This is a genomic window from Kitasatospora sp. NBC_00315 (assembly GCF_041435095.1).
Lineage (GTDB): Bacteria > Actinomycetota > Actinomycetes > Streptomycetales > Streptomycetaceae > Kitasatospora.
The window spans coordinates 1664413-1720550 of the sequence record NZ_CP108025.1; the positions used below are offsets into that span (position 1 = coordinate 1664413).

General features: G+C 75.3%; 49 protein-coding genes (2 of these 49 only partly in view). 15 read left to right on the forward strand and 34 right to left on the reverse strand.

Going from position 1 to position 56138, the window contains the following annotated elements; genetic code table 11:
• A protein-coding gene (locus tag OG823_RS06945; RefSeq protein ID WP_371478394.1) for a long-chain fatty acid--CoA ligase crosses the window boundary here: on the forward strand, window positions 1-989 show its 3' portion. 856 nt of this gene lie to the left of the window's left edge; 989 of the gene's 1845 nt are visible here — the last part of the coding sequence; its start codon lies off the left edge, out of view; its stop codon occupies window positions 987-989.
• A gap of 115 nt (window positions 990-1104) precedes the next feature.
• A complete protein-coding gene (locus OG823_RS06950; RefSeq protein WP_371478396.1) occupies window positions 1105-1548 on the forward strand; it encodes a GNAT family N-acetyltransferase in 444 nt (147 codons plus the stop codon).
• A 127-nt stretch (window positions 1549-1675) separates the two neighbouring features.
• Here OG823_RS06950 and OG823_RS06955 read toward each other — a convergent pair whose 3' ends face one another.
• The gene (locus OG823_RS06955; protein WP_371478398.1) at window positions 1676-2548 is read right to left on the reverse strand and encodes a hypothetical protein; all 873 of its coding nucleotides are present in this window, start codon (window positions 2546-2548) and stop codon (window positions 1676-1678) included.
• Window positions 2549-2798: 250 nt separating this feature from the next.
• Between OG823_RS06955 and OG823_RS06960 the strand changes: the two genes are divergently transcribed.
• A complete protein-coding gene (locus OG823_RS06960; RefSeq protein WP_371478400.1) occupies window positions 2799-3929 on the forward strand; it encodes a polysaccharide deacetylase family protein in 1131 nt (376 codons plus the stop codon).
• A gap of 100 nt (window positions 3930-4029) precedes the next feature.
• Here OG823_RS06960 and OG823_RS06965 read toward each other — a convergent pair whose 3' ends face one another.
• From OG823_RS06965 to OG823_RS06980, 4 genes are all read right to left on the reverse strand, one after another.
• Window positions 4030-4827 (reverse strand): SGNH/GDSL hydrolase family protein, encoded by a 798-nt coding sequence (locus OG823_RS06965; RefSeq protein WP_371478402.1) that lies wholly within the window; start codon window positions 4825-4827, stop codon window positions 4030-4032.
• A gap of 506 nt (window positions 4828-5333) precedes the next feature.
• On the reverse strand, window positions 5334-5699 hold the full coding sequence (locus OG823_RS06970) for a glyoxalase (protein WP_371478403.1): 366 nt from the start codon (window positions 5697-5699) through the stop codon (window positions 5334-5336).
• 44 nt (window positions 5700-5743) lie between these two features.
• Window positions 5744-6352, reverse strand: a complete 609-nt coding sequence (locus OG823_RS06975) for a hypothetical protein (protein WP_371478405.1) — start codon at window positions 6350-6352, stop codon at window positions 5744-5746.
• A gap of 478 nt (window positions 6353-6830) precedes the next feature.
• Complete coding sequence (locus tag OG823_RS06980) at window positions 6831-7748, reverse strand: hypothetical protein (RefSeq protein WP_371478407.1); 918 nt, start codon at window positions 7746-7748, stop codon at window positions 6831-6833.
• A 712-nt stretch (window positions 7749-8460) separates the two neighbouring features.
• Between OG823_RS06980 and OG823_RS06985 the strand changes: the two genes are divergently transcribed.
• On the forward strand, window positions 8461-9633 hold the full coding sequence (locus OG823_RS06985) for an exonuclease SbcCD subunit D (RefSeq protein ID WP_371478409.1): 1173 nt from the start codon (window positions 8461-8463) through the stop codon (window positions 9631-9633).
• Between the two features lie 154 nt (window positions 9634-9787).
• On the forward strand, window positions 9788-12850 hold the full coding sequence (locus OG823_RS06990) for an AAA family ATPase (protein ID WP_371478411.1): 3063 nt from the start codon (window positions 9788-9790) through the stop codon (window positions 12848-12850).
• A 112-nt stretch (window positions 12851-12962) separates the two neighbouring features.
• On the opposite strand, the gene OG823_RS06995 is transcribed toward OG823_RS06990, so the two are convergent.
• The 7 genes from OG823_RS06995 to OG823_RS07025 all read right to left on the reverse strand — a co-directional run bounded on the left by OG823_RS06995 (window position 12963) and on the right by OG823_RS07025 (window position 18021).
• A complete protein-coding gene (locus tag OG823_RS06995) occupies window positions 12963-13610 on the reverse strand; it encodes a response regulator (protein WP_371478412.1) in 648 nt (215 codons plus the stop codon).
• Window positions 13603-14886, reverse strand: coding sequence for a sensor histidine kinase (locus tag OG823_RS07000; protein WP_371478413.1), 1284 nt, complete (start codon window positions 14884-14886; stop codon window positions 13603-13605). Before OG823_RS07000 ends, OG823_RS06995 begins: the two co-directional genes overlap by 8 nt.
• A 20-nt stretch (window positions 14887-14906) precedes the next feature.
• Window positions 14907-15704 carry an ABC transporter permease gene (locus OG823_RS07005; RefSeq protein ID WP_371478414.1) on the reverse strand — a complete coding sequence of 266 codons (798 nt, stop codon included), beginning with the start codon at window positions 15702-15704 and terminating at the stop codon, window positions 14907-14909.
• 1 nt (window position 15705) lies between these two features.
• Window positions 15706-16608, reverse strand: coding sequence for an ABC transporter ATP-binding protein (locus OG823_RS07010; protein ID WP_371478416.1), 903 nt, complete (start codon window positions 16606-16608; stop codon window positions 15706-15708).
• Window positions 16609-16818: 210 nt separating this feature from the next.
• Entirely contained in the window at window positions 16819-17022 is a 204-nt protein-coding gene (locus tag OG823_RS07015; protein ID WP_371478418.1) for a hypothetical protein, read from the reverse strand.
• A 127-nt stretch (window positions 17023-17149) separates the two neighbouring features.
• Window positions 17150-17572 carry a secondary thiamine-phosphate synthase enzyme YjbQ gene (locus OG823_RS07020; RefSeq protein WP_371478419.1) on the reverse strand — a complete coding sequence of 141 codons (423 nt, stop codon included), beginning with the start codon at window positions 17570-17572 and terminating at the stop codon, window positions 17150-17152.
• Window positions 17573-17754: 182 nt separating this feature from the next.
• Window positions 17755-18021 (reverse strand): hypothetical protein, encoded by a 267-nt coding sequence (locus OG823_RS07025; protein ID WP_371478421.1) that lies wholly within the window; start codon window positions 18019-18021, stop codon window positions 17755-17757.
• A gap of 820 nt (window positions 18022-18841) precedes the next feature.
• Here OG823_RS07025 and OG823_RS07030 point away from each other — a divergent pair.
• On the forward strand, window positions 18842-21049 hold the full coding sequence (locus OG823_RS07030; protein WP_371478423.1) for a CDP-glycerol glycerophosphotransferase family protein: 2208 nt from the start codon (window positions 18842-18844) through the stop codon (window positions 21047-21049).
• A 64-nt stretch (window positions 21050-21113) separates the two neighbouring features.
• Here the strand turns inward: OG823_RS07030 and OG823_RS07035 are convergent, their stop codons facing one another.
• The gene (locus OG823_RS07035) at window positions 21114-21326 is read right to left on the reverse strand and encodes an EF-hand domain-containing protein (protein WP_371478425.1); all 213 of its coding nucleotides are present in this window, start codon (window positions 21324-21326) and stop codon (window positions 21114-21116) included.
• A 262-nt stretch (window positions 21327-21588) separates the two neighbouring features.
• Between OG823_RS07035 and OG823_RS07040 the strand changes: the two genes are divergently transcribed.
• The gene (locus tag OG823_RS07040) at window positions 21589-22257 is read left to right on the forward strand and encodes a lysophospholipid acyltransferase family protein (RefSeq protein WP_371478426.1); all 669 of its coding nucleotides are present in this window, start codon (window positions 21589-21591) and stop codon (window positions 22255-22257) included.
• A gap of 113 nt (window positions 22258-22370) precedes the next feature.
• On the opposite strand, the gene OG823_RS07045 is transcribed toward OG823_RS07040, so the two are convergent.
• The 5 genes from OG823_RS07045 to OG823_RS07065 form a co-directional block, all read right to left on the reverse strand.
• A complete protein-coding gene (locus OG823_RS07045) occupies window positions 22371-24194 on the reverse strand; it encodes an ABC transporter ATP-binding protein (RefSeq protein ID WP_371478428.1) in 1824 nt (607 codons plus the stop codon).
• A 230-nt stretch (window positions 24195-24424) separates the two neighbouring features.
• The gene (locus OG823_RS07050; RefSeq protein WP_371478430.1) at window positions 24425-25198 is read right to left on the reverse strand and encodes an SDR family NAD(P)-dependent oxidoreductase; all 774 of its coding nucleotides are present in this window, start codon (window positions 25196-25198) and stop codon (window positions 24425-24427) included.
• Window positions 25199-25345: 147 nt separating this feature from the next.
• Window positions 25346-26251: an SDR family oxidoreductase gene (locus OG823_RS07055; protein ID WP_371478431.1), complete on the reverse strand. Its 906-nt coding sequence runs from the start codon at window positions 26249-26251 to the stop codon at window positions 25346-25348.
• On the reverse strand, window positions 26248-27225 hold the full coding sequence (locus OG823_RS07060) for an alpha/beta fold hydrolase (RefSeq protein WP_371478433.1): 978 nt from the start codon (window positions 27223-27225) through the stop codon (window positions 26248-26250). The genes OG823_RS07055 and OG823_RS07060 overlap by 4 nt, the downstream gene beginning before the upstream one ends.
• Window positions 27222-28763, reverse strand: a complete 1542-nt coding sequence (locus OG823_RS07065) for a flavin-containing monooxygenase (RefSeq protein WP_371478435.1) — start codon at window positions 28761-28763, stop codon at window positions 27222-27224. Before OG823_RS07065 ends, OG823_RS07060 begins: the two co-directional genes overlap by 4 nt.
• A 292-nt stretch (window positions 28764-29055) precedes the next feature.
• On the opposite strand from OG823_RS07065, the gene OG823_RS07070 reads away from it, so the two are divergent.
• Together OG823_RS07070 and OG823_RS07075 are read left to right on the forward strand one after the other, a co-directional pair.
• Window positions 29056-29829 carry a MerR family transcriptional regulator gene (locus OG823_RS07070; protein ID WP_371478436.1) on the forward strand — a complete coding sequence of 258 codons (774 nt, stop codon included), beginning with the start codon at window positions 29056-29058 and terminating at the stop codon, window positions 29827-29829.
• A 231-nt stretch (window positions 29830-30060) separates the two neighbouring features.
• The gene (locus tag OG823_RS07075) at window positions 30061-31320 is read left to right on the forward strand and encodes an MFS transporter (protein ID WP_371478437.1); all 1260 of its coding nucleotides are present in this window, start codon (window positions 30061-30063) and stop codon (window positions 31318-31320) included.
• Between the two features lie 36 nt (window positions 31321-31356).
• Here OG823_RS07075 and OG823_RS07080 read toward each other — a convergent pair whose 3' ends face one another.
• Window positions 31357-32202: a (2Fe-2S)-binding protein gene (locus OG823_RS07080; protein WP_371478438.1), complete on the reverse strand. Its 846-nt coding sequence runs from the start codon at window positions 32200-32202 to the stop codon at window positions 31357-31359.
• Window positions 32203-32599: 397 nt separating this feature from the next.
• Here OG823_RS07080 and OG823_RS07085 point away from each other — a divergent pair, with 397 nt between their 5' ends.
• The gene (locus tag OG823_RS07085) at window positions 32600-33403 is read left to right on the forward strand and encodes an inositol monophosphatase (protein WP_371484337.1); all 804 of its coding nucleotides are present in this window, start codon (window positions 32600-32602) and stop codon (window positions 33401-33403) included.
• Between the two features lie 61 nt (window positions 33404-33464).
• Here OG823_RS07085 and OG823_RS07090 read toward each other — a convergent pair whose 3' ends face one another.
• The 4 genes from OG823_RS07090 to OG823_RS07105 form a co-directional block, all read right to left on the reverse strand.
• Window positions 33465-34685 (reverse strand): cytochrome P450, encoded by a 1221-nt coding sequence (locus OG823_RS07090; protein ID WP_371478440.1) that lies wholly within the window; start codon window positions 34683-34685, stop codon window positions 33465-33467.
• Between the two features lie 33 nt (window positions 34686-34718).
• A complete protein-coding gene (locus OG823_RS07095; protein WP_371478441.1) occupies window positions 34719-35429 on the reverse strand; it encodes a tRNA-dependent cyclodipeptide synthase in 711 nt (236 codons plus the stop codon).
• A gap of 732 nt (window positions 35430-36161) precedes the next feature.
• Window positions 36162-37646 (reverse strand): aspartate aminotransferase family protein, encoded by a 1485-nt coding sequence (locus tag OG823_RS07100; protein WP_371478443.1) that lies wholly within the window; start codon window positions 37644-37646, stop codon window positions 36162-36164.
• The gene (locus OG823_RS07105) at window positions 37643-39037 is read right to left on the reverse strand and encodes a diaminobutyrate--2-oxoglutarate transaminase family protein (RefSeq protein WP_371478444.1); all 1395 of its coding nucleotides are present in this window, start codon (window positions 39035-39037) and stop codon (window positions 37643-37645) included. Before OG823_RS07105 ends, OG823_RS07100 begins: the two co-directional genes overlap by 4 nt.
• 180 nt (window positions 39038-39217) lie before the next feature.
• Here OG823_RS07105 and OG823_RS07110 point away from each other — a divergent pair, with 180 nt between their 5' ends.
• The gene (locus OG823_RS07110; protein WP_371478445.1) at window positions 39218-39838 is read left to right on the forward strand and encodes a class I SAM-dependent methyltransferase; all 621 of its coding nucleotides are present in this window, start codon (window positions 39218-39220) and stop codon (window positions 39836-39838) included.
• A gap of 112 nt (window positions 39839-39950) precedes the next feature.
• Here the strand turns inward: OG823_RS07110 and OG823_RS07115 are convergent, their stop codons facing one another.
• Window positions 39951-40673: a response regulator gene (locus OG823_RS07115; RefSeq protein WP_371478447.1), complete on the reverse strand. Its 723-nt coding sequence runs from the start codon at window positions 40671-40673 to the stop codon at window positions 39951-39953.
• Window positions 40673-42319 carry an ATP-binding protein gene (locus tag OG823_RS07120; RefSeq protein WP_371478449.1) on the reverse strand — a complete coding sequence of 549 codons (1647 nt, stop codon included), beginning with the start codon at window positions 42317-42319 and terminating at the stop codon, window positions 40673-40675. The genes OG823_RS07115 and OG823_RS07120 overlap by 1 nt, the downstream gene beginning before the upstream one ends.
• A gap of 179 nt (window positions 42320-42498) precedes the next feature.
• Here OG823_RS07120 and OG823_RS07125 point away from each other — a divergent pair, with 179 nt between their 5' ends.
• Entirely contained in the window at window positions 42499-43872 is a 1374-nt protein-coding gene (locus tag OG823_RS07125; protein WP_371478451.1) for a cation:dicarboxylate symporter family transporter, read from the forward strand.
• 112 nt (window positions 43873-43984) lie between these two features.
• Here the strand turns inward: OG823_RS07125 and OG823_RS07130 are convergent, their stop codons facing one another.
• From OG823_RS07130 to OG823_RS07165, 8 genes are all read right to left on the reverse strand, one after another.
• Window positions 43985-44941: a hypothetical protein gene (locus OG823_RS07130; protein WP_371478452.1), complete on the reverse strand. Its 957-nt coding sequence runs from the start codon at window positions 44939-44941 to the stop codon at window positions 43985-43987.
• A gap of 76 nt (window positions 44942-45017) precedes the next feature.
• A complete protein-coding gene (locus tag OG823_RS07135; protein WP_371478453.1) occupies window positions 45018-45632 on the reverse strand; it encodes an ATP/GTP-binding protein in 615 nt (204 codons plus the stop codon).
• Entirely contained in the window at window positions 45613-45957 is a 345-nt protein-coding gene (locus tag OG823_RS07140) for a DUF742 domain-containing protein (RefSeq protein ID WP_371484338.1), read from the reverse strand. Before OG823_RS07140 ends, OG823_RS07135 begins: the two co-directional genes overlap by 20 nt.
• 104 nt (window positions 45958-46061) lie before the next feature.
• Window positions 46062-46472: a roadblock/LC7 domain-containing protein gene (locus OG823_RS07145; protein ID WP_371478454.1), complete on the reverse strand. Its 411-nt coding sequence runs from the start codon at window positions 46470-46472 to the stop codon at window positions 46062-46064.
• Window positions 46469-49216, reverse strand: a complete 2748-nt coding sequence (locus tag OG823_RS07150; RefSeq protein ID WP_371478455.1) for a nitrate- and nitrite sensing domain-containing protein — start codon at window positions 49214-49216, stop codon at window positions 46469-46471. The genes OG823_RS07145 and OG823_RS07150 overlap by 4 nt, the downstream gene beginning before the upstream one ends.
• Window positions 49217-49328: 112 nt before the next feature.
• Window positions 49329-50132, reverse strand: a complete 804-nt coding sequence (locus tag OG823_RS07155; RefSeq protein ID WP_371478456.1) for an MHYT domain-containing protein — start codon at window positions 50130-50132, stop codon at window positions 49329-49331.
• A 325-nt stretch (window positions 50133-50457) separates the two neighbouring features.
• Window positions 50458-51519, reverse strand: a complete 1062-nt coding sequence (locus tag OG823_RS07160; RefSeq protein WP_371478458.1) for an ABC transporter substrate-binding protein — start codon at window positions 51517-51519, stop codon at window positions 50458-50460.
• A gap of 225 nt (window positions 51520-51744) precedes the next feature.
• A complete protein-coding gene (locus OG823_RS07165) occupies window positions 51745-52812 on the reverse strand; it encodes an RNA ligase (ATP) (RefSeq protein ID WP_371478459.1) in 1068 nt (355 codons plus the stop codon).
• A 325-nt stretch (window positions 52813-53137) separates the two neighbouring features.
• On the opposite strand from OG823_RS07165, the gene modA reads away from it, so the two are divergent.
• From modA to OG823_RS07180, 3 genes are all read left to right on the forward strand, one after another.
• Window positions 53138-53959, forward strand: a complete 822-nt coding sequence (gene modA / locus OG823_RS07170; RefSeq protein ID WP_371478460.1) for a molybdate ABC transporter substrate-binding protein — start codon at window positions 53138-53140, stop codon at window positions 53957-53959.
• The gene (locus OG823_RS07175) at window positions 53956-54813 is read left to right on the forward strand and encodes an ABC transporter permease (RefSeq protein ID WP_371478462.1); all 858 of its coding nucleotides are present in this window, start codon (window positions 53956-53958) and stop codon (window positions 54811-54813) included. The genes modA and OG823_RS07175 overlap by 4 nt, the downstream gene beginning before the upstream one ends.
• A 103-nt stretch (window positions 54814-54916) precedes the next feature.
• Window positions 54917-55990 carry an ABC transporter ATP-binding protein gene (locus tag OG823_RS07180; RefSeq protein ID WP_371478463.1) on the forward strand — a complete coding sequence of 358 codons (1074 nt, stop codon included), beginning with the start codon at window positions 54917-54919 and terminating at the stop codon, window positions 55988-55990.
• Between the two features lie 74 nt (window positions 55991-56064).
• On the opposite strand, the gene OG823_RS07185 is transcribed toward OG823_RS07180, so the two are convergent.
• Window positions 56065-56138 carry the 3' end of a hypothetical protein gene (locus OG823_RS07185; protein ID WP_371478464.1) on the reverse strand. Its footprint extends 223 nt past the window's final position, so 74 of the gene's 297 nt are visible here — the last part of the coding sequence; the start codon falls outside the window, past its right edge — the gene reads right to left on this strand; it ends in the stop codon at window positions 56065-56067.

Below are 56138 nucleotides of genomic sequence, written 5' to 3' on the forward strand. Positions count from 1 at the left end.
TGCCGTACATCCTGGAGAAGATCTACCAACGGGCCGGCCGGGCCGCCGAGGAGGCCGGCCGGGGCGAGCTCTTCGGGCACGCCGCCGAGGTCGCCGTGGAGTGGGCCGCCGCCCGCGAGCAGAAGGCGCTCGGAAACGGCCCCGGCCCCGGCCCCCGGCTCCGCCTGCGGCACGCGGCCTACGACCGGACGGTCTACCAGCGGCTGCGGGCGGTGCTCGGCGGACGGGTGCGCAACCTGATGTCCGGCGGCTCGACTCTCAACCGCGAACTCGGCCTGTTCTTCGCCGGCGCCGGCCTGACGCTCTACGAGGGCTACGGACTGACCGAGACGGCCGCCGCGGTCACGGCCAACCCGCCCGGCCGCGCCAAGTTCGGCACCGTCGGCCGCCCGCTGCCCGGCGCCTCGGTGTCCATCGCCGACGACGGCGAGGTCTGGGTCCGCGGCCCGATGGTGTTCGGCGGCTACCTGAACCACCCGCGATGTACCGCCGAGGCCTTCTACGACGGCTGGCTCGCCACCGGCGACCTCGGCCACCTCGACGACGACGGCTACCTCACCATCATCGGCCGCAAGAAGGACCTGATCGTCACCAGCAGCGGCAAGAACCTCGCCCCGGCCGCCCTGGAGGAGCGCGTACAGGCGCACCCGCTGGTCTCCCAGTGCCTGGTCGTGGGCGACGACCGCCCGTACGTCGCCGCCCTGATCACCCTGGACGGGCCCGCCCTGGCGCACTGGCTGAAGACCCGGGGCCGCGAACAGCTGGACGAGTGGGCCGTCCTCGCGGACGAGGAGCTGCACGCCGAGGTCCAGCGTGCCGTGGCCGCCGCCAACACCGCCGTCTCCCGCGCCGAGTCGATCCGGGCCTTCCGGCTGCTCCCCCATGAGTTCACCCTCGAACAGGGGCTGATGACCCCGTCGCTGAAGCTCCGGCGGGCCGCCGTCACCGAGCGCTACGCGGACGACATCGAGGAGCTGTACGCCGGCTAGCCACGGCCCCGGCGATCACGCCGTCGGGCGCCCGGAGCACACGTCGACCGGCCCCGCCCCCGCGGTGTCAGGAAGCGCCGGCCCTGCCCGGTCCGCCGCGCCTAGGGTGGGCGGCATGGAACTGATCATGGTTGATGTGGAGCCGGGGCAGGCCGCGATGAGGATCGACGTGGCCCCGCTCATCCGTGCGTTGCGTCCCGGACTCGGTCAGCGGGAGTTCGCGGAGTTCGCCGAGGAGGCGCACCGTCAGGGCCTGCTGTTCACTGCTGCCTACGACCCGGCCGGGCGATGCGTCGGGGTGGCGACACACCGGGTGCTGGCGACCAGCCGTGGCCGGCTGCTCTTCGTCGACGACCTGGTCACCGAGCCCGGGGTGCGCTCCGGGGGCGTCGGCACCCGGCTCGTCGAGGAACTGCACGCGCGGGCCCGCCGGGCCGGGTGCGCCCGGATCGAACTGGACTCGGGGATGGCCAACCACGGGGCGCACCGCTTCTACCACGCCCAGCGGATGTCCATCGTCGCGCTGCACTTCGCCAAGGACCTGAGCCTGGAGCCGTAGTCCGGAGCGCCGCGGTCGGCGTACCCGTGCCGCACCGCGGGCCGGCGCCCGCGCGGGGGGCACGCGCGGCCGGTGAGGCAGGAGCGGCCGGTGGGGCAGGAGCGCGAGCGACCGTCGTACTCGAAGTTCACCCGCCCGCCCTGCGGGCGCGGCCCGCCCCTCCGATCCAGCCGAAGGCCCGGCGTCCGGCTCCCGCCGCACGCCGGCGGTGCTCCCCGCGCAGGACGAGGGCCGGCGCCCCGTCGTCGTACGCGCCGCAGGCGGTGGCCGACCAGGGCGACCACTGCTGGGGGACGGCGTAGTACGGCAGCAGGAGCTGCGGGGAGCGGCGGCCGGTGGCGCCGGCCGGGAGCAGTGCGGGCAGCACGTCGGGCAGTTGGCCGGCCAGGATCGCCTGCCGGCAGGCGGCGCAGGCGGGCCGGCGGTCGGCGGCGGCCTCCCGGGCGCCCAGCCGGGGCCGCTGCCGGGCCTTCCTGGGGTGCGGGGTCCGGCCAGGGTGGCGGTCGGTCCCGGAGCGAGCGGCCGTGCCGTTCGCCGCGGCTCCGTGCAACGGGTTGTAGAAGCAGCGAATCACCGGCGGAGCCGGGCGCCGTCCCGCGTGCGCGGCATGCGCGGCGGCCAGGTGCTCGACCGCGCGGTCGGCCAGCACGACGGCCGCCGCCAGGTCCGGCAGGTCCGTCGCCTCGTCGAGCAGCTTGCCCGCGGCCTGGTAGGCGTCCAGGGCCCAGAGGTAGTCGCGGCGCGCCGAGGTCTCCTCGGGCGGCAGCCGCAGCTCGGCGGCGCGGAACACCTCGCCGACCGCCGCGACCCGCTCGGCCGCGAGGCCGGCCAGCCGATCGCGGAGGACCTCCCACTCGCGCAGCACCAGTTCCCGCCGCTCCTTCGACTGCCGTCGCGGGGCCTCGGTCCCGGAGGCGCCGGACCGGGCGCCCGTGCCACCGCCACCGCTGCCGCTGCCGCTGCCACGCAACAGTCCGACGAACCACCAGCGGCGGAACACCTGGCCTCCTCCTTCGGGGTGACGTCCGCCCATTCTCCGCAGCGGGCCGGAGCGGCGGAAGGCCGGGGTACACGTCGGCCGGGGGCGAGGCGGCGGCCCGCCTCCGGCCGGGACGGCTCTTGACGGACCGTCTGGTCCAGTCCATTGTTTGCGACGGCCAGAGTGCGGCACGCCACGGCTCCCACCCCTCGGGGAGCGTCCCCTGTCTCACGCGCCCGGCAGGGCGCATCCCCCACACAGGAGTCCTCCGGTGTCCACACCCACGCGCCGTCTGGCGTCCTGCGCCGCCGTCGCGGCCCTCGCCGTGTTCGGCCTCGCGGCGCCCGCCGCCCAGGCCGCGCCCGGCGTAGCCTTACCCACCGTCAACCTCGCCACCAACCCCGGGTTCGAGATCCCGGCCCTTCCGCTCGCCGACTGGGGCTCCGTCCCCGGCTGGAGCTGCGGCGCGGGCGAGGCGACCGTCACGACCGCCTCGCCCGCCCCGCACGACGGCGCCTCGGCCCTGACCGTCACCCCGGCGAACGGCGACTCCACCGGCGAGTGCGCCCAGACCGTCTCGGTGCTGCCCGGCACCACCTACACCGCCTCCGCCTGGGTGCGCGGATCGTACGTCTTCCTCGGCGCCACCGGGACGGGCCACGACGTCGCCCCGTCCTGGACGGCGAGCACCGGCGACGGGTGGCAGCAGTTGACCACCACCTTCACCACCGGCGCCGACACCGGCTCGGTCCGGCTCTACCTGCACGGCTGGTACGGCCAGGGGCCGTTCTCCGCCGACGACGTCCGGGTCGACGGCCCGGCGCCCACGCCGGCCCGGGCCACCTGGAACGCGCCGACCACCGACAAGGTGGTCTTCTTCACCGTCGACGACGGCTGGGTGCGTACGCCCGAGGCGGAGCGGTTCATCGCCGACCACAAGCTCCCGATCACGGCCTTCGCCCTGCCGATGCCCTCGGGCTTCGAGCCGGACTACTTCAAGCGGGTCACCGCCGTCCCCGGCTCCTCCGTCCAGGACCACACCGTCTCGCACCGCGACCTCACCACGCTGTCGCTCGCCGAGCAGCAGGCGGAGATCTGCGATGCCAGAGACGCCGACATCCGGTACTACGGCGCCGCCCCGACGATATTCCGCCCGCCGTACCTGACCTGGAACGCGGACACCCTGCAGGCCGCCGCCAACTGCGGCATCCACACCGTGCTGACGGCCACCGCCGACTTCACCTCGGGCGCTGCGAACATCTGGCACGGCGGGCCGCTGCAGCCCGGTGACGTGGTGCTCATGCACTTCACGGACACCCTGGCGAGCGACCTCCAGCGGGCTCTGACGGCGGCCCAGGAGGCCGGACTCACCCCGGCCGCGCTCACCGACTACCTGCACTGACACCGGCCACGGCCGGGCCGGTACGACCCCGGGGTCCGTCCCACCGCGTCGGTGGGACGGACCCCGGGGTCACCCGCCGGTCCGGCGGGACGCTCCGACGTCAGACCGCGGCGGAGAAGACCGGCAGGTACCCGCCGGACTGGCCGGCCGAGGTCGGGTGGTAGCTCTCGTCGACCGGCAGGGTGGTGCTGTGCAGCCAGTTGGTGCCGCTGCCACAGATCTCGTGGCCGCTGAAGGCGTTGCGCACGTCACCGAACGCGAAGCCCGCGTTGGCCGCCCGCTTGGCGGCGACCGCGTCCAGCGTGTCCGCCGCACCGTTGATGGCGGAGCGCTTGGTGTCACCGATCCCCAGCACGCAGTTGCCGCCGAGCTGGTAGAGGTGCGGGTAGCCGAGGACCACGACGTGGGCGTTCGGGGCCTTGGCGTGGATCGCCGCGTAGACCTGGTCGAGCAGGCCGGGAAGGGTGTTGTTGGCATAGCTCTTGGCCGTCGCGACCGCGCTCAGGCAGGCGCTCTCGGAGTCCAGTACACAGGTCTGCATGGTGCTGGCGAAGCCCGCGTCGTTACCGCCGATGCTGATGCTGACCAGCGTGGTGCCGCTGTCGAGCACGGACAGCTGGTTGTTGAGCACGTCCCCCGTTCTGGCTCCCGAGCAGGCCACGAAGGCAAAGGCCGAAGGCGCGTGGGCGTTCTTCCAGAGGTAGGCGAAGGAGTTGGTGCTGCGCTTGCAGCTGCCGCTCTCACTGGTGTAGCTGCCGGCGCCGACACCGGCGGAGTACGAATCCCCCAGGGCGGCGTACCGCACGGTGGCGGCGCTCGCCGGTGAGGCGACGAAGAGGGTGGCCAGGGTCAGGAGCATCGCCAGGACGGCGACGGACAACGAACGGGCGGAGCGCATTGATTCCTCCACGGAAGTGACGGCGGTCACAGATGTGATACCAGCCGGTAGCTTGCAGGGGAAGCGGTCATGCCAAAGATGTTGACGGTCCGTCCGGCGGCGCCGGGGTGAACCGCGGCACCCGTGTGCAGGCCGGCCCGGCTCCGGGCTGCTCCGGGACCGCTCTCGGGCCGCCTTCGCGCCGCCCTCGCGCCGCCCTCGCGCCGCAGGGGCGGGGCGGAACGGCGGGCCGTCGCCCGGCCGGGCCGGCAGGGTGGGCTGCCCGCGACGCCACCCGATCGGCCCAACGGTCGATCCGTCAGGACGGCCGCCGCAGAGGAGCGAGAGCGCCTCCGGGCGACGGGCCGGGGCAGATCGGCCAGGCCGAGACGACCGGGGCGAAGGGGTGAAGGGGCGGACCGGGAAGGCGCGGCCGGACGAGGAGGCGCGGTCGGAGCAGGCGGCGCAGCACTGCGGGAGTCAGGCGGACCGGCCGGGGAGAGTGGCCCGGCGGCGGCGCGCGACGGTCAGGACTGCTCCGCGCAGACGATCTCCAGCTCGAAGCCCTGCCCGTCGATCAGGTGGACGGCCTCGCCGGTGTCCGTCCGTACCGTCCACCCCGCCGCCAGGGCGACCGTCACCGCCGCCCTGGAACCGTGCACGGCGAGGTGGTTGAGCCCGGCGCGCAGCCGCTCGTGGCCGCCCGGCAGCATCGCCGGCGACTGCTCCACCACCAGATAGGAATCGGCCAGGCGCCAACTGCAGCCCGCCGCCCAGTCCTGGAAGGGCTCGCACCCGAGCGCGAGCAGCACCGGGCCCCACTGGGTCCGGGTCAGCGACAGGTCGGCCACCCAGAGTTCGACGTGGTGGAACAGTGAGGGCGGGGTCGGCATCCGTGGACACCCCTTTCGGTGGATCGGCGGCGCCGCGGCCGGTGTCAGCGCCCCGGCGGGAAGACCTGGCCGCCACCGGGCGGCAGCTCCTCGATCGTCTCGTTGGCGGCCTCGGGCACCCCGAGCCGGACGACCGCCGAGGCGACCGCCGCCCTGGCCTGGCGCAGGCCCGCCTCTCCCCAGCCGAGCAGTTCGACCGCGAGGCCCGGCGCCACCAACAACCTCCGGTAGTGCCGGCCGGAGGCGGGATCGGGCGCCGTGGGCCCGACCGCGCGCAGGGCGGCCGTCATCCGGACCCTGGCGCACTCGTGGCCGCCGTTCGCAGAGCCGATCCGGTCGTAGAGGTATCCGAGGTAGTGCGGCCGGCCGATGACCGCCTGCGCCTCCTCGCCCGCCTCGCGCGCCAGCGCCCTCCCGGGGTCACCGGCGTCCTCGGGCTCCAGCGAGCCCCCCGGCAGGGTGACGATGCCGTCCTTCGGGTTCACCAGCGTCAGCACCCGGCCGTCCGGCGCAAACAGCCAGCCCCAGGACTGCTTGACCGGCAGCCCCGGCGGGACCGACTCCCCCGGGCGCCACGGCCAGCCCGCAGCGGGACGGCGCCGGACCCGGCCGAGCAGGTCGGCGATCTCGGCGCTGTACTCGATGCGACCCATTCGTCCCCCTTCGGTGCCGGGCCCGCCGGGTCTGCGGTCGTGCCGGTGCGGTCGTGCCTGTGCGGTGCTGCCGGTGTGCGGTCGTGCCGGTGCGGTCGTGGTGCTCGGTGTGCGGTCGTGCCGGTGCGGTCGGTGCGCCCGCCCGTCGCGCCCGTGCCCGTCGTGCCCGTGCCCGTCGTGCCCGTGCCCGTCGCGCCCGTCGTGTTCGGCGTTCTCGTCGTGTTCGGCGTGCCCGGTCGCGTTCGGTCGTGCGGGACGGACCGAGCGGGCCGGCGACCACTCCGTCTGTTGATCTTCTACGAATCTTCCCCGAACAGGCGGTCGATGAACAGCCCCCGGCGCCGTGCGGCGCACCCGCCGTCGCGGCCGCCCCGCCGCACCGCCGTCCGACGGGTGGACGGGCTGCGGGCAGGGCGGGGCCCGACCGTGGCGCCCGTGCGTACACGTACCCCGGTCGGCGCGCCCGCCCGCGAGCTCGTCAGGTCGGGCTCCCACCCACCCCTGCCCCGCCGTCCGCGGCGTCAGCGGCCGAGGTGGATCCGGGGGCCGAACAGGTGACGGGCCGAAGCGGCAGGGCGAAACCCGGCCGGGCCGACGCGCCACCCGGCGTCGGCATGCCCCGGGCGGCCGCCGCCGCCAGTGCCGCGAACACCTCGGGCACCGTCATCGGACGCAACCGGCCCTCGACCAGCAGCCAGCCCCGCACCAACGGCGTCCCGCGCCCGGCCCGGAAGCTCAGCAGCAACAGTTCGCCGGCGCCGCCCGCGGCGATCGCCGCCGCCAGCGTCACACAGAAGGCCTCGGCCTCGTGGCCGCCGACGAACGGTCTGCCCCTCCCGCCGCCGGCCGTCCGCGCCGCACCGCCCGTCTCCGCCCGGAACTCCGCCGCCGCGGTCAGCTCCTCCCCGTCCTCCGGGCCGTGCGATCGAAGCCGCAGCGAGTGGCGGCCCTCGGCCGCGCCGGCCACCAGCGCGAGGTAGACCTCCACGACGTGGCCGAGGACGGCCGTGAGCCTCGGCCGGGCCGCCTCCTCGCCCTCCAGCGCCGCCAGCAGCGCCGCGCAGGCGATCGAGATCCGGACCCGGGCCCGGTGGTCCGCGAGCAGGGCCGGCAGCAGCTCGGCCAGCCGCTCCCCCGTGTACACGAAGGGGCGGCCGACCAGCTCCGGATCGGCGGCATAGGCGACGCGGGCCTCCCGGTCCTCCGGCTCGAAGCCGAACTCCTCGCAGAAGTCCTCGAAGTCGGCCGGCTCCAGCACCCGGAGGTGCACCTCCAGGCCCTGCCCGCGCAGGGCCCGCAGTTGCGTCTCGGTTCGCCGCAGGTACGCCTCGAAGGTCACCCGGCCGAAGAGCCCGTAGCGGCTGAGGCAGGCGAAGTCGACGGCCTCCGCGGCCACCGCCAGGGCCACCGGCTGCGGGGGCGGCCCACCACGTGCGCGGGCTCCTCCACGCCCCTGGGCGGCCGGACCGCCGGGACCGCCGGGACCGCCGATGGGACCGGCCCGGCCGGGACCTCGACGGATTCTGCGCACCGCGCCCCACAAACCTCCCGCCGGGCGGCTCCCGGCGCGGCTCCCACCCGGCCGGGGATCGGCTCGCCCAGCGTCGGCTGCGCCGGCGTGTTCCCGGGGGCCGGGGCCATCGGTGTGACGGCCGGTTCCCGGGCCACGACGGGTGCCCGGAGCGGGGCGAGGACCGGCCGGACCGACAGCCCGGCCACGGCGGGCGCCGAGGCAGCGGCCGGCGGAGCGGTCACGACGGGCGCGGTGCTCGGGATCGGCAGGACGGTCGCAGCCGGCGGGGCGCCCGGGATCGGTGCGGCGCCCGGGATCAGCGGGGTGGTCGGAATCGGTGAGGTGGTCGGAATCGACGGAGTGGAGCCGCTCGGGCTGGGTCATGGGCCCTCCCTCTGTTCTCCGGGCCCGCCCGTTCCAGGGCGGGCCGCAGCGCGGTCGCCGGACCGCCCGGAGGTCCCGGCCGATCCGACAGGGGAGAACATACACAGCGTCACCGACAGTCGACGCCGAGCGACCGTCGGGGCACCCGTGGGACGGGCGGGAAGCCCGTTCGTCCTCGGACTGTCGGTGCCGGAGGTTAAGGTCGGGGACCATGCGACTGCTGCATACCTCCGACTGGCATCTCGGGCGCTCCTTCCATCGGGAGAGCCTGCACGACGCCCAGCGTGCCTTCCTCGACCACCTGGTGGCCGTGGTGGCCGCCGAGCGCGTCCAGGCCGTGCTGGTCGCGGGCGACGTGTACGACCGGGCGCTGCCGAGTCTGGAGGCGGTCGCCCTCTTCGACGACGTCCTGCACCGGCTGGCCGGGCTCGGTGTCCCCACCGTCTTCATCAGCGGCAACCACGACTCGGCCCGCCGGCTCGGGGTCGGCGCCGGCCTGCTGGACCGGGCCGGCATCCACCTGCGGACCGATCCGGACGGCTGCGCGACGCCCGTCCTGCTGGCGGACGAGGGGCACGGCGAGGTGGCGGTCTACGGGCTGCCGTACCTGGAGCCCGCCCTGGTACGTGAGCGCTTCGGCCTGGAGCGGGGCGGCCACGCCGCCGTCCTCGGGGCCGCGATGGAGCGGGTCAGGGCGGATCTCGCGGCTCGTCCCCCCGGCACCCGCGCGGTGGTCCTGGCACACGCCTTCGTCACCGGTGGGGCGCCCAGCGACAGCGAGCGGGACATCGCGGTCGGCGGCGTCGCGAACGTGCCCGTTTCGGTGTTCGACGGGGTGCACTACGCCGCGCTCGGCCACCTGCACGGCTGCCAGACCCTGGCCCCGCACGTGCGCTACAGCGGCTCCCCGCTGCCGTACTCCTTCTCCGAGGCGGACCACCGGAAGACCATGTGGCTGGTCGATCTCGCGCCGGACGGCTCGGTCGCCGCCGAGCGGGTCGACTGCCCCGCGCACCGGCCGCTGGCGCGGCTGCGCGGGCGGCTGGAGGCCCTGCTCGACGACCCGGCACTGGCCCGGCACGAGCAGTCCTGGGTGCAGGTCACCCTGACCGATCCCGGCCGCCCCGCCGATCCGATGGAGCGGCTGCGCCGCCGCTTCCCGCACACGCTGCAGCTGCTCTTCGAACCCGAGGAGTCCGCCGACGGGACGCCGCACTCGTACGCGGCCCGGGTGCGCGGGCGCACCGACCTGGAGATCGCCGCGGGGTTCGTCCGGCACGTGCGGCCCGGCACCGAGATGGACGGCGCCGAGCTCGACTGGCTGCGCGAGGGCTTCGAGAGCACCCGGGAGAGCGCCGACCGGCGCGCGGAGCAGCCGCGGTGATCCCGGCCGCCGGGGCCTCCCCCGCGGCGCCGACGCGCCCCGTCACCCCTCCGCCCGCCGGGCCCTCCTCCGCCGGCGCGTGCTCCGCCACCGCACCCCGCGCCGCCGCGGCGCCGGGCCGGCCCGTCCCGTACCACCGGCAGGAGCCGCCCCGATGAGACTGCACCAGCTGACGGTCACCGCCTTCGGCCCGTTCGCCGGCACCGAGCGGGTCGACTTCGACGCGCTCTCCTCCGGTGGCCTGTTCCTGCTGCGCGGTGCCACCGGCGCCGGCAAGAGCAGCGTGCTGGACGCCGTCTGCTACGCGCTCTACGGCGAGGTACCGGGGGCCCGGAGCACCAACCGGCTGCGCAGCGACCACGCCGACCCGCTGCGGCTGACCGAGGTCCGGCTGGAGCTGACGCTCGGCGGGCGGCGGCTGGAGATCACCCGGCTGCCCGAGCAACTGCGGCCGAAGAAGACCAAGGGCGGCGGTCTGACCAAGGAGCGGGCCCAGACCCTGCTGCGCGAGTGGACCACCGACACCGGCGACGGCGCCCCCGGCTGGCGGGCCGGCAGCCGGTCCCACCAGGAGACCGGCGAGGAGATCCACCGGCTGATCGGGATGAGCCGCGAGCAGTTCTGCCAGGTGGTCCTGCTGCCGCAGGGCGACTTCGCACGCTTCCTGCGGGCCGATGCCGGCCAGCGCGCCGAGCTGCTCGGCCGTCTGTTCGACACCCGCCGGTTCGGCCAGGTCGAGTCGTGGCTGGCCGATCACCGCAGGTCCCAGGAGAGCGCGGTCCTGGCCGGGCGCCGCCGCCTGCGCGACCTCGTCGGACGGGCGGAGCAGGCGGCCGGCCCGGCCGCCGAGCCCGCCGCCGCCTGGGTGCCGGCCGAGGAGGCGGCCTCGGCCGTCGCCGACGACCTCTCCTCCGGAGTGCTCTCCTGGGCGGCGATCCTGCGCAGCGGCGCGGCCGAGCAGCTCGCGGTGGCCGACGCGGCGCTGGCGGGCGCCGAGGAGGTCCACCAGCGGGCCGAGCAGCTGGTCGCGGAGACGGACGCCCTGGCGGAGCGCCAGCACCGGCACCGGGAGGCGGCGCAGCGGGCGGCCCGGCTCGCCGAGAACGAGGCCGACCGGGCCGCGGACCGCAGGCGGCTCGCGGCGGCCCAGGCGGCCGTCGGCGTGGAGGCCGTGCTGCGGCTGCGCGACGCGGCCGAGGAGGCCCACGAGGCCGCCCGACGCGAGGAGCACCGGCACCGCGGGGAGCTGGCCCGGTTCCCCGCCGGGGCCCCCGGCGCGGGCCCCGCGCTCGCGCACGCGGAGGCGGCGGAGCTGGCGGAGGCGGAGCTGCGGCTGCGCGCCGAGGTGGTGCGGCTGGAGGCGGCCGGCGCGGAGGAGCGGCGCTGCGCGGCGCTGGACCGCGAACGGTCGGGGCTGGAGGCGGAGCTGCGAGGCGCCGACGAACTGGCCGAGGAGGCCGGCGACTGGCTGGCCGGGTTCGACGGGCGGCTGGCCGAGCTCCAGGAGGAGCAGTCCGCCGCCAGGTCCGCCGCGGCGAGGGTCGAGCAGCTGGACGCCCAGCGGGACGGCGCCGTGGCCCGGCTCGCAGCCGCGCGCCGACGGGACGCGTTGCGGGCGTCGATCGACCGGGCCGGCCAGGAGCTGCACGGCCTTCGCGGCCGGGCGCTGGACGCCCGGGAGCACGGTCAGGACGTCCGGGAGCGCCGGCTGGCCGGTATGGCCGCCGAGCTGGCCGCGCGTCTGCGGACCGGTGAGCCCTGCCTGGTCTGCGGGTCGCCCGGGCACCCGGCGCCCGCCCGGCCCGTCGGCGGCCAGGTCGGTCCGGAGGACGAGGAGCGGGCGCGGGCCGCGCAGGCGCGGGCCGAGCAGGCCGTCGCGGCCGCCGACCAGGCCCTGGCCGCACTGTCGGTGCAGGCGGCGGAGGCGGCCGGCGCCGCCGGCGAGCAGGGCGCGGAGGCGCTCGCCGACGCGCTGGCCGTCCTGGAGCAGGAGCATCGCACCGCGGTTCGCGCCGCGGACGGCCTGGGGCCGGCCGGCCGGCGGATCGAGCGGCTGGTCGGGGAGCAGACCGCCCACCGGTCGAGACTGCGCGAGGCCGGGGAGCGCAGCGCGGCGCTCACCGCCAGGCTGCAGGCGTTGCACGCCGAGCGGAAGACCCTGGCCCAGCGGGTGGCCGACGCCCGCGGTGACGCGCCGTCGGTCGCCGGTCGCGCCGCCGCGCTGGCCGGCCTGGCCCGGGCGGTGAGCGGTCTGCTGGCGGCCGCGCGGGCCGCCGACCAGGCCGCGGACCGGCTGAAGGAGGCGGAGGGGCAGCTGTCCGCCGCCGCGGCCGCGGCCGGGTTCCCCTCCGCACGGGAGGCCGTCACCGTGCTGCTGCCCGCCGCCACCCGGGCGGCCCTGCAGGCGCGGCTGGAGCAGCACCGCGGCGAACTGACGGCCGTCGAGCGCCTGCTCGCCGAGCCCGCGCTGGTGGCGGCCGCCGGCCGGCCGCCGGCGGATCCGGCGGCGGCCCGGGGCGCGCTGCGGGCGGCGACCGACCGGTTGAGGCGGGCGTCGGCGGCCCAGGACGCGGCCCGCCTGCGCCGCGCCGAGCTGGCCCGGATCGGCGGGCAGCTCGCCGAGCTGGCCGCCTCCCTCGCTCCGGCCCTGGCGCGGTACACCCGGATCAGCCGGCTGGCCGCACTGGCCGCCGGCACCTCCGCCGAGAACCGGCTGCGGATGCGCCTGGAGTCCTACGTCCTGGCGGCGCGGCTGGAGCAGGTGGCGGCGGCGGCAAGCGACCGGCTGGTCCGGATGTCCGGCGGCCGGTACACCCTGGTGCACAGCGACGACCGCTCGGCCGGCGGCAAGCGCTCCGGTCTCTCCCTGCGCGTGGTGGATGCCTGGACGGGCACCGAGCGGGACACCGCCACGCTCTCCGGCGGCGAGAGCTTCTTCGCCTCGCTCGCCCTCGCCCTCGGCCTGGCCGACGTGGTGACTGACGAGGCGGGCGGGATGCCGCTGGACACCCTCTTCATCGACGAGGGCTTCGGGACCTTGGACGAACAGGCCCTGGAGGAGGTGATGGACGTGCTGGACGGCCTTCGCGAGCGCGACCGTGCCGTCGGCATCGTCAGCCACGTCGCGGACCTGCGTGCCCGGATCCCGGCCCAACTGGTGGTCAGCAAGGGCCGCCACGGATCGACCCTGGCGATGGCCGGTCGCGAGGGAGCCTGACGCGGGCGCGCCTGACGCGGGGCCACCGGCGGGGCTCGGAGGCCGGCCGCCGCGGCGACGTGGAGCACCGCCACCCGGTACGGCGGTGCATCGGGGGTGGCCGGCCCGCCGGTCAGGCCTCGGCGCCCAGGATGCCCCGGTCGTACGCCACCGCGACGGCGGCGGCCCGGTCGCTGACGCCCAGTTTGGTGTACACGTGGGTGAGATGGGTCTTGACGGTCGCCTCGCTGACGAAGAGCAGCGCGGCGATCGCACGGTTGGAGGTTCCCTTGGCGACCAGCCCCAGCACTTCGCGCTCCCGGCTGCTCAGCGCCTCGCCGCCGGGTCGGGGTGACCGGACCCGGGAGACCAGCCGGGACGCGACGGCGGGCGAGAGCACGCTCCGTCCGGCGGCCGCCGCCCGTACCGCGGCGAAGAGTTCGTCGCGGGGGGCGTCCTTGAGCAGATAGCCGGTGGCGCCGGCCTCGATCGCGGGGAGGGTGTCCGAGTCGGTGTCGTAGGTGGTCAGCACGAGGACCTCGCAGCGCGCTCCCCGCCGGGTCAGCTCGGCGATCGCCTCGACGCCCGGGCCGCCGGGCATCCGAAGATCCATCAGGACCACGTCGGGGTCGAGCCGTTCGACGAGCGCCACCGCCTCGACGCCGTCACCCGCCTCCCCGAGCACCTCGAAGTCCGGGGACGCGGCGAACATGCCGCGCAGCCCGTCCCGGACGACCGGGTGGTCGTCGACGATCAGCAGGGTGATGGTGTGGTCAGCCATGGCGGACCAAGGGTACGCGGGCGGAGACGGCCGTGCCGCCGCCGGGTTCGGACTCGATGTCGACGGTCCCGGCGATCCGCTCGGCGCGGGCCCGCATCCCGCCGAGGCCGAAGCCGCCGGTGGAGCGGCGCGGCAGGACGGCGAGCGGGTCGAAGCCGCAGCCGTCGTCACGGACGTCCAGGGTCACCTCGTCGTCCATGTAGGAGAGGGTGACGCCGACCCGGCCGGCCCGGGCGTGGCGGCCGGCGTTGGCGAGGGCCTCCTGCGCGATCCGCAGCAGCGTGGCCTCCACCTCGGCGTGCAGCGCCTCGGCCGTACCGGTGACGGTGACCCGGGCCCGCACGCCGGTGGCCTCGGACCAGGCGCCGGTGACCTCGGTCAGCGCCTGGGGCAGCGAGTTGCGCTCCAGGGCGGCCGGGCCGAGGTCGTGCACGGAGCGCCGGGCCTCCCCCAGGCTCTGCCGGGCGAGCGCCGCCGCGCGGTCGGTGTGCCGGCGGGCGACGGCGGCATCGGCGCTCTCGTCGGCGGCCTGGAGCTGGGTGATGATGCCGGTCAGGCCCTGCGCGATGGTGTCGTGGATCTCCGCGGCCAGTCGCCGGCGCTCGTCGGCGACGCCCGCCTCGCGGGCCTGGACCAGCAGTTGGGCGTGCAGGCCGGCGTTCTCCGCGAGGGCACGCTCCAACCGTCCGTTGGCCTCCTCCAGGGCGGCGTTGGCCTCCTCCAGGGCGGTGATGGCGCACGCCTGGGCCTTGGCGTTGTCGGCCTCGCGGGCGGCGAGCCGGCCGAAGACCAGGACCAGTGAGGAGTTGAGCACGAACAGAGCGCCGAAGGCGATCCACTGCGCGGCCGAGGCCGGCGGCAGGCCGCCTGCCTGCGAGCCCGCCATGGTGAGGGCGGTGGCGAGCGTGCCGGCCAGGGCGGCGCGGCGGGGCAGCAGCCGGACGGCGTCGAAGTAGCCGATCACCGCGTAGACGGCGAAGAAGGGGTTGAGCCAGGTGAGCGCGAAGGCGATCGCGTACCGGAGCGTGTAGTGCACCCGGCCGGCCAGGGCGAACTCCGGCAGCCCGGGCCCGGTCCGTCCCCACCAGGCCTGCAGGGCGACGGCCGCGGCGACCAGCGCCCCGGCGGCGACGGCCTCGTCACCGGTCATCAGGAGATCGCTGCTGGCGGCGCCGACCAGGGTCGCGATGCCCAGCAAGGCGTACGGACCCCACCGGAAGAACCGGTCCCACGCCTGCTCCACCGTCACGGTGTCCCGCCCGCCGTCCGCCGTCATCGGTCGCTCTCCCCCGGGTACTACGCCCACCGGAACCAGCGGGACGCGGTGCCGGTCAGCACCACCGCCCAGAGTCCCACGACCGCGAGGTGCGACCAGGACGGCCAGTCGCCGGCCGCCGCCTGACCCAGAGCCTGGGCGCCCGCGCCGAACGGCGTGAAGCCGACGATGCGGCGCAGCAGGGCCGGCATCGCCTGGACCGGGATCCAGACGCCCGCGCTGAACATCATCGGGAAGAAGACCGCCGAGGCGACCGCCCCGGCGATCTTGGTGGTGCGGGACAGCGCCGCCACCGTCGCGCCGAGTGCGAGCGCGCCGAGGGTGGCCGGCAGCAGGGCCAGCAGGTATCCGCCGGGCCGCCCCGGCAGCGCGACGCCGAAGGCGAGCCGCCCGACGGCCAACGTGAGCGCCACCGAGACCAGGGCGGCGGCGCCGTGCAGCACGATCTGCGCCGCCAGCAGGGTGCGGGGCCGCACGGGGGTGGCCGACATCCGACGGAGGATCCCCCGCTCGCGGTAGCCGGCCAGGACGGGCGGCATGGCCTGGATCCCGGCCGTCATCAGTGCCAGCAGCACGGTCACCGGGACGTACAGGTCGATCACGCGGCGCCCGCCGAGCGCGGGGTCGGGGTGCCGGAAGGCCGGGATCAGACCGAGGATCGTGAGCAGCACGGAGGGGAACAGCACGACCCAGAACAGGCTCAGCGGCTCGCGGACGAACAGCCCGGCCTCCGCCTTGAGCACGGCGGTGGACGCGGTGAGGGCCCCGGGGGTGGCGGCCCCGGCGGGGAGGGCGGGGGACGCGGTGGCGGCGGTCATGTCAGGCTCCCTGGGCGGTGAGGTCGAGGAACGCGTCGTCGAGGGTGGCGTCGGTGACGCGCAGGTGCCGGGCGGTGATCCCGCGCCGGACGAGCAGGGAGATCACGGCGTCCACCGTCTCCTCCGTGCCGGTGACGGTCAGCCGGCCGTCACCGTGCTCGACGGAGACCACCGAGGGCAGCGCGGAGAGCTCCCGCTCGTCCAGCGGCCGCGAGGGGGTGAAGGAGATCACGGTGGAGCCGGCGGCCCGGCCGATCAGCCCGGCCGGGGTGTCCAGGGCGGCGAGTCGGCCACCGCTGACCAGGGCGATCCGGTCGCAGAGGCGCTGGGCCTCGGCCATCACGTGGGTGACCAGCAGGACGGTCACTCCGGCGGCCCGGACGTCCTCGATCAGCTCCCAGGTGGCACGCCGGGCGCGCGGATCGAGACCGGTGGTGAGTTCGTCGAGCACCACCACCCTGGGGTTGCCGATCAGGGCGAGTGCGATGAACAGGCGCTGCTTCTGGCCGCCGGAGAGGCCGCCGAAGCGGCTGCCCAGCCGGTCGGTGAGGCCGAGCCGCTCGGCCAGCGGCCGCCAGTCGGCGGGGCGCGGGTAGAAGGCGGCGTACAGCTCCAGCGCCTCGCGTACGGTCAGTTTGGCCTGGAGCTCGCTCTCCTGGAGCTGGGCGCCGAGCAGCTGGGTGACCCTGTGGTGGTCCGCGACCGGGTCCAGGCCGGCCACGCGGACGCTGCCGGCGTCGGGGGTCCGCAGCCCCTCGACGCACTCGACGGTGGTGGTCTTCCCGGCGCCGTTGGGGCCGAGAATGCCGAAGATCTCGCCCTCCTCGACCGTGAAGGAGATCCCGTCCACCACGGGCCGGCCCCCGTAGGACTTGCGCAGCCCGTCAACCTCGATGATCGCCATGCGTCGAGAATCCCGCCGCACGGCCCTCGCGGGCATCGCCCGACGCGCTCGACCCGGCATCAACCGATCGGTTGACCCGGCGCTACGACTGAGGCCCGGCCGGGGGCCCCGGTGGCCGGCCCGGTATCGGCCCGAGCAGGCGATCGAGCCGGGGTCGGCCCGAGCAGGCAATCGCGCCGGTGCCGGCCCGATCGAGCGATCGAGCCGGTGTCAGCCCGAGCAGGCGATCCGCTGGGCCTGCTGCCAGGCGCAGACCGGGCAGAGGGTGCTGCCCGGGTGGTCGGCGGGGAGTTCGGTGGGCTCGCCGCACAGGACGCAGTCGGCGCGCGGACCGACCCCGTCCGGGTCGGGGGTCAGTGCCTGCAGGGTGCCGGCCGGCGCCACGGCGCAGACCTGCTCGGTGTCGTCGCTCATGCCGCCTTCCTACTCCGCCGCTCCCGTGCGCCGCAAGGCCGTCCCACGGCGTCCGGCGCCGGCCGGGCCGGCCTTCGCCGCGGTCCGGTGCCCGGCCGACCGACGGTGGCGGCCGGACGGCAGCGGCTCAGCCGAGGTAGGAGAGCCGCACGGTACGCCGGGGGTTGTCACCGTTGGTGTCGACCAGGACGACCGACTGCCACACCCCGAGGGCCAGTTGGCCGCTGATCACGGGCAGCGTGGCGTGCGGGGCGACCAGGCCCGGCAGCACGTGGTCGCGGCCGTGGCCCGCGCTGCCGTGGCGGTGGCGCCAGCGGTCGTCGGCCGGGATCAGCTCCCGCAGGGTGGCCAGCAGGTCGTCGTCACTGCCGGCGCCGGTCTCCAGGATCGCGATTCCCGCCGTGGCGTGCGGGACGAACACGTTGAGCAGCCCGTCCCGCCCGGCCGCGTGCTCGGCGAGGAACGCGGTGCAGCGGTCGGTGATGTCGAGGGCGACCTCGTGGCTGCCGGTGGTGATCTGGAACGTCAGGGTGTGGAAGTTGTCCGCCATGGCGCCATCCTCACCCACGGCGGGAGGGCGGGCCGACAACCTTGGCCGACTCCCTGCGGGCGGAGCTCACCGGCCGCTATCATCCGCACCCCTCACCGGTACTGCTCCGGTCATGGCGACGACCCGATGGACACGTGGTCCATCGGGTCGGTGCGGTGGGCGCGCGCCGGGCCGTCTCCGGCCTAGCCGCGACCACCGAAGAGGCTCCGTCGCAGCCGCCGCAGTGGCGCCAGCAGCGACACCCGCGCGGTGCGCCGCGGCGCGGACGGGGTGCTGACACCGCGCGGTGTCAGCTCCCTTATCAACCCGAGCGCCTCGGCGGTGTCGACCACCGGGAGCGCGGGCGCGCCGAGCACTGCCAGGTGGTGTTCGATCCTGCGGCCGGTCGCGCCGACACCGCACTGGATCGCCGGCACCCGTGGCCGAGTCCGCACTTGCATGTGTTCCATCAGTTTCCCACCCCTACGAGGCGCCAGGGCCGTGAGGCGAAGACTATCCGTGACAGACGGCCTTCGCGCAACCGTCCTGGTGTTCCGCCACCGTATCGCGCGAAGACAACTGACGCCTCACCAGGGGCCGCTGCCCCGGTCACGAACGCGCATCGATGGTGGTGCACGACCTGTGTGCGGGACCGCCCGGCGGAGGCACCCGGCGCTCGGGCGGTGCGGTCCGCGCGGGGCGCGCGACCAGGGCGGATACCGGCGCGCGGGGATCGGACGCCGGGGCCGGGACCGAAAGCCGGGGGGTTGCTGTGAGATCAGCTGTCAACAGCAGCCCCGTCCCCGAGGCTTCCGGGATGTTTCCGGTAATGACTTCGGAAAGTGAACACACCGGGGGGATTGACGGGAGCGAAACCTACAAGCAATATCTCTATCGGCAGGGCCGGTGAGAGATGCGCCACCCCTGCCGGTCGATTGGATTCGACAGGTGAAGGAACTTCCGACACCCGCATGGAGTCACTGTCCGGTCGCCTCGACGCTGCGGCGGCCAGACTCGGTGCGGTGTACGGATTGGCGGTCGGCCGCTGAGGGTCGGCCGGACCGCCACCAGGCCGCTGGTGCCGCCCTCGCACGGGCGCGGCACCAGCGGCCGCTTCTCGTTACGCCACCCGCCGCGCCCCCGGGTGTCCCCGTTCCGGTCGCCGAGCCCCGCCTGGGTACAGTAGGCGGGCCAGGTGGCCAGCGGCGGAACCCGCCCGCACCTCCCCCCAGTAACCCCGGGACCGGGCCGAGCGCCGGGCCCCTCTCGTGGAGCGCGGAGCCAACGAGCGTGACAGTCCTCCTCAGCATCGTGTTGCCGGTCCACGGCGTGGAGCGCTTCCTCGCGCGCTGCCTCGACTCGATCCTCGGCGGCCCGGACGACGGCCGGTTCGAACTGATCGCGGTCGACGACCGCTCCCCCGACCGCTGCGGCGAGATCCTGGACGGGTACGCGGCCGCCGACCACCGGCTACGCGTGCTGCACCTGGCCGAGAACCAGGGCCTCGGCGGCGCCCGGGAGGCCGGCCTGGCGCAGGCCCGCGGCACGTACGTCTGGTTCGTCGACAGCGACGACTGGCTGCCCGAGGGCTCGCTGGACGCGATCACCGCCGAACTGGAGCGGGAACTCGCCCGCGAGGGCGCGCCGGGCACGGCGGACGCACCGGCCGACATCCTGCTGACCGGCTTCACCCACGTCTACCCGGACGACTCGACCGAGCCCAACCCCTGGCGGCACGTCCTGACCGGCTCCCCGCTCGTCGAGGGCGGCACTCTGCGCGAGTACCCGGCGCTCTTCAGGACGGTGATGTCGGTCTGGAACAAGGTCTTCCGCCGGGAGTTCCTGCTCGGCCTCGGCGTCTCCTTCGGACGCGGCTTCTACGAGGACATCTCGGTCACCTACCCCGCGCTGCTGGCCGCCGGGCGGATCCGCTACCTCGACCGCTCCTGCTACAACTACCGCCGGGGCCGGCCGGGCGCGATCACCAGCACCGCCTCCCCCAAGCACGCGGACGCCTTCGCCCAGTACGACGCGATCTTCGCCGCGCTGGACCGGCAGGGCGTGGAGGGCTCGCTGCGCACCCTGGTGTTCGAGCGCACCGTCAAGCAGGCGCTGACCGTGTACGACAGCCCCGGGCTCGTGCCGGTGGCCCTGCGCAAGGACTTCTTCCGGCGGATCGGCGTCCACTTCGCCCGCCACCGGCCGGCCGGCTACCACTTCCCCGGCGGCGTCGACGGCCTGCGCTACCGCCTGGCCGCCCGCGGCTCCCGGCTCGCGTACGAGGAGCTGCGCCGCACCGGGCGGCTTCCGCGCGACCTGAAGCGCGGCGCCCGCGCGGTGGCACCGGCGGTGCGGCGCGGTGTGCGCAGCGGCGCCCGCTTCACGGCCTACAACGCCTTCCGCCGACTGCCGCTGGACGAGCACCTGGCGGTGTACGCCGCCTACTGGCACCGGGGCTACGCCTGCAACCCGGCCGCGATCTACGAGAAGGCCCGCGAGCTCGCGCCGCGGATCCGGGGCGTGTGGGCGGTGGAGACCGGCGAGCAGGCGGCCGGACTGCCCGCCGGGGTGCCGTACGTGATCGTCAACACGCCCGGGTACCTGAAGGCGATGGCGACCGCCAAGTACTTCGTCAACAACGTCAACTTCCCGCGCACGATGGTCAAGCGCTCCGGCACGGTGCACGTGCAGACCCAGCACGGCACGCCGCTGAAGATGATGGGCATGGATCTGCGGGACCACCCGGTGGCCGCCCGGGGGATGGACTTCGACCGGCTGCTGGAGGCCGTCGGGCGGTGGGACTACCTGGTCTCGCCCAACCCGCACACCAGCGAGCACTTCGCCCGGGCCTACCCCGGGCACTACGAGATGCTCGACACCGGCTACCCGCGCAACGACCGGCTGGCGGCCGCCACGCCCGCCGAGGTGGCCGCGATGCGCGCCCGCCTGGGGCTGCCCGAGGGGCGTACGGCCGTGCTGTACGCCCCCACCCACCGGGACGGCGGGGACGGCGCCTTCGTCCCGCTGCTGGACGTCCCCGAGCTGGCCCGGAAGCTGGGCCCCGGCTTCACCCTGCTGGTGCGGGCGCACTACTTCCACGCCGGTGTGATGCCCCACCTGACGGCCGAGGCCGGGGCGGCGGCGGTGGTGGACGTCTCCGACCACCCGGCCGTGGAGGACCTCTGCCTCGCGGCGGACGTCCTGGTCACCGACTACTCGTCGATGATGTTCGACTACGCCGTGCTGGACCGCCCGATCGTCGTCTTCGCACCGGACTGGGAGGAGTACCGGCGCGACCGGGGCGTGTACTTCGACCTGTTCGCCGAGCCGCCCGGCGCGGTGACGGTGGACGCCGACGCACTGGCCGGGGCCCTGCTGGCGGGCGACACCGAGTCGGCCGCCCGCGCGAAGTTCCGCGAGCGGTTCTGCCCCTGGGACGACGGCGGCGCGGCCGAGCGGGTGGTACGCCGGGTGTTCCCGGTCGACCCGACCGGCTGAGACCCGCCGCAACGAAGCGGGGGCCGGCCCGGGTGTCCGGTGCCGGCCCCCGCGCCACGCGGGCTCAGCGGTTGCGCGAGGCCCAGAACTCCTCGAAGGAGAGCAGGCCGTCGCCGTTGCCGTCGGACGCCTTGATCACGGACTCGGCGACCGCGACCGAGACGTGCGGGTCGCCGAGCTCGGCCATGACCCGGGAGTACTCGGCGGCGGAGATCATGCCGTCACCGTTGATGTCGAACCGCTCGAAGGCCTGACGGGCCGCCTCGATGTCTGCCATGGGATATGTCCCCTCCTGTACGTGTTGCTGACTGGCGTACAGTACCGGCCCCGCTCGGCCGGAGGTCCCGGCCCCCTGGTCCGGACGGGTGTTCGTACGCCACGGATCCCTGTGCGGCGCGACAGGCCGGTCGTGGACGGGAGTGGACGGCCGCCGGGGTGCATGTCGTACCCTGCGATCTGATCTCGGCCCGCCGACGAGCCGATCCACGCACACTCAGGCCCGGGTGCAGACGGCCCGGACGTTCGTCCAGGGAGGGACCATGATCAACATCCTCACCAAGCTGGTGCTGAAACCCCTCGCCCGCGCGGTCTACCGGCCCGTGATCGAGGGGCTGGAGAACGTCCCGCGCAAGGGCGGGGTGATCCTCGCCAGCAACCACCTCTCGTTCATCGACAGCGTGGTGATCCCGCTGACGGCGCCGCGCCGGGTGCACTTCCTCGCCAAGGCCGAGTACTTCACCGGGACCGGGATCAAGGGCGCGCTCTCCCGGGGCTTCTTCGAGGCGATCGGCGCCGTCGCGGTGGAGCGCGGCACCTACCGCTCCGCGCAGGCCTCGCTGGAGTCCGCGCTGGCCATCCTGGAGGACGACAAGGCCTTCGGCATCTACCCGGAGGGCACCCGTTCGCTGGACGGCCGGCTGTACCGGGGCAAGACCGGTGTCGCCTGGCTCGCCCTGACCGCAGGGGTGCCCGTGGTGCCGGTGGCCCTGGAGGGCCCGGAGCAGATCCTGCCGGTCGGCCGGCGCATCCCCCGCGTCCGCCGGGTGACCGTCCGGTTCGGGGCTCCGCTGGAGTTCACCGAGCTGCACGGCCAGGCCCGTTCGGCCAAGGCCCGCCGGCACGTCACCGACGAGGTGATGCGGGCGATCCAGGAGCTCTCCGGCCAGGAGCTCGCGGAGACCTACAACGAGCTCCCCAAGGCCGCCTGAGCCGACCGGGGGCGTCGGGCCGACGCCGCCCGCGGCGGCGGCCGGGAGCCCGGCAGGCGGCCTCGACGGACGGGCGCGGCAGGCGGCCTCGACGGACGGCCGGCCGCGGGCCGTCAGGCCGGTACGTCCACCGGCACGTCGGCCGGTGCCTCCCGTCGCAGCAGCGCGGCGTACCGTCCGCCCGCCCGGACCAGGTCCTCGTGCGTACCCAGCTCGACGATCTCCCCCCGGTCGAGCACCACGATCTGGTCGGCCGAGCGGACGGTCGAGAGGCGGTGCGCGACGGTGATGGTGGTGCGGCCGGCCGCCAGCGCGTCGATGGCCTGCTGGACGGCCCGCTCGGTCCGGTTGTCCAGCGCGCTGGTGGCCTCGTCCAGGATCAGCACCGGCGGGTTGCGCAGGATCGTCCGGGCGAGCGCGAGGCGCTGCTGCTCCCCTCCCGAGAAGCGGTGGCCGCGCTCGCCGACGAGCGTGTCGTAGCCGTCCGGCAGGGCGGCGATCATGTGGTGGATCTGCGCGGCCGAGGCCGCCGCGACCAGCTCCTCGTCGGTGGCCTCCGGCTTGGCGAACCGCAGGTTGTCGGCGACCGAGGCGTGGAACAGGTACGTCTCCTGGGAGACCACCCCGACGGCCCGCGAGAGGCTGTCGAAGGAGAGCTCGCGCACGTCCGTGCCGTCGATGGTGACCCGGCCGGCCGTCACGTCGTACAGCCTCGGCACGAGGTAGCCGAGCGTGGTCTTCCCCGAGCCGGTCTCCCCGACCACGGCCAGCGAGCCCCCGGCCGGCACCGTCAGGCCGATCCCCGCCAGGGTGGGCCGCTCCTGCTCCGGGTCGTAGCGGAAGCCGACGCCCTCGAAGCGCACCTCGCCCCGGATCCGCTCCAGGTGGACGGGCTCGGCCGGCTCGGCGATCTCCACCGGCAGGTCCAGGTACTCGAAGATGCGCTGGAACAGCGCCAGCGAGCTCTGCACCTGCACCCCGGTGGAGAGCAGGCTGACGGTCGGACGGAACAGCCCCTGCTGGAGCGAGACGAAGGCGACCAGGGTCCCGATCGAGACGATCGGCGAACCCCCGGCGGCGGCCAGCCCGGCCGCCCAGTAGATCACCGCCGGCATCGCGGCCATCACGATCTGGATGGTGTTCATCCGCCAGCGCCCGGCCATGCTGGAGCGGATCTCCAGGTCGGCGAGGCGGTCGGACTGCTCGGTGAACTCGCCGGAGAGCGAGGCGGAGCGGCCCATCGTGCGGCCGAGCAGGATCCCGCTGACCGAGAGCGACTCCTGGACGGCCGAGGACATCAGCGCCAGCTGCTTCTGCCGCTCGGTGGTGATCTTCTTGCGCTCGCCGCCGACCCGGCGGCTGATCCAGACGAAGAGCGGGAGCAGCAGCAGCGAGACCAGCGTCAGCCGCCAGTCCAGGGCGGCCATCGCGACCACCGAGGCGATCACGCTGGTGAAGTTGGAGACCAGCGAGGTGGCGGTGGACGTCACGGTGGACTGCATGCCGCCGATGTCGTTGGCGATCCGGGACTGCACCTCCCCCGTCCTGGTGCGGGTGAAGAAGGCCAGGGACATCCGCTGGAGGTGCGTGTAGACGCCGGTCCGCAGGTCGTGCATCACCCGCTGTCCGACGGTGGTGGAGATCAGGGTCTGCAGCACGTTGAAGATGCTGTTGACCACGGCCGTCGCGATCATGCCGAGCACCAGCAGGCTGAGCAGCCCCGTCCGGCCCTGCGGTATCGCGGTGTCCAGGACGGCCCGGAGCAGGAACGGCGACACCACCGAGACCACCGCCGAGGCGGCCACCAGCAGCCCGACCACGCCGAGCCGGCCCGCGTACGGGCGGAAGAGCGCCAGGATGCGGCGCAGCTGCCTGGGCGGCGGCGGCTCGCCCTCGACGGGGGCGGGCGGGGTCCAGGTGGTGGTGTCGGGCCTCAAGGGCGGTCCTCCGGGTGGTGCGGGCGCGCCGGCGGCGCGGGTCGGCTGCCAGCATACAGAGAATGGCTCATAGTTAGCAAAGCTAATAATGAGGTCGGATCTATTCCTTCCCCGCCCGGACGGCGGCCCGGGCCCGAGGCGGGCGGCGGGCCCGAGGCGGGCGGTGCCCGGCCACGCCCCGCCCCCGGCCTTCGGTCCTTGCCGTACGTCCTTGCCGTACGTCCGGGCCGTCAGTCCTTGCCGTACGTCCGGGCCGCCTTCGAGGACACCTTGCCCAGCTTGCCCGCGGGCAGCAGTCGGGCCAGCGCCACCGCGGCCTTGTAGCGCTTGCCCGGCACGGAGATCGAGCGGCCCCGGGCGAAGTCGCGCATCGCCTCGTTCACCACCCGCTCGGCGGACAGCCACCCCCAGGAGGGCACGTTCGAGGTGCCCATGCCGGCCCGCTGGTGGAACTCGGTGCGGGTGAACCCGGGGCAGAGCGCCATCAGCCGCACCCCGGAGGGACCGAGGTCGCGGGCGACGCCCTGGGTGAAGCTCACCACCCACGCCTTGGACGCGCCGTACGTGCCGCGGGGCAGGAAGGCCGCCACCGAGGCGACGTTGACGATCCCGCCGCGTCCGCGCTCGCGCATACCCGGCAGAGCGGCCGAGGTCAGCCGCAGGACCGCCTCGACGTGCACCTTGAGCATGTCGAGCTCGCTCTGCAGAGGGATCGTCAGAAAGGCCCCCTTGTTGCCGAAGCCGGCGTTGTTGACCAGCAGGTCCACCGGCCGGCCGGCGTCCGACAGCCGCGTCTCGACCGCGGCGATGCCGGCCTCCGTCGAGAGGTCCGCGGTCAGCGGCTCCACGGCGACGCCGTACTCGGTGGAGAGCTTCTCGGCGGCCTCCGACAGCCGCTCGGTGTCCCTGGCGACCAGGACGAGGTCGTGGCCGGCGCGCGCGAGCCTACGGGCGAAGGTCGCGCCGATGCCGGCGGTGGCGCCGGTGATGAGGGCAGTGGTCATGGCCCGACCGTACCGATTCTCCCGCCGGAACACACCGACCCGAGGCACCTGCCGCCCCCCTGCCTCCCCGGGCGGGCGGACGGCACGCGGCGCCGCCGCCCGCTCTCCCACGGACGGACGGCGCCGCGGCCGCTTCGGCCCCGGCCGCTACTCGCCGGGCCCCGCCGACGTGGAGCGGGCCGCGGTGTCGGCCTCACCCCCGGCGCCGACCGCGCGCAGCCGGGTACCGGCCGTGGCCCTCAACTGCGGGGCGAGCTTGGCGATGTCCCGCGATCCGACCGCGGCGATCAGCCCCGGCAGCACCGAGCGCACCGGCTGCACGGCACGCAGCCAGGCCTGGGCGTAGACGTGCGCGGAGCGCCTGGCGATCCCGGCCACCAGCCGGTCGACCGCCGGGTCCAGCGGATAGGTCTTGTTGGCCGGCCAGGGCAGGCGCGAGCGCATCTGCCGCAGCACCTCGTCCTGGTCGGCGCCGCGCACCATGTCGGTGTCGGTCCAACTCAGGTAACCGACACCAACCTTGACGCCCTGGTGGGCGACCTCCGCACGCAACGCGTGGGCGAACGACTCCACTCCGGCCTTGCTCGCGCAGTAGGCGCTCATCAGGGGCGCCGGGGTGAGCGCCGCCAGCGAGGCGATCTGCAGCAGGTAGCCGCCGCTCTCGGTGAGCGCGGGCAGGAACGCCCGGGCGGTGGCGACGCTGCCCAGCAGGTTGACCTCGATCACCCGGCTGAACGCCCGGTGGTCGCTGTCCAGCAGCGGGCCGCCGATGGCGATGCCGGCGTTGGCGACCACCGCGTCGATCCGGCCGTAGCGGTCCTGGATGGCGCGGGCGGTGGCGGTCAGTGCCTCGACGTCGGTGACGTCGGCCTCCCAGGAGGAGGCGTCCGGCCCGCAGAGCGCGGCCGCGGACTTCAGCTCGGCGGGCTCCAGGCCGACCAGGGCCACCTTGGCCCCTCGCGCGGCGAGCTTGCGGGCCAGGGCGGCGCCGACGCCCCGGGCCGCTCCGGTGACGACGACGACCTGGGCGGACAGCGGCGGGGTGGCGCTCATGCGACGGTGCTCCTCTCGGCGGCGGCCTTCGGGCCGCTCCCGGGGTCGGCCTCGGGGCCGGTCGCCGGGGTCAGGTACGCGGTGGCCAGGCGGCGGATCTCGGCGGCGACCTCCGCCGGCCGCTCCACCGGCGCCATGTGGCCGACGCCCGGCAGCAGCAGCAGACCCTGCGGGTCCGGCAGGGCGGCGACGATCCGGTTCGCGAGCACGGGCGGGGTGAGCCGGTCGTCCGTGCCGACGATCACGGCGGTCGGCGCGGCGAGCACGGCCAGCCCGGCCCTGACGTCCAGGACGCCGAGCACGTCGGCCCAGTGCGCGCGGACCCGGGTCGGGCAGGCGTGCACGATCCGGGCGGTCGCCTCGACCCGGTCGGCGGGCGAGCCGGGGCCCATGGTGGCGTACTTGAGCAGGGCCCGGCTCACCCCGTTGACCGGCCCGAGCGGCAGCCGCGACCGCAGGATGCGCTGGTGCAGGAACCGTCGCAGGCCCGGGTGGCGGACGGCGTCCGGCGCGACTCGCAGTTCGGCGACCAGGTCGGCGGCGCCGGTGCTGACCAGCAGGGCGGCCGCCGTCCGGGCGGCCACCTCCGGGCGGTCGCCGGCGGCCATGATCGTCATACCGCCCATGCTGTGCCCGGCGAGCAGGGCCCGCTCGCCCGCCGGGACGGTCGCGAGGAGCACCGCCTCCAGGTCGTCCGCGAGCGCCCGGGTGCTGTACGCCGCGGCCTCCCGCGGGATCTCGCTGCCCCCGTGGCCGCGCTGGTCGTACGCCACCACCCGGTGGTCGGAGGCCAGCCGGTGGAGGACCGGGGCCCAGAAGGCGATCGAGCAGGTCCAGCCGTGGGCCAGCAGCACGGTGGGCGCGTCGGGGCGCCCGTACACCTGGACGTTCAGCAGGGTGCCGTCCGCGGAGCGGATCCGCAGTTCCTCGACGGGGGCCGGCAGCACGCAGTCGGCGGGTGGCACGGGGCTCATGCGGAGACCTCCTGGACGAGGGGCGAGGACTGCGGGGCGGTGCGCTTGATGAGCTCGTACTCGGCCAGGTCCACCCGGCGGGTGGCCCGGCGGAAACCGGTGGTGGAGCCGGGCCACAGCACGGTGTTCTTGCCGCCCGCGTCCTGGTACCAGCTCGTGCAGCCGCCGGTGGACCAGACGGTGCGCTCCATCCGGTGCTGGAGTTCGAGGTTCCAGTGCCGCTGGGCCGAGGCGGTCGGCTGCATCGCGGTCGCGCCGACGGACTCCAGCGTGGTGAGCGCGTCCACCAGGTAGTTCAGCTGGGACTCGATCATCAGGATCATCGAGCTGTTGCCGAGGCCGGTGTTGGGGCCGATCACGAAGAACAGGTTGGGGAAGCCGTGCACGGTGGAGCCGCGCAGCGCCTCCATGCCCTCCTTCCACTCCTGGGCCAGGCTCCGGCCGTCCACGCCGAACACCCGGGCGCCGATGGGCATGTCGGTGACGTGGAAGCCGGTGCCGAAGACGATCGCGTCCACCTCGTGCTCGCTGCCGTCGGCGGCGACCAGCGTGGAGCCGCGCACCTCGGCCAGGCCGGCCGAAACCACCTCGGTGTTGGCGGCGGCCAGCGCCGGGTAGTAGGTGTTGCTCAGCAGGATGCGCTTGCAGCCGATCCGGTAGTCCGGCGTGAGCCGGGCGCGCAGCGCGGGATCGGCCACACCGGCGGCGATGTGCCGCTGGGCGATCCGCTGCACCAGGCGCAGCGCGCCCGGCCGGCGCACGAACGCGTCCACCTGGAGCTCGCGCAGGGCGAAGAGTACGCCCCGGCGGAGCTGGGCGGTGGCCGGCAGCGCACTGTGCAGCCACTTCTCGGCGGCGCTGATCTCCCGGTCGCGGCGCGGCAGGACCCAGGCGGGCGTGCGCTGGAAGACCGTCAGCTTGCCGGCCTCGGGCTGGATCCTCGGGATGATCTGGGCGGCCGAGGCGCCGGTGCCGACCATCGCGACGCGCTTGCCCGCCAGGTCGAAGTCGTGGTCCCAGCGGGAGGAGTGGAACACCTTGCCGGGGAAGGCGTCCAGGCCGGGGAGGTCGGGGATCTGCGGGTCGGCGAGCGGCCCGGCCGCGGCGACGACCGCGTCGGCGGTCCACTCACCGGCCGTGGTGGTGACCCGCCAGCGGGCGCCTTCGCTCTCCCACCGGGCCTCGGTCACCTCGGCGTGGAAGCGCAGGTGCGGGCGGAGGCCGAAGGTGTCGGTGACCTTCTCCAGGTACGCCCGGATGTCGGGCTGGCCCGAGAAGACCCGGGGCCACTCGGGGTTGGGCGCGAAGGAGAAGGAGTAGAGGTGGGAGGGCACGTCGCAGGCGCAGCCCGGGTAGCTGTTGTCGCGCCAGGTGCCGCCGACCGAGCCGGCCCGCTCCAGGATGACGAAGTCGGTGATCCCGGCTCGGCGCAGCCGGACGCCGGCGCCGAGGCCGCCGAAACCGGAGCCGATCACGGCGACCCGGACGTGGGGCGTGGCGGGCGCCGCCGGCTCGGGGCGCTTGGGGGTGGATGCCATTCGGCGTCCCTCCTGGGAGTGGGGGCGAAGGTGCGCACGTCCATCAGATCCGCGCCAGTAATCACTGGCACGATTGGCAGCGTAGCGGCTGCCGACATCCGGGGGAAGAAGCCGCGCAGCGTTGGTTACCGGCCGGTTCGGTCCGGGCCGGCGGAGCGCTCCGGCCGGGCGGCCGTCGCACCCCGGCCCCGGGGGCGCCGCACGGACACCGCGCGGACGGGCCCGGCGGCCGGCGGCCCGGGACCACACGGGCGGACCGGGCCTCCCTGCGCCGCGCCCTATGCTGAGCGCCGTGGAGAAGCAGCGGGCAGCATCGGCGGCGACGGCGCAGCACGAGTACCGGGTGGAGGAGCTGGCCCGGGCGGCCGGCATCACCACCCGCACCCTGCGGTTCTATCGTGAGCGCAAGCTGCTCCAGCCGCCCCGCAGGGAGGGCCGGATCGCCTGGTACGGCGAAGCGCACCTGGCCCGCCTGCGGGTGATCGCCGAACTGTTGGAGCGCGGCCACACCCTGGGCGGCATCACCGAGCTGATCGGCGCCGGCGAGAGCGGACGGGACGTCGCCGAGCTGATCGGCCTGGAGGCGGCGATCGTCGCCCCCTGGTCGGACGAGGCTCCGGTGAACCTCAGCTGGCAGGATCTGAAGGACGCGTTCGGCGACCAGCTGACCGACGCCAACACGGCGGAGTCGATCGCCCAGGGCTACATCACCGTGCACGAGGAGGGCATCACCCACGTCAGCCGGCGGCTGATGGACGCCACCACCGCCCTGGTGGCCGAGGGCGTCCCGCTCGGCGCCGTGCTGGAGGCCAGCCGACGGACCCAGGAGCACGTGGACGCGATGGCCGAACTCTTCGTCGGGCTGGTCCGCGACCACCTGCTGGGCGCGCTCGTCCAGGACGCGCCGCTGCCGCCGGGCGAGGCCGCCCACCTCACCGAGCAGATCCAGCGGGTCCGGCCGCTGGCCCGCACGGTCGCGGACGCCCAGTTCGCACTTGCCATGGACCGCCGGGTGCACGCGGAGTACGACGGGATGCTGAGGCAGCGCCGGCAGGACGGCGCGTAACGCGATCGCCGGACGCCCCGCGGCGGAAGGACCGGGGGCGGCCGCCGCCGGGGCTTGGCCGGTCCTCCAAACGGGCGCCGCGCGCCCGCGCGGGCGCGCTGGGTGATCGTACGGTTACCCTCGGACGCCCCGGCTTCGTAGGCTCATGATCCACCCGCGGGTCCGGTTCACCTGGCTGGGCCGACCACGGGAGGCGGGCGCCCGGGGCGGCCCGGGTGGTGGGGGCTCGACATGGCGGCCGTGGTGGACGGGTTCAGGGGAGCGGCCCGACTGACGGGGGGCCGGGTGCTGCTCTGGTCACTGCTGGGACGGCTGCCGAACGCGATGTGCCCGATCGGCACACTGTTGCTGGTCACCGGCAACTCCGGCAGCGTGTGGCGGGGTTCGGCGGTGGCGGGGGCGCTGGCGATCGGGCAGGCGGCCGGCGGACCGGTGGTCGGACGGCTGGCGGACCGCCGGGGCCAGCGGCGGATCGGCCTGCTCGCGGCGGCCGTCAACACGGTGGCGATCGTCGCGCTGGTGGCCGCCTCCGAGGGCGGGGCGCCACTCGGCTGGCAGCTGGCACCGGCCGTGCTGGCCGGGCTCTCGGTCCCGCTGGTGGGGCCGCTCTCACGCAGCAGGTGGGTCCGCCTGGCCGACGGGAAGCCGGAGTTGACCTCCTCGATGCTCTCCCTGGACGGGATCGTGGACGAGATCAGCTTCACCACCGGGCCCGCGCTGGTCGGCCTGCTCGCGGGCTTCGCCGACCCCGCCGTCGGACTGCTGCTGGCCGCCGCCCTGGTCGGCGTCGGCGCCACGCTGTTCGCCGCGCACCCGACCGCGTCACCGCCCGCCGTCCGGCAGGCCCGCTCGGGGGAACGGCTGCTGGGCACCTCCTATGTCCTGCTGCTCGCGGGCATAGGGCTGCTCGGCGCCTGCTTCGGCTCGCTCCAGGTCGGGGTCACCTCGGTCACCGAGGCGCTCGGGCGACCGGGGGCGGCCGGGCTGATCTACGGCTTCATGGGCCTGACCAGCGCCTTCGCCGGCGTCGCCACGGCCGCGCTGCCCGCCCGCGCGGGCCTGCCGCTGCGGCTGCGGGCCGGTACCGCCCTGCTGTTCGGGGCTTCGGTCCTGCTCCTGGGGGCGAGCGGCGGCGTGCTCACCCTCGCGGCGGCGGTGGGCTGCGTCGGGGTGGCGATCGCCCCGCAGATGATCACGATGTTCGCCCTGGTGGAGCGGACGGTGCCGGCCGGGCGCCTGGGCGAGGCGATGGCCGCCCTGGTCAGCAGCATCATCCTGGCGCAGTCCGCCGGGACGCTGCTCGGCGGTTGGACCGCCGAGACGTACGGGCCGGCCGCGCCGTTCCGGGTGACGGTGGCGTCCGCCGCCGCCGCGTTGCTGCTGGCCGCCGCCACCGCGACGGACCGGCGCCACCCCCGGCGCCCGGCGCCGCCCCTGACGACGGAGCGGCTCGCCGGGTCGGCGGCCGGCCCGGGACACCGGGCCCCGTGACCGGGCGGGTCCGCGCCCGTCGCTCGCGCCGCCCGCTCAGGCCGGCTCCGCCTCCTGCTCAAGGCGCCGCAGGCGCTCCGCGTCGCAGGTGCGCGGGCAGGTGAGACAGGTGTCGGCGGGCCGGATGGCGTAGTACAGGCAGCAGCCGAGGCGGGTGCGGGTCCGATGATCGCGCCCGTCGGCCCCGGCCAGCCGGCGGAAGCCGGCCGCACCGGGGAAGGGCGCGGTGTCGCCGGGCAGCAGGGCGGTGGCCTCGCGGACGGCCCGGTCCTCCTCACCGCGCATGCGGCCGAGGTACCAGATGCCCGAGACCAGGTCGTCGGTGGCCATCCCCCACAGCGCGCGCGGCCCGCGCTTCAGCGGGCGCCGGAAGACGGCCAGGACGGGAGCGAGGTGCTCGGCGAGGACCGCCCGCAGCTCGGCCCGGAGCCCGTCCTCGCCGGCCAGCACCCGGACTCCGGGCAGACCGGCCGCCGGGTCGCCGGGCAGGCAGGCGAACTCACCCGGTCGCACGACGAGTTCGCCGCCGGCCGGATCGATCCAGACATCCGCGGGCATGATCCGGGGCACCCGGCGGGCCAGGTACCAGGGGCCGCTGACGAGCAGACAGAGCGACCACAGGTAGTGGTGCAGGAGCCGGGAGGCTGCCACGTGCTCACGCGCCTCGTGCCCGTGCTCGGCGAGGATCCGGGCCGCCTCGCCCGCCACCAGGAGGTCCAGGTGCTCGGCCAGCTCACCCGCTCCGACGTGGCCCGGGCGCTCCGGCCCCCGACCCGTCACCAGGAGGCCCGCCCGCAGCGACCCGCAGCTCAGCAACAGTTCTCGGTAGGTCGCTTCGAGCGGCGACCCGACCCGCGATCCCCGTACCTGCGTGTCGGACATGGACTCTCCCGGATTGAGCTAAGGCGAGCCTCACCTTACAGGCATCCGACGGTGCCTCAGATACGACACCACGGGGCGAGCGGGTGAGCGGCGGCGACGGCCCGGAACTTGACCGACTCAGGGATACCTGACCTAGCCTCTGGTGCTCTGCTGAACCTCGACAGCACGGCCGTTCGGGCGCCCGCCGCACGGGGCGCCGGCCCACCCGCAACCGCTCCGGCGGCCGGTGCCCGCACGCACGCGGGCACCGTGACGGTGCGGCACCGGCCGGGTGAGGGTGCGCCCGTCCCCCGCCGGGCCTGCGGCGGCCCGCTGAGCTGTGGCTCCAGGGGCTGCCGTAGGCCCGAGTGACACGGGCGTGCGAGAGTGGTGTCAGCGAAGGGAGCGGCACGTGCTGATGGAGAAGGTGGCGGAGATCCTCGCCGAGGCGGCCTCCGAGGTGGTCCTGCCCCGCTTCAAGGCGCTCGCCGCCGGTGAGGTGATGGAGAAGGCCCCGGGCGAGGTGGTCACCGTCGCCGACCGGGAGGCCGAGGTGATCATCGCCCGGCGGCTGCGCGAGCTGCTGCCCGTGCCGGTGGTCGGGGAGGAGGCCGTCGCCGCCGACCCGGAGCTGGCGAACGCCCTGCTCTCCGAGCCGGCGGTCTGGCTGGTCGACCCGGTGGACGGCACCTGGAACTTCGTCGCCGGCCGCCCCGACTTCGCGGTGATGGCCTCGCTGGTCCGCTCCGGGCAGACGGTCGCCTCCTGGATCTGGCAGCCGGTGCCCGGCACCGCCTACACGGCCGAGCTGGGCTCCGGAGCCTGGCGGGACGGCGAACGGCTGTCCCGGACGCCGGCCTCCGACTCGCCCGGCGACTGGCGCGGCGTGCTCAAGCGGCGGTTCGTCGCCCCGGACGACCACGGCCGGCTGAGCGCCAACGCGACGGTCTTCGGCGAGGTGACCGACGGCCGCCACGCAGCCGGGGTGGAGTACCCGAGGATCGCGGGCGGCGAGCAGGAGTTCATCCTCTACTCACGCACCCTCCCGTGGGACCATGCCCCGGGATCGCTGCTGGTCAGCGAGGCCGGCGGGGTCTCCGCCCGGTTGGACGGCTCCCCCTACCGGCCCGACCCGCCCGGCGGCGAGGACGGCCTGCTGGTCGCCTGCGACCCCGACACCTGGGAGCGGACCAGGGCGATCCTGCTCGGCCTGCCGGCCTGAGCCGCCCGCACCCGGGCGCCGCACCCGGGCCGCCCCCGCCCGGGCTGCGGGGCGAGCGCCGCTACCAGAGCACCGGCAGCCGCTCCGGAACGCGCTTGATGAAGCCGGGCCGCCAGGCCAGCTGCTCGATCGGCAGCGCCGGACGCAGCTCGGGCAGCCGCTGCACCAGTGCGGTCAGCGCGATCTCGGCGTGGGTCCGGCCGAGTGCGGAGGCCGGGCAGAAGTGCCGGCCGGCGCCGAAGGCCAGGTGCGGGTTGGCGGCGCGGTCGAAGTCGATCGTCTCGGGGTCCGGGAACACCTCGGGGTCGAAGTTCGCCCCCTCCACCAGGACCAGGACGAGCTCACCCGCCCTGACCAGGACGTCTCCGAGCCAGACGTCGGCCAGCGCCAGCCTGGGCAGCGCGTCGCCGATCGACAGGTTGACCCGCAGCAGCTCGTCGACGGCCCGGCCGATCACCGCGGGCTCCGCGCGCAGCCGGTCCGCCAGCTCGGGCCGGCGGACCAGCGCGATGATCGCGTGCAGCAGGAACGCCGAGGTGGAGACCGCGCCCGCGCCGAACAGCGACAGCGCCACGGTGGCCAGCAGCTCGTCGTCGACCCGCTCCGACGCCTCGGGCGAGCGGCGCAGCTCGGCGAACCGGCCGAGCAGGCCCTCGGTGGGCGCGGGGTCGGCGGTCAGCTGCTCCCGCAGGTGGCCGAGATCCCGGTACCAGTTCGGCGCGGAGCCCTCGAACGGCGCCGGGCTGGTGACGAACGCCAGGTCGATGCCGGACATCAGCCGTCGCCAGTCGTCGGTGGGGATGCCGAGCAGCCTGCAGTGCAGGGCGGCGGAGTACGGCTCGGAGAAGCCCTCGCGCAGCTCGCCGGGCGCGCCCCGGGCGACCAGCGCGTCGATCAGACGGTGCGCCTCGGCCTCCAGCCACCCGTCCAGCCCCTTGTCCGCGCGCGGTGAGAGGGTCTTCATGACGGCGTCGCGCAGGCCCGCGCTGTTGATCCTGGCCATGTTGTCGACCACTTCGGGCGGGATGGTCAGCGCGTACTGGCGGGGCACGCCGGGGTTGGCGGTGTCCTTGAGGCTGAACCGCTCGTCCTCCAGCACCTGGCCGGCCAGCGCGTGGCTGCTGACCAGCCAGGCCGGGTCGCCGGTCATCGTGCGGACCCTGGCGACCGGCTGTTCCTCGCGCAGCCGCCTCGCCTCCTCGGGCAGGACGTCGCCACGCTGGGAGAGCGGAAAGGCCGCCTCGGGACGGGCTCTGGTGGCCGGATCGACAGTGGTGCTCATGGATGGTTCTCCTGACGGTGGGGTGGTGGCGGGTCAGCCGGCGGACGGGGCGAGCGGGCGGACCACGGCGTAGCCCTGCTCCGGCACCGCGCGCAGGCCCGTCTCTCGTCCGAACAGCACCGGAGTGAGCGGGAGTTGGACGTGGTAGCAGCTGACCGAGGACGGCACCCCGAGCAGCGCGGGGGTGTCCAGGAAGAACGGCAGTTCGGCGGCGATGTAGCGCAGGCCCGCCGCCAGCTGTCCGGCGCCGGGCGCCAGCCCCTCGCCGAGCCGCGCCGCCAGGAAGGAGCGGGCCATCCCCTCGGCGGCCTCCCGCAGCTCCCGGTCGGTGCGCAGCGCCTCCAGCACCGCGCCGTGCAGCCTCCGGTAGGCCGCGCCGGACACGAAGTCGGAGAGCGCGTGCACCCGGACGTCCGGGTGTCCGGACTCCTCCACACCGCGCCGCACCCGCCGTGCGGTGGCCTTGACCTCCTTGGCGGCCCGGCGCAGGGCGTTGGCGGGCGGCAGGCCGAAGGCCTCGTACTGTGCCTCCACGTGCAGGTCGGCGTGGACGATGTCGACGGCGGCGAAGGACTCCGACGCCCAGTCGACGAGGGCGGCGATCCGCCGGTGGCTGAAGTAACTGTTGCCGGGACTGACGCCGATGAGCAGGTGGTCGCCGCGCTGCCAGTTCTGCCGGCAGCGGGCGGAGTAGGGCTCTGCCACGAACATGGCCGAGGTGGTGCTCAGGAGCGTTTCGCTCATGCCGGGGCCTCACGGTCTCAGGAATGAAGTCTCGGGTCGGGTCGGGTCGTGTCGGGTCGGGTCGTGTCGGGGTGCGCGGGGATGCGGTCCGGGGGCCGTCCGGCGGCGCCGCCGTGGCGTCGCGAGGCCCCCGGCGTGCGCCGTCGACTCCCCTTCGGCCGAACGGAGTTGGGCGCCGCGTCGCGGATTCCCCGGGCGTCCCGACCTTCGACGGGAGTCGCCGGGGCTGCGGTCGCACCGGTCCCCACCGGGGTTGCGGCGGGTCCGGGGCGGCGTCGGCCCGGGCCGGGGCGCGGCCGGGTGCGGCGGCTTCCGGGCGGGGTGCGGGCGGGGTGCGGGACGCGGGCGCGCCCGATGGGGCGGCCGGGGCGGGGTCACACAGGGGTGCGGATGTCGCGGCGTCGACGGGGACGCGAACGCGAGTGGTGGATCCCCCTTGCGCCGCTAGTCCCGAGGAGCCGTGTGCTCCTGGTGTGGCGGCGGCTACAAGAAGTTACCGCCGGGCTTCGGGAGGTCCGCAAGGGTTGGCCGGGGGTTGGCAGAATCGCGCCGGTCGGCGTCCGGAATCAGCCTGTACGGCTCCGGGAACGGTCTCTCCACGGAGCCTCGTCGCACCGGTCCGCAGGACCGGGCCGGGCCGGCCGCCGGGCTCGGCCCGCCACTGGAGGTTTCTCCGATTCTGCGGCCCCGTAAGGGCGTTGGTCTGTTCCGGTACGACACCCGATCGGCGTGTCAGCCCTGCCCCGAGGGATCCGACCCGGTCTCCCGGCCGGCTCGCACCACCGCGCGCAGGACGGCGGCGGTGTCCGCCGGGGTGGCGTACGGATTGAGCAGCGTCAGCTTCAGCCGTACCCGGCCCGGGCCGCTGCCCGGCAGCTCGGTGCGCCCCACCACCGCGCGGCCCTCGCTCAGCAGACTCCGCCGGAGCCGCCCGTTGAGCCCGTCGGCCGCCGCCGGGCCGGTGCCGGGCGGCAGGTGGCGGAACACCACCGTGGTCAGGATCGGCTCGCAGTGCAGTTCGAGCGCGGGCTCGGCACGGACCGCCTCGGCGGTGGCGAGGGCCAGGTCGTGGCAGCGGTCGACCAGCCGGCCGAGCCCGGACCGGCCCAGGGTGCGCAGGGTGACGGCCAGTTTGAACGCGTCGGCCCGGCGGGTGGTGCGCAGCGAGAGGCCCAGCAGGCTCGGGTAGCCGGCCTCCTCGTCGTCCGCCGGGTTCAGGTAGACGGCGCGGCGCAGCAGCGAGACGTAGCTCTCGGCCCGGCGGGCCAGGAAGACGCCGGCGGCGGCGGGCTGCCAGCCCAGCTTGTGCCAGTCGAGCGAGACGGAGTCGGCCCGGGCGATGCCGTCGAGCAGCGGCGCGAGCCGCTCCGAGAGCAGCGCGCCACCGCCGTACGCGGCGTCAACGTGCAGCCAGGCCCCGTAGCGGGCGGCGAGGTCGGCCGCCCGGTGGAGCGGGTCGACGGCGCCGGTGTCGGTGGTGCCGGCGGTGGCGACCACGGCCAGCGGGGTCGCGCCCTCCCAGATGGTCTCGGCCATGGCCCGTGCCAGCGCGTCCGGGTCCATCCGCAGCTCGCGGTCCACCGGGACGGACACCACGGCGCGCTCTCCGAGGCCGAGCAGCGCGGCGGCGCGCTGGACCGAGAAGTGGGCGGCCTGCGAGGCGAAGATCCGGGGACGGGCGCCGGCGGGCAGGCCGTCCAACTCGACGATCCCGTCGAGGATCTGGTCGCGGGCCAGCATCAGGCCCATCAGGTTGGACTCCGTCCCGCCGGACGTGAGCACTCCGGCCGCCCGCAGCGGGTCGAAGCCGACCAGCTCGGCGAGCTCGGCGATCAGCGCGGTCTCCAGCGCGGTCGCCGCGGGCGCCTGGTCCCAGGAGTCCTGGGAGGGATTGAGCGCGCTGACCGCGAGGTCCGCGGCGACCGCGACGGCCAGCGGGGGGCAGTGCAGGTGCGCGGCGCAGGCCGGGTCGGCCGGGTCCGCGCTGCCGTGGGCGAGGAGTTCGGTGAGCCGCCGCAGCGCGTCCGGGCTCTCGTCCCGCAGGGCCCGGGCGACCGCCTCGGCCGATCGGCCGGGGCCGCCGGCCGCCACCGGCCCGCCCCGGCGGGCGGCACCGGCCGCCAGGGCGTCGAGCACGGTCTCCACCAGTGGCCGCAGCGCCCCGGGACCGCCGCTGCCACCGGCGAGTGCGGGGCCGGCCTCCTCGCCGGTGCTCACGCGCCGGCCTCGGCGGCCGCCCCGGCCCGGATCGCGTCGGCGAGCCGGTCGAGCACCGCCTCGACCTGCTCGTCGGTGATGGTCAGCGGCGGCAGCAGGCGCAGCACGGCGTCGTGCCGGCCGCCGAGTTCGACGATCAGACCGCGCTCCAGGCAGGCCTGACGGACCCGCACGGCCAGCGCGGGGGCGGCCGGCAGCGCGCCGCAGGCGTCCGGCTCGGCGTGCGCGTCGACCAGTTCGACGCCGATCATCAGCCCGCGTCCCCGGACGTCCCCGATCACGGGCAGTTCACCGCGCAGCGCGCGCAGCCGGGCGGACATCCGGGCGCCGACCGCGGCGGCCCGCTCCACCAGCCCGTGCTCCGCCACGAAGCGCAGGGTCGCCGCGCCCGCCGCCATCGCCAGTGTGTTGCCCCGGAAGGTGCCGGTGTGCGCGCCGGGCAGCCAGCCGTCGTACTCCTCTCGGTAGACGATGACGGCCAGCGGGAGGCTGCCGCCGATGGCCTTGGACATCACCATGGCGTCCGGGACGATGCCGCTGTGTTCGACGGCCCACATCGCGCCGGTGCGCCCGACGCCGGTCTGCACCTCGTCGACGATCAGGGGGATGCCACGCTCGCTGGTGATCCGGCGCATCTCGCGCAGCCAGCCGTCCGGCGCCGGCACCACGCCGCCTTCGCCCTGCACGGCCTCCAGGATCATCGCGGCGGGCTTCACCACGCCGCCCGACGGGTCGTCCAGCAGTCGCTCGGTGTAGGTCGCGGAGAGCTGCGCGCCGGCCGGCCCGCCGACGCCGAACGGGCAGCGGTAGTCGTACGGGTACGGCAGCCGGGTGACCTCGCCGCCGCCGGGAAGCGGCTCCTTGACGGCGACGTTCCCGGTCACCGCGAGGGCTCCGGCCGTCATGCCGTGGTAGGCGCCGGTGAAGGCGAGCGCGCCGCGCCGGCCGGTGGCGGTCTGCATCAGCTTGAGCGCGGCCTCGACGGCGTCGGTCCCGGCCGGACCGCAGAAGTGCACCCGGGAGCGCTCGCCGAAGCCGCGCGGCAGACCGGCGAAGAGGGCGCTGGTGAAGTCGTCCTTCTCGGCGGTGGCGAGGTCGAGCAGGTGCAGCGGGGCGCCGCTGTCCAGGGTGCGGCGGATGGCCTCCAGCACCACCGGGTGGTTGTGACCGAGCGCCAGCGTGCCGGCGCCGGAGAGGCAGTCGAGGTAGCGGCGGCCGTCGGCGCCCTCGACCGTCATGCCGTGCGCACGGACCGGGACGATCGGGAAGGAGCGGGCGTACGTGCGGGCGGCCGACTCGCGGATGCGCTGGCGGCGGAGCACGGCGACGCCGGGAAGGCCCTGGGCCGGGGCGGGGGCGGCCGGGTCGGCCGGCTCGACGGTGACGGTCACGACTACTCCATTAAAGTTAGGTAAGGCTAACTTTAATGGATCACCTCCGATCGCCTGCCCTTCCCGGCGAGAATCACCCGTACGGGTGAGGCTGACGAGCCGCCCTGCACAACGACCGGACAGGCCCGAGGACACGGACCGACTCGGTACGCTGACGGCAGTTCACCGAGGGAGCCGCAGATGCCCGACCGCCCCGACGACGGCACCGACCGCACCGGCACCGACCGCACCCGGGAGTTCTTCGGCTCCCGCGCGGCCGGCTGGGACGCCAGGTTCCCGGACGACGGCCCGCGCTACGCCGCCGCCGTCGCCGAACTGGGCCTGCGTCCGGGGCGGTCCGTGCTCGACGCCGGCTGCGGCACCGGCCGCGCCCTGCCGCTGCTGCGTGCGGCGGTCGGCCCCGGCGGCGTGGTGCTCGGTGTGGACGTCACCCCCGAGATGCTGGCCGTGGCCGCCGACCGCGACTGCGGCGCCGTCCTGCTGCGGGCCGACTGCGCCCGCCTCCCGCTGCCCGACGGCGCGCTGGACGCGGTGTTCGCCGCCGGCCTGGTCTCCCACCTCCCGGATCCGGCGGCGGGCCTGCGCGAGCTCGCCCGGGCCACCGCCCCCGGCGGCCTGCTGGCCCTCTTCCACCCGATCGGGCGCGCCGCCCTGGCCGCCCGGCACGGCAGGCGGCTCACCCCGGACGACCTGCGGGCCGAGCCGAACCTGCGCCCGCTCCTGGCCGCGGCCGGCTGGCGGCTGATCTCCTGCACGGACGCCGACGACCGCTACCTCGCGGTGGCGGAGCGCCGCGACTGAAGCCCAGGGGCGCGGCGGCGCGGCGGCGCGGGACGAGACAGGCCACCGGCGGGCGGCGGTCGTGGCGGCCCGGGCCGGGCTGAGCTGGGCCGGGCCGGGCCGGGCCGGGCCGCTATCGCCCGCCCGCCGTCCGCCAGCGGTAGCACAGCTCCGGCCGCCCGACCTGGCCATACTGCGGCTCGCGGTCGGCGAGGCCGGTGTCCACCAGGTGTTCGAGATAGCGCCGGGCGGTGATCCGGGAGACGCCGGCGGCGGCGCCGGCGGCGGCCGCGGACAGACCGGCTCCGCCCTCCCGCAGCACGGTGGCGACGGCCTCCAGGGTGGGGGCGCTGAGCCCCTTGGGCAGGGCCGTGCGGTCGGGCGTCCGCAGCACGGCGAAGGCCTGGTCGACCTCGTCCTGGCCGGTGGCCTCGCCGGAGCGGGCCAGGCTGTCGCGGTAGCGGGCGTAGCGCTCCAGGCGCTCGTGCAGCGCGGCGCCGCTGAACGGCTTGAGCAGGTACTGCACCACCCCGACCGACACCGCCCGGCGGACCGTCGCCAGTTCACGGGCGGAGGTGACCGCGATGACGTCGGTGGAGTGGCCGGCCGCACGCAGGGTGCGGCAGAGCTGCAGGCCGTGGCCGTCCGGCAGATGGAGGTCCAGCAGGACGAGGCCGACCGGCGCACCGGCGGCGCGGGCCCGGTCCAGGGCGCGCAGCGCGTCCGCGCAGCCGTGCACCGTGGCGACCGCCCGAAAGCCCTCCGCCCGGTCCACGTACAGCGCGTGGGCCATCGCGGCCACCGGGTCGTCCTCGACCACCAGCACGTCGATCGGCGGGCGCGGAGCCGGCGTCATCAACCGGCCCCCGTCCGCTGCAGCGGCAGTCGCACCGTGAGCACGGCGCCGCGCTCGCGCCCGACCTCTACGGTGCCGCCGTTGCGCCGGGCGGTCTGCGCGACCAGTGCCAGCCCGAGCCCGCGGCCCCCGCCGGCCGGGCCGCCGGCGGCGGCCGCCCCGGCCTTCGTCGTCCAGCCGCGCCGGAAGACGTCCGTGACGGCCTCCGGGTCGATGCCCGCGCCGGTGTCGGCCACCCTCAGCAGCAGACGGCCGTCCTCCACCCGTGCGGTGACGGTCACTTCGGGCGCGTCGGCGCGGGCGGCGGCGCCCTCCACGGCGGCGTCCACCGCGTTGTCGACCAGGTTGCCCAGCATGGTCACCAGGTCCCGCGCCGACAGTTCGGCCGGCAGCACCCCGTCGTCGATCCGGCTGTCCTCGGTGAGGGTCAGCTCCACGCCGCGTTCGGCCGCCTGGGCGGCCTTGCCGAGCAGGAGCGCGGCCAGTACGGGCTCACCGACCGCCGCGACCACCCGGTCGGTGAGCCGCTGGGCGAGGGCGAGTTCGGCGGTGGCGAACTCCACCGCGTCCTCCTGGCGGCCGAGTTCGATCAGGGAGACGACCGTGTGCAGCCGGTTGGCGGCCTCGTGCGCCTGCGCGCTCAGTGCCTCGGCGAATCCCCGGACGGAATCCAACTCGCCGCTGAGCGAGAGCAGTTCCGTGTGATCGCGGAGCGTGATCACACGGCCGAGGCCGTCCCCGATCGGTGAGGTGTTGAGCACCACCACCCGCTCGGCGGTGAGGTGGATCTCGTCCCGCGCCGCCCGCGGGCCCAGGACGGCGTCGACCAACGAGCCCGGCAGCCCCAGATCGTCGATCGGCCGCCCGGCCGACTCGCCCTCCAGGGCCAGCAGTTCGCGCGCGGCGTCGTTGCAGAGCACCACGCGGTGGTCCCGGTCCAGCAGCACCAGGCCCTCGCGCACCGAGCGCAGGGTGGCCTGGTGGTACTCGTACAGGTGGCTCAGTTCGGCGGTGCCCATGCCGTGGGTGTGCCGGCGCAGCCGGGCCCCGAGCAGATAGCTGCCGATCCCGCCCAGCGCGAGCGCGGCCAGCGCCACCCCGCCGAGGGCGAGCAGCGGGACGCGCAGCTGCTCGCTGATCGAGGCGACGGTGATGCCGACGCTCACCAGGGCGACCACGTGCCGGTCGCCGTCCAGGACGGGCGTGACCACCCGGACGGAGGGGCCCAGGGTGCCGGTGTAGGTCTCGTTCCAGGTCCGCCCGGCGAGTGCCTGCCCGATGTGGCCGAGGAACGGTTTGCCGATCTGCCCGGGATCCGGGTGCGTCCAGCGCACGCCGCGGGTGTCCATCACCGTGACGAACGAGACGCCGGTGTCCGCCGTGACCTGCAGCGCGTACGGCTGGAGCACCGCGGACGGGTCCGGGCCGGTGACGGCGGCGAGCACCGACGGCGCGTCCGCGACGGAGTGGGCCACGGCGTTGACCTGGTGGCGGGCGGCGTCCTCGGTGCGGCTCGTGGCGAAGAGGTAGGCGAGCACCGCGCCGCCCGCCACCACGGCGGCGACGATCACGACCTGGACGACGAAGAGCTGCCCGGCGAGGCTGCGCACCCGCCGGCGCGACGGATTGCTCGAACGCACGGACATGACAGCCAGTGTGCACTGCCGGACGGCGGATGCCGAGAGCGCTCACGCCCGTCCGACGTGAACTCTATGAACGCAAACGTGACCCCGGTCACCCGGCGAACCCATAGTCGGAGCGGCCCACCACCCGGGCCCGCCGGGCCGGCCGGACGAACCAGGACAGCAGGGCGAAGGAGCCGCAGATGTCGATCACCGGGACAGGAACCGAGAGACGCCGGGACCGCACCCACTACCTCTACCTCGCGGTGATTGCCGCGGTGGTCGCGGGCGTCGTGGTCGGACTGGCCGCGCCGGGCTTCGCGGTGGAGCTGAAGCCGGTGGGTACGGGCTTCGTCAACCTGATCAAGATGATGATCAGCCCGGTGATCTTCTGCACCATCGTCCTGGGCATCGGCTCGGTCACCAGGGCCGCCAAGGTCGGCCGGGTCGGCGGACTCGCCCTCGGCTACTTCCTGGTGACGTCCACCGTCGCGCTGGGCATCGGCCTGGTCGTCGGCAACCTGCTGGAGCCCGGCTCCGGCCTGCACCTCACCCAGGCGCTCGCCAAGGCCGGCCATGCCCAGGCCACCGCCGGCGCCGCCCAGAGCTCGACCGACTTCCTGCTCGGCGTCATCCCGACCACCATGCTCTCCGCCCTCACCGAGGGCAAGGTGCTGCAGACCCTGCTGGTCGCCCTGCTGACCGGCTTCGCCCTGCAGGCGATGGGCCCGGCCGGCGCGCCGGTGCTGCGCGGGATCGAACACGTCCAGAAGCTGGTGTTCCGGGTCATGTCGATGATCATGTGGGTCGCGCCGGTCGGCGCCTTCGGCGCCATGGCCGCCGTCGTCGGCGCGACCGGCACGGCCGCGCTCAAGAGCCTCGCCGTCATCATGATCGGCTTCTACCTGACCTGCGCCCTGTTCGTCGTGGTGGTGCTCGGCCTGCTGCTCCGCCTGGTCGCCGGCGTGAGCGTGATCGCGCTGCTGCGCTACCTCGGCCGCGAGTTCCTGCTGATCCTCTCCACCTCCTCCTCGGAGAGCGCGCTGCCGCGCCTGATCGCCAAGATGGAGCACCTCGGGGTCAGCCGCCCGGTCGTCGGCATCACCGTCCCGACCGGCTACAGCTTCAACCTGGACGGCACCGCCATCTACCTCACGATGGCCTCGATCTTCATCTCCGAGGCCATGGACAAGCCGATGTCGATCGGCCAGCAGCTCTCCCTGCTGGTCTTCATGGTGATCGCCAGCAAGGGCGCCGCCGGCGTCACCGGCGCGGGCCTGGCCACCCTGGCCGGCGGCCTCCAGTCGCACCGCCCCGAACTGGTGGACGGGGTCGGCCTGATCGTCGGCATCGACCGCTTCATGTCCGAGGCCCGCGCGATGACCAACTTCGCCGGCAACGCCGTCGCCACCGTGCTGATCGGCCACTGGACCAAGGAGATCGACCACGACCGCGCCCGGCGGGTGCTCGCCGGCGCGCTGCCCTTCGACGAGCGGACCCTCGTCGACGACACCCCGGCCGCCCTCCCGGTTCCGGTCCAGGGCGGCGCACCCGAGGTCGGGACGGCGGCCCGCTAGTCCGGCGCCCGAGGACCACCGCGAAGGCCCCGGGCCGGCGGCCGACCGGCGCACCCCGCCGGTCCGGCCGTCGGCCCGGCGTCACGTCCGGGTGCCCGGGCCGCGGCCCGGCTCACTCCACGTCGTCCCCGCTGACCGCCCAGCTCAGTCCGGTCGCCGGATCCTCCAGCGCGACGTGCAGGTAGCGCAGCTCGTCCGCCGGATCGCACCAGGTGAAGCAGCGCAGCCGGGCGACCAGCGCGTTCACCTCCCGCCGGTCCGTCCCGTCCGCGCCGGTCATCGCGGCCAGGGCCCGCCACACCAGCAGCCGTCCCCGGGCGGCCCCGTGCGCCCGCACGCCGGCGCCCGCCTGGACGAGCACCGGGTAGGCGGCGGCGAACGCGACGTACCCGCCGGTGACCCGGCGCGCCGGGGCGAACTGGGCCGCCGCGTCCGGGGCGGCGCCGCGCACGCAGGCCGCCTGCGCCCAGTCGGCCAGCTCGGCGAGGGCCGTGGTCGCCCGCTGACCGGCCAACCGCTCGCCCCGGACCGGCAGCTCGACCGGCCCGAGCCCCTCCCGGGTGGCGGGCAGCGCCAGCAGCGAGCTGCGCGAGCCGCCCGCCCGCAGGTAGTCGCGGACCCGGCCGCCCTCGCCCCAGCCCGCCACCTCCCACGGCTCCAGCACCAGCGGCACACCGTCCGGGTCGGGTTCGGCCCCGTAGGAGAGGTCCTCCCCGGTCAGCACCCGGGTGTGCGCGACCAGGCGCCGCACCGGCGGGGGGCCGAGCAGCGGGGCCAGCCGCAGCCAGGAGTGCCGGGTCGCCAGCACCTCCCAGAGCGGGCCGGAGTCGTGGTCGCCGACCCCGGCCGCCGTGCCGGGGCCGCCGTCCCCGTCGAACAGCCGGACGGCCACCTCGGGCGGCGCCCCGTGCGCGATCAGGTGGCCGAGCGCGGCGGTGCCGGCCGCCGCCCTGGCCTCACCCGCCCGGGCCACCGCCGTCGCCCTGGCCTGCCGGTAGATGCCGAGCAGCTCCGGCCAGCGGCCCTCGTCGGCCAGGGCGCGCAGACTGCGGTCCTCGTACGTGATCACATTTTTCAGCGTACGTGCCGGGCCCGTCCGAAGCTGACAGCCCGTCAGTACGGTGCGTCGGCCGGCGGCCGGCCCGCTACCGCCCGACGGCGGCCAGCAGGCGGGCCGCGTGCACCTTGCCGGCGTGCTCGACCAGGTCGATCAGCACCCGCTTGCCGGAGCTGCGGGTCCGCGCGTCGCACATCACCACCGGTGTGTCCGGCTCCAGGTCCAGCGCCCGGGAGACCTCCTCCGGGCGGAAGTCCCGGGTGCCGGCGAAGCGGTTGACCGCCACCACGAACGGGATGCCCCGGTGCTCGAAGAAGTCCACCGCCGGGAAGCAGTCGGTCAGCCGCCGGGTGTCGGCCAGCACGACGGCGCCCAGCGCTCCCTGGGCCAGTTCGTCCCAGAGGAACCAGAAGCGGTCCTGGCCCGGCGTGCCGAAGAGGTACACCGACAGGTCCTCGCGGATGGTGATCCGTCCGAAGTCCATCGCCACCGTGGTGGTGCTCTTCCGCTCGACGCCGCCGGTGTCGTCCACCGCGCGGCCGGCCTCGGTGAGCTCCTCCTCGGTGCGCAGCGGGCGGATCTCGCTGACCGAGCCGACCAGGGTGGTCTTGCCGACCCCGAAGCCGCCGGCCACCAGGATCTTCAGGGCCAGCACGGGCGAGTCGTCGAAGCCGACGGCCCGGTCAGAGCGCGCGGAGTCCATCGATGACCTCCTGGAGGATGTGTTCGTCGGGGAGCAGGGCGGGTGGGACGGGGCGGCTGACCCGGATGAGCCCGGCGTCCAGCAGATCGCCGAGCAGCACCCGGACCACGCCCAGCGGCAGGTCGAGCCCGGCGGCGATCTCGGCGACGGACAGCGCGTTCCCCCGGCACAGGTCGAGGATCAGCACCTGCTCCGGGCCGTCGGCCGAGTCACGGCCGTCGGGGGCGCCCGGGGCCGGCAGGTCGCTGACCACCAGCGCGATGAGGTCGAACTCGCGGCCGCCGGGCCTGGTGCGGCCCCTGGTCATCGCGTACGGACGGACCATCGGCCCGGCCGCGTCGTCGTACCACCGGGCCTCACGCGTGGGCCCGGTCGGGTGGCCGAAGGAGGATCCGGGCTCGTAGCGGCGGTGCGGGTACGGCATCGGGCTCAGCCTCCGACCGCGCCGCGCGGCGGGGCGTAGAGGTGCTCGCCTACCCGGCGGACCAGCCGGGCCATCTCGTAGGCGATCAGCCCGAGGTCGGCGTCGGCGGTGGAGAAGACGGCCAGGCAGGTGCCCTCACCGGCGGCGGCGACGAACAGGAAGCCGTACTCCAGCTCGACCATGGTCTGGCGGACCTCGCCCGCGTCGAAGTGCCGGCCGGCGCCCTTGGCCAGGCTGTGGAAGCCGGACGCGACGGCGGCCAGGTGCTCGCCGTCCTCCCGCCCGAGGCCGGCCGAGGTGCCGATCGCCAGGCCGTCGCCGGAGAGCATCACGGCGAACCGCACCTGCGGGACCCGCGAGACGAGTTCGTCGAGCAGCCAGTTCAGCCCGCCCGGGTGGTGGTTGGTGCCGGTCATCGGTTCTCTCCTCGGGGTGACGGACGGTCGGGTGCCTCGGCGGGGTGCAGCGGGCCCCGGCCCCGGCCGCGTGCCGAGCCCTGCTGGAAGGCGGACATCGCCGCCCTGGCCTCCTCGGGGTGACGCCCGTCGGAGGGTGGCCGGACCCGACCGCCCGCCGGAGCGGGCCGGGTCGGGGCCTCGCGAAGCTGGGGGGCGAGGCTGGCCTGGCGGATCCGGCGCGGCAGGTCCGGCCCGTCGGCCGGCCCGGCCGAGGGGCCCCCGGGATGGGGCGGCGCGGCGGCGGGCGGAGTGGCGGCGGGCGGGGCCGCCGAGAGCGGCGCAGGGGCAGGCGGCGTCGGGACGTGAAATGCCGCGGCGTGAGGCGTCGGGGCGTGAGGTGTCGCGGCGGGCGGTGTCGCGGCGGGCGGTGTCGCGGCGCGGCGGGCGGATTGCGCTGGCCGCGCCGGGGAGTCAGCGCGGGCGCCGTCGGCCCGGAACGGGCTCGGACGCAGCACGCCCGGGTCACCGCCCCGGGCTCCGAAGAGCCGCACCGGCGCGGGGTCCTGGCCGGGCCGGCCGGTGTGCGGGGGCGGCTGGATCGCGGTGATCTCCCGCAGCGGCGCCCGGTCACGGGCCGGCGCCCGCACCGCCCGGTCTCCCGGCGCCGGGTCGCTCCCGGGGCGGCTCCCGACCGCCGGGTCCGCCAGCAGCGCGGTCGGCAGCAGCACCACGGCGGTGGTGCCGCCGTAGGCGGAGGGCCGCAGCGCCACCCGGACGTCCTGGCGCCTGGCGAGCCGGCTGACCACGAAGAGCCCGAGCCGGTCGCTGTCGAAGAGGTCGCTCTGCTCGGCGGCGTCGATCCGCCGGTTGGCGTCGGCCAGCGCCTCGGTGCCCATCCCCAGGCCCCGGTCCTCGATCTCCAGCACGTACCCGTTGCCGACCTGCTCGCCCCTGACGTGCACCTTGGTGTGCGGGGGCGAGAACCCGGTGGCGTTCTCGACGAGTTCGGCGACCAGGTGGGTGAGGTCGGCGACGGCCGGTCCGCGGAGCGCGGTGAACGGCATCCGGTGCACCTCGACCCGGGCGTACTCCTCGACCTCGGCCACCGCGGCCCGCACCACGTCCAGCAGTGGCACCGGCTTGCGCCAGGCCCGTCCCGGGGCGGCGCCCGAGAGGATGATCAGGCCCTCGGCGTGCCGGCGCATCCGGGTGGTGAGGTGGTCGAGGCGGAACAGGTCGTCGAGTTCGGCCGGGTCCTCGGTACGGCGTTCCATCGCGTCCAACAGGGTGAGCTGACGGTGCACCAGCACCTGGCTGCGACGCGCCAGGTTGACGAAGACGCCGGAGACGCCGGAGAGCACCTCGGCGCGCTCGACGGCCGCGGTGACGGCCGCCAGGTGCACACTGCCCAGCGCGCCGTGCACCTGCCCGATCTCGTCGCTGCCGTGCGACGCCGGCGGGGCCTCCGCCTCGATGTCGATCTCCTCGCCGGCCCGCAGGCGCCGCATGGTGGCGGGGAGCTTGCGCCCGGCCAGTTCCAGCGCCGAGTTGCGCAGGGCGGTGAGCTCGGTGACCAGGCCCCGGCCGATCTGCACCGAGATCAGCAGGGAGGCGATCACCGCGACCAGGCCGAGCAGCACGGCCAGCCCCGAGGTGCTGAACAGTCCGAGGGTGTAGGGGTCGCCGCGCCGTCCGGCCGCCCGGGCGGCGTCGGAGTCCACGGCCCGCAGCGCGCGGGCGGTGGCGTCGGCGGCGACGGACCAGCGGTCCGGGCCGACGGCCGCGACGGCGGCCCGGCCGTCGGCGGCGGCGCCGATCCGGTCCTCGAAGGCGGTGAGATCCCGGTGGTCGGCGCCACCGGTGACGGCGAGCAGGGCGGCCCGGTCGGCGGGGCGCAGGTCGGCGGCCGCACCCTGTTCGAACTCGCGGCGCGCGAAGACGGCGCCGGTGAACTCGCGCAGCTGGTCCGCCGTCAGGCTCCCGGCGCCCTGTCCGGCCCGCAGCAGCGCGTCCTCGCGGGCGAGCAGCTCGCGCGAGCGGCCGAACTCCAGCAGCACCCTGGCGTCGGAGGCGCCGCGCCGGTCCTGCAGCGGGGTGAGCGCGCCGGCCACCGCGAAGGCCCGGTCGACGGCGGCGCCGTACGCGGCGTAGACCACCGCCCAGTCGGCGGTGCGGGCCAGCACCCGGGCGCGCAGGGCGGGCAGCGTCCCGACGGCCGCGGTGAGCGCGTCCACCCGGCCGGCGGCCTCGGCGCCGAGGCCCTCGGCGTCGGCGCGGTTGTAGCCGGGGCCGAGGCCGAGCCGGGCCGCGGCGGCGTCGGTGGCGGCGGCGGCCTCCCGCAGGGCGCTCTCCCGGGTGGCGGCGGGGGCGGCCAGCAGCTGGCCGGCGGCGGTGCGTTCGGCCTGCAGGCCCGCGATCGTGTCACCGACCGGGACGAGCAGGGCGGATTCGACGTCCCGCAGCCGGATCAGGTCGGCGACGCTCTGCGCGGTGGTGACGCTGGCGAAGGACCACAGCGCCAGTACCGAGACCACCGGGACCATCAGCAGAGCGAGGATCCTGGCCCGGACGGTGCGCGGACGCAGCCGGCGCAGACCGGCGGCGGCCGGGCGGGGGGCCGGCCGTTCGGCGGGACTCTCCCGGGCGGGCGCTCCGGCGTGGGCACCGCGCCGGGTGCCGGCGGCGGGCGGCCTGGCCGGGCCGCGGGCGGCCCCCGGGGCGGGCGCCGGGGCGCTGCGCGGCGATCCGCGGCGTACTCGCATGGGTCGGGACCTTTCCTCGGGGACGGGCTACGGGAGGACGGGCATCGGGCGGACGGGCTACGCGAGGACGGGCTACGCGAGGACGGGCACCGGGAGGGCCGGGCGGAGCGACTCAGGCGGCGGCGCGGCCGGAGTGCCCGGCCGGGTGGAACTCCTCGATCGTCAGCTCGGTCGCCTCCTCGTACGCGGCGCGCTCCTGGGCCGTGGGCGATAGTGCGACGAAGGCCGAGGTCAGGAAGAGGAAGGAGCCGAGCCCGACCGCGAGCGGGAAGACGAACTGCATCGGCGCGGCGCCGCCGAGGTCGGTGCGGGCGGGCACCATGTGGACCTGCACCGCGGCCATCCCCACGTAGTGCATGCAGGTCACCGCGATGCCCATGACCAGCGAGGCGCCGCCGGCCGCCGCCATGGTGCGGATGGTGACGGCGGCCCAGAGCGCCGCCGTGGCCGCGCCGACCGCGACCAGCACGGACAGGCCCACGGTGGCCGGGTCGTACTCGATGCCGCCGTGGATGCGGACGGCGGCCATACCCAGGTAGTGCATGGCGGCGACGCCGAGTCCGGTGGTGAGGCCGCCCAGCAGCAGGGAGCGGCCGCGGTGGGCGCCGTAGCCGACGGTGAACACGCCGAATCCGGTGACCAGCACGGCGACGACCAGGCTGAGGACGGTGAGCGGCACGTCGTAGCGCAGCTCGGTGCCGTCCACCGAGAAGCCGAACATCGCGACGAAGTGCATGGTCCAGATGCCGGATCCGATGGCGGCGGCCGCGGTGAGCAGCCAGTTGCGGCGTGAGGTGCCGGTCGCGGACAGCGCCCGCAGCGTGCAGCGCAGCCCGAGCGCGGCGCCGGCGCAGGCCATCACGTAGGACAGCGTGGGGGTCAGCCAGCCGAAACTCAGGTGGTTCATGGTGCCCATGGGGACCTCCGGTAGACCGGTCGGGCCCGGGGGTGATCGCTCCGCTCCCGGGCTTCTCCTCGACCGTGCGGTCTCCGGCGGGGCGTCAGGCGGCTTCTGCCACATATGCCATCCGCACGTGCGCTCTCGGTCTCGGATGCGTGGGACGCTACCGAGCGTCCGGAATCGGTCACCGGAAGATGTGAAAATCTGCCCACCGTGAGCGGGCGATGTGCTCGAATGGGATCGTCCTGTGCGAACGGCGCCGAGCGCCCGGCAGGCCCGTCGACGCTGCGGCGCCGCGCTCGCCGCACCGGCCGGTGCGGCGAGCGCGGGGCCGCTCCGGTCAGAGGCCGCCGTTGACGACGGCGCTGGAGACCGCCCCCGGCTGGACGCTCCACTTGGCGAGGATCCGGTCGTACCGCCCGTTCTGGATCAGCCGGTCCAGCGCGGTGGACAGCACGTCGCGCAGCTGTCCGTTGTCCTTGCCCACCGTGATCCCGTACGGACCGGACTGCACGAAGTGCCCGCTGGTCAGCTGGTACTTGCCGCCCCGGTCGGGGGAGGTGGTGTTGTACACCGCCACGGGGAAGTCGTTGAGGTCCGCGACCGCCGTCCCGGCGCCGACCTCGGCGAGCGCCTGTTCGTCGGTGTCCACCGAGTGGACCTTCAGCGGCTTGCCGATCTTCCCGCAGGCCACGGTCTGCCGGGCCATGATCTCGTCCTGGACGGTACCGCGCTGGACGGCCACGGTGTGGCCGCAGAGGCTGTCCAGGGTGTCGAGCCCCACCGGGTTGCCGCTTCTGACCAGGATCGACGTACCGGACATGAAGTAGTCGACGAAGTCCACACCCGGATCGGTCCGCCGGCCGTCGTCGTCGGTGCCGGTCTGCCGCTGGCGGGTGTCGATGACCGCCGACATGGCCAGGTCGATCTGCTTCGACTGGACCGCCGGGATCAGCTTCTCGAACGGCATGTCCACGAACTCGACCCGCAGACCGAGGTACGTGCCGAGCGCCGTCGCCAGCTCCGGGTCCAGGCCGGCGGGCTCGCCGTCCGGCCCCCGGAAGTCGACCGGCGCGTAGCCGAGGAAGGAGCCCACCTTGAGGACGCCCGCCGTACGGACCGCCTTCGGCAGCCCGGACCGGAGGTCGGCGCCGGAGCCGGGGTCCATCGAGGGCGAGGCGCTGCCGCAGCCCGTGAGCAGCAGGCCGCCCGCGCCGAGCGCGGCCAGGACGCGGGCCGGCGCGAGCGGACGCGCCGTGGTGCGGGGGTGCCCGGCCGCCCGGGGGTTCGCGGGAACGCGCGACTCCGGGGGTCTGCGCGGCTCCGGGGGTCTGCCCGGCTGCGGGGGCGTGAGGGTGTATGAGGGCGTGAGGGTGCGTGAGGGCATGAGGGTGCGCTGCATGGTGCTGCTTCGTCCTGAGAGGAGGAGGAGAGGGAGCGCCGCCGGGGTGGCTGCCGGGGTGTTCGCAGCGCGGACCTCGTCCGTTGCCCAGGGGGCCGCCACGGGATGGGTGGGCGGCCCCTCGGTCGAGGTCCGCCGTCGGGGGCGGAACGTCGATCCTCCCATCCCGCCCTTCCGCACCGCCGCCCCGGGGCGGCCCCGCCGCTCCGGCCGCCCCGGGGGCCCTCACTCGTACTCGGTGCCGCCCTTGCGGGTCAGGTACGCGCCGCTGACCGCCTTGACGATCGCCCGGCCGCCCAGCAGCGGGCTCCACCGCTCGGCAACCGGGCGGACCACCACCCCCTCGCGCAGGTGCAGATCCCGGCCCGAGACCGTCTCCCGGCCCTCGGCCAGCTCCAGGACGAGGGCCGGGTCGTAGGGCCCGCGCCACAGCTCCGGCACCACCGGCAGTTCCCCGGCCAGCGCCGTGGCCGCGTCCAGCCAGCGCAGCTGCCCGTCCAGGACGGCCGAGACGTCGAAGGCCGCGTAGCCGGGCAGCTCGCCGCGGCCCGACTCCCCGTAGGTGAGGTCCTGCACGCCCGTGCCGAACACCTCCCCGAAGATGCCCACCCGTTCTGCGCCGAGCCGCCGCGCCAGCCGGGCGGCGACCTCGGGGATGCCGTGCGCGCGCACCGCCCGCCAGTAGAGGTTGCGGGCGTCCTCCTTGAGGGCCAGGCCCTGGGCGCCGATGCCCTTGGACGAGACCTGCACCTCGCCGGTGGCGGCGTGGTAGGTGACCAGGCAGCAGCTGCCGTGCAGCTTCTCGGTCAGCACCACCGGCTCACCGGGCTCGAAGACGTCCGGGAACCGCTTGAGGTTCTCGATGTCGACCCAGGGCAGCAGATCGGGTGCGCGCTCGACCTCACCGCTCATCGAGGTCGGAATCGGCGGCGACCACTTGATCACACCCAGCGCCGCCGCGAAGTCCGCGCCCTGCTCGGCGGCGGCCGCCAGGTCCACCCCGGCCACCGCGCGCGGACGGCAGACCACGCCCTGCGACAGCTCACCGCGCAGCCGCACCGCCCGTACCCGGTTCGCGGCGGCGCCGGCCAGGCGGCCGGTCAGGCCCAGCTCCTCGATCAGCTCCGGGGGGAGGACCGACTGCTTTGGGATGTAGAGCGCGAGATCGCCCGTCCGGTAGGCGCCCTTGGCGACGACGGCGCGGTAGAGGCCGACCTGGGCCAGCTCCAGGGCGTCGGCGTTCGGGTGCGCCAGGATGGTGAGCCGCTCGGCGGTCACCCGCAGCGTGGACATGGTGATGGGCCTCCCCGTCGGGTCCCCGGTGATCGGGACGCGACCACTCTGGCGGGGCCCGGCCGGGCCCGCCAGGGGTTTTCGGCGGGCCACCGGGATCCGGTTTGAGGCTTCCCACAGCCGGGCAGCTACCCCTGCGGTCGATCGCCTGTGCGATGGGACAGGGGACCGGGGCCTCGCATCTGCGGCATTATGATCGCCATAAGGACCGCACCTGCGGCTCCGACCGGGGGTCCGCCCCCTCCTTCGCAGCGTCGCGACGGACCGGTCCACCAGGCAGTACGCAGCCCGCGCCCCTCCCGGCGCGCCAGGAGGGAAACACCTCATGACCAGCAGCACCCGCAGACTCGCCGTCGTTGCCGCGGCGGCCCTCGCTCTCAGCCTCGGGGCCACCGCCTGCGGCAGCGACGGCGGCAAGGCCACCGCCTCGACCTCCTCCGCGGCCTCCGCGTCGGCGACCACGCCGAAGCTCTCCGGCGAGGTGAACGTCTTCGCGGCCGCCTCCCTCACCGGTAGCTTCACCGAGCTCGGCAAGAAGTTCGAGGCCGCCTACCCGGGTGTCAAGGTCAAGTTCAACTTCGGCGGCAGCTCCGCACTGGCCCAGAGCATCAACTCCGGCGCCCCGGCGGACGTGTTCGCCGCCGCCAGCCCCGCCACCATGAAGACCGTCAGCGACGCGGGCGGCGTGGAGGGCACGGCCAAGAACTTCGTCAGCAACACGCTGATCATCGCGGTTCCCAAGGGCAACCCCAAGAACGTCACCTCGCTCAAGGACCTCACCGCCCCCGGCGCCAAGGTCGCGCTCTGCGCGAAGGAGGTGCCCTGCGGCGCCGCCGCCCTGACCGCCCTCAAGGCGGCCGGCGTGGACCTCACCCCGGTCACCCTGGAGCAGGACGTCAAGGGCGCGCTCACCAAGGTCGAGCTCGGCGAGGTCGACGCCTCGCTCGTGTACCGGACCGATGTGAAGGCCGATGCCGCCAAGATCGACGGTGTGGAGTTCCCCGAGGCCGCCAAGGCCGTGAACGAGTACCCGATCGCCGCACTCGCCAAGGCGCCGAACAAGGACGGCGCCGCCGCCTTCGTCGCGTACATCCAGTCGGCCGACGCCCAGCAGGTGCTCACCGCGGCGGGCTTCCAGGCACCGTGAGCGAGCGCACCGCCTCGCCCGCGGATTCCGCCGGCGCGGACGGCCCCTCCCCGGGCCGCCCGCGCCGGCGGCGCGCCCGGCGGATCCCCGTCGCCCTGCTGCTGCCGGCCCTGCTCGGGCTGGCCTTCCTGGTCATGCCGCTGGTCGGACTGCTGGTCAGGGCGCCCTGGAGCGATCTGCCGGCCCAGCTCGCCAGCGACGAGGTCTGGGAGGCGCTGCGCCTGTCGCTGTTCAGCGCGACGGCCGCCACCGGGCTCTCCCTGGTGCTCGGGGTGCCGCTGGCCTGGCTGCTGGCCCGCACCGACTTCCCCGGCCGCCGGCTGATCCGCGCGCTGGTCACTCTGCCCCTGGTGCTGCCCCCGGTGGTCGGCGGCGTCGCGCTGCTGCTGGTCCTCGGACGCCGGGGCATCGTCGGGCGCTGGCTGGACTCGGCGTTCGGCATCACCCTGCCGTTCCACACCTCGGGCGTGGTCGTCGCCGAGGCCTTCGTCGCGATGCCGTTCCTGGTGATCAGCGTGGAGGGCGCACTGCGGGCCGCCGATCCCCGCTACGAGGAGGCCGCCGCCACCCTGGGCGCCTCCCGGCTGACCGCTTTCCGCCGGGTGACCCTGCCGCTGATCGCGCCGGGCATCGGCGCGGGCGCCGTGCTGGCCTGGGCCCGGGCACTCGGCGAGTTCGGCGCGACGATCACCTTCGCGGGCAACTTCCCCGGCACGACCCAGACCATGCCGCTCGCCGTGTACCTGGCCATGGAGACCGACCCCCAGGCCGCGATCGCGCTGAGCCTGGTACTGCTGCTGGTCTCGGTCGCGGTCCTGGTCGGGCTGCGCGACCGGTGGATGTCGGCCCCGTGACCGCCCACCGCCCGGCTCCGGGGGAGCAGCCGCACAGGGGACGGCTGCTCCCCCGGAGACCGGCCCGCCTCCTTCGCCCGCGCTACCCCGGGACCGCCTCGCCATGACGACCGCCGACCGCCCCGCCGCACTCGACGCCCACCTGCTGGTCGAGCGCGCCGCCTTCCGGCTCGACCTCACGCTCACCGCCGCGCCCGGCGAGGTGATCGCCCTGCTCGGCCCGAACGGCGCCGGCAAGTCCACCGCCCTGCGGGCGCTGGCCGGCCTGCTCCCGCTGACCGGCGGGCACCTGCGACTGGACGGCCGAACGCTGGAGGACCCGGCCGAGCGTCTGCACACCGCCGCCGAGGAGCGCCCGGTCGGCGTGGTCTTCCAGGACTATCTGCTGTTCCCGCACCTCAGCGCCCTCGACAACGTCGCCTTCGGCCCGCGCTGCCAGGGCCGCTCCAAGAAGGAGGCCCGGGCCGAGGCCGCCGGCTGGCTGGAGCGGATGGGCCTGGCCGACCACACCGCCGTGAAGCCCGGCAGCCTCTCCGGCGGCCAGGCCCAGCGTGTCGCCCTGGCCCGCGCCCTCGCCGTCCGCCCGCGCCTGCTGCTGCTGGACGAGCCGCTGGCCGCCCTGGACGCCCGCACCCGGCTCGACGTACGCTCCCAGCTGCGGCGCCATCTGGCCGAGTTCGAGGCGGTCGCGGTACTGGTGACGCACGATCCGCTGGACGCGATGGTGCTGGCCGACCGCCTGGTGGTGATCGAGGACGGCCGACAGGTGCAGACCGGCACCCCGGGCGAGATCTCCCGCCGCCCCCGGACCGACTACATCGCCCGGCTGGTCGGCCTCAACCTCTACCAGGGCGCCGCCGACGGCCATCTCGTCAGCCTGGCACAGGGCCCCGTGGTCACCACCGCCGAGGCGCTCACCGGCCCCGCCTTCGTCGCCTTCCCGCCGTCCGCCGTCACCCTGCACCGCAGTCGGCCCGAGTCCAGCGCCCGCAACGTCTGGCGGCTGGAGGTCGCCGGCCTGGACCTGCACGGCGACCAGGTCCGCGCCGACCTCACCGGCGAACTTCCGCTGGCCGCCGACCTCACCCCGGCCGCCGCCGCCGAACTCGACCTCGCCCCCGGCACCGTCGTCTGGGCCTCCGTCAAGGCGGCGCAGACCCACACCTACCCGGCCTGAGAGGTCGGCGGCGGCCCGGGCGGAGGTCCGGACCGGGCCCGAGGGGCGGCCCGGCGTCCGGCCGGAGGCGAGGCTCAGCGAGCCACCAGGCTGATCCGCAGTTCCCGTCCCACCCAGCGCGGCCGCGTCCCCGACCGGTCGAGCAGGT

Coding starts and splice junctions, on each gene's coding strand:
- OG823_RS07055 (WP_371478431.1), bottom strand. CDS start 26,251: ATGAGCGCCACCCCGCCGCTGTCCGCCCAGGTCGTCGTCGTCACCGGA.
- OG823_RS07150 (WP_371478455.1), bottom strand. CDS start 49,216: ATGCGAGTACGCCGCGGATCGCCGCGCAGCGCCCCGGCGCCCGCCCCG.
- OG823_RS07110 (WP_371478445.1), top strand. CDS start 39,218: ATGCCCGACCGCCCCGACGACGGCACCGACCGCACCGGCACCGACCGC.
- OG823_RS07140 (WP_371484338.1), bottom strand. CDS start 45,957: ATGGTCCGTCCGTACGCGATGACCAGGGGCCGCACCAGGCCCGGCGGC.
- OG823_RS07025 (WP_371478421.1), bottom strand. CDS start 18,021: ATGGAACACATGCAAGTGCGGACTCGGCCACGGGTGCCGGCGATCCAG.
- OG823_RS07040 (WP_371478426.1), top strand. CDS start 21,589: ATGATCAACATCCTCACCAAGCTGGTGCTGAAACCCCTCGCCCGCGCG.
- OG823_RS07035 (WP_371478425.1), bottom strand. CDS start 21,326: ATGGCAGACATCGAGGCGGCCCGTCAGGCCTTCGAGCGGTTCGACATC.
- OG823_RS06970 (WP_371478403.1), bottom strand. CDS start 5,699: ATGCCGACCCCGCCCTCACTGTTCCACCACGTCGAACTCTGGGTGGCC.
- OG823_RS07075 (WP_371478437.1), top strand. CDS start 30,061: ATGGCGGCCGTGGTGGACGGGTTCAGGGGAGCGGCCCGACTGACGGGG.
- OG823_RS07115 (WP_371478447.1), bottom strand. CDS start 40,673: ATGACGCCGGCTCCGCGCCCGCCGATCGACGTGCTGGTGGTCGAGGAC.
- OG823_RS07085 (WP_371484337.1), top strand. CDS start 32,600: ATGGAGAAGGTGGCGGAGATCCTCGCCGAGGCGGCCTCCGAGGTGGTC.
- OG823_RS07135 (WP_371478453.1), bottom strand. CDS start 45,632: ATGGACTCCGCGCGCTCTGACCGGGCCGTCGGCTTCGACGACTCGCCC.
- OG823_RS07180 (WP_371478463.1), top strand. CDS start 54,917: ATGACGACCGCCGACCGCCCCGCCGCACTCGACGCCCACCTGCTGGTC.
- OG823_RS07010 (WP_371478416.1), bottom strand. CDS start 16,608: ATGGCGATCATCGAGGTTGACGGGCTGCGCAAGTCCTACGGGGGCCGG.
- OG823_RS07145 (WP_371478454.1), bottom strand. CDS start 46,472: ATGACCGGCACCAACCACCACCCGGGCGGGCTGAACTGGCTGCTCGAC.
- OG823_RS07080 (WP_371478438.1), bottom strand. CDS start 32,202: ATGTCCGACACGCAGGTACGGGGATCGCGGGTCGGGTCGCCGCTCGAA.
- OG823_RS07005 (WP_371478414.1), bottom strand. CDS start 15,704: ATGACCGCCGCCACCGCGTCCCCCGCCCTCCCCGCCGGGGCCGCCACC.
- OG823_RS06995 (WP_371478412.1), bottom strand. CDS start 13,610: ATGGCTGACCACACCATCACCCTGCTGATCGTCGACGACCACCCGGTC.
- OG823_RS07090 (WP_371478440.1), bottom strand. CDS start 34,685: ATGAGCACCACTGTCGATCCGGCCACCAGAGCCCGTCCCGAGGCGGCC.
- OG823_RS07065 (WP_371478435.1), bottom strand. CDS start 28,763: ATGGCATCCACCCCCAAGCGCCCCGAGCCGGCGGCGCCCGCCACGCCC.
- OG823_RS07020 (WP_371478419.1), bottom strand. CDS start 17,572: ATGGCGGACAACTTCCACACCCTGACGTTCCAGATCACCACCGGCAGC.
- OG823_RS06950 (WP_371478396.1), top strand. CDS start 1,105: ATGGAACTGATCATGGTTGATGTGGAGCCGGGGCAGGCCGCGATGAGG.
- OG823_RS06990 (WP_371478411.1), top strand. CDS start 9,788: ATGAGACTGCACCAGCTGACGGTCACCGCCTTCGGCCCGTTCGCCGGC.
- OG823_RS06975 (WP_371478405.1), bottom strand. CDS start 6,352: ATGGGTCGCATCGAGTACAGCGCCGAGATCGCCGACCTGCTCGGCCGG.
- OG823_RS07095 (WP_371478441.1), bottom strand. CDS start 35,429: ATGAGCGAAACGCTCCTGAGCACCACCTCGGCCATGTTCGTGGCAGAG.
- OG823_RS07050 (WP_371478430.1), bottom strand. CDS start 25,198: ATGACCACTGCCCTCATCACCGGCGCCACCGCCGGCATCGGCGCGACC.
- OG823_RS07015 (WP_371478418.1), bottom strand. CDS start 17,022: ATGAGCGACGACACCGAGCAGGTCTGCGCCGTGGCGCCGGCCGGCACC.
- OG823_RS07125 (WP_371478451.1), top strand. CDS start 42,499: ATGTCGATCACCGGGACAGGAACCGAGAGACGCCGGGACCGCACCCAC.
- OG823_RS07155 (WP_371478456.1), bottom strand. CDS start 50,132: ATGGGCACCATGAACCACCTGAGTTTCGGCTGGCTGACCCCCACGCTG.
- OG823_RS07165 (WP_371478459.1), bottom strand. CDS start 52,812: ATGTCCACGCTGCGGGTGACCGCCGAGCGGCTCACCATCCTGGCGCAC.
- OG823_RS07120 (WP_371478449.1), bottom strand. CDS start 42,319: ATGTCCGTGCGTTCGAGCAATCCGTCGCGCCGGCGGGTGCGCAGCCTC.
- modA (WP_371478460.1), top strand. CDS start 53,138: ATGACCAGCAGCACCCGCAGACTCGCCGTCGTTGCCGCGGCGGCCCTC.
- OG823_RS07000 (WP_371478413.1), bottom strand. CDS start 14,886: ATGACGGCGGACGGCGGGCGGGACACCGTGACGGTGGAGCAGGCGTGG.
- OG823_RS06985 (WP_371478409.1), top strand. CDS start 8,461: ATGCGACTGCTGCATACCTCCGACTGGCATCTCGGGCGCTCCTTCCAT.
- OG823_RS06965 (WP_371478402.1), bottom strand. CDS start 4,827: ATGCGCTCCGCCCGTTCGTTGTCCGTCGCCGTCCTGGCGATGCTCCTG.
- OG823_RS07160 (WP_371478458.1), bottom strand. CDS start 51,519: ATGCAGCGCACCCTCATGCCCTCACGCACCCTCACGCCCTCATACACC.
- OG823_RS07060 (WP_371478433.1), bottom strand. CDS start 27,225: ATGAGCCCCGTGCCACCCGCCGACTGCGTGCTGCCGGCCCCCGTCGAG.